We start from the raw sequence: 48,939 nt of genomic DNA, 5'->3' as shown, positions 1-48,939 counted from the left end.
CCCGGAAACCCGCCGCCCGGCCAGGGCCCGTCAGCGGGGAACCAGCCCAGCCGCCCGCCCACCCGCACCGCGAGGAACCCACCACCCGCCAAGCAAGACCGGGCAACCACCCCGCTTCCGCCGTCGCCGCCAAACACCGCGACCACGCACACACCAGACAGCCGACAACCCACCAGGTAGGGGCGCCGACCTGCCTCGTCGCCGCCCACCCGCACCGCGAGCAACCCGGCGCCCGGCGAGCAGGGCCGGGCAACCACCCAGCTCACTCCGTCGCCGCCATCCACCCTGCACCGCCACGGCCCGCCGGACGGCCAAGGGCCGTCAGCAGGGAACCAGCCGAGCCGTCACCCCGGCCCCCACTCACATGGACCGATTACTCCGCGAGGTCGTCGGCGGAGAAGGTCAGGTACTTGACCTGGCCCCGCCCCCCGGGGACGCCCTCCTCCACGCCGTTGACCTCCAGGTGGATGCCGCCCGCGTTGCCCACGTGGAACCGCAGCTCATCACGGTCGCTCCAGATATGGGTGGTCCCCTTCTTCACGGCGCCCGCGAAGACCCTCCCACCGTCTCCATCGGTGACGCTCAGCCAAGTACGGTGCAGCGCGTACACGCGGACCCGCACCTCGTCGGGACGCTTCCCGTTCCGCACCGTGGTCGACATCGCCGGTTGCGCCTGGGTCACCGCCTCGCGCCGCGTCCTCTTCTCCTCCATCGCGTCGTTGCGCTCAGCAGCTCCGGCCTCGCCGGTAACGCCGCTGCTCCCCGCCGCCCGGTCACCGCCCTCGTCCGGCCAGGCCTGGATTCCGGCGATCACCGCAGCCGCGAGGAGGCACAGGGCCACCGCCACGGGCCAGTGCCGCCGTGCCCGGTCCGCCAAAAGCGCGATCCCCGACGGAGCGGTTGCGGGCTCCGCGTCCTCGTCATCGTCCGGATCGTCCGCCTCGGCGCCTCGGGCGCCGCTCGTGTGTCCGCCCCCGGCACCGACACCGACACCATCGGCGCCGACACCACCGGCACTCGTACCGCCGACACCGGCACCGACACCGGCGGCGGCCGCACCATCGGCGGACGCACCGTCCTCGGCCGCGCTCACGTCCGCGCCGCCGTCCCCCGCCTGGCCTGCGGCCACGCCAGCGCCACCGCCCGCTGCGGCCGCCATCCCCCAGCGGCGCCGCCACGGTGCGTCGTCCAGTTCCTCGTCGAACTCGTCCTCCGGCGGGCCCGCCGGAGGACGCCGGAACGGTCGCCCTTCGCCCTTCCCACGCCCGTCAGAGCGCGCACGGGACCCACGTCCCTCACGGCGGCTCGCCGCCGCCGCGGGTTTGGCGCCGCCCCTCTCGGCCTCGTTCCTGGGACCGGCATCGTTCGCCTGGCCACGCGCCGCGTCGCCTGCGGCCGCCGCGCGCTCGCCTTCCCACTGGGCGCCGTCCCCCCGGACCGCGTCCCCCCGGGCCTCGTCTCGCGGGACTGCGCCTCCCCAGGCGGCTTCCCCCCGCACGGCTCTCCTCCGCGCAGCATCCGCCCCGGCCGACGGCTCCCGCTCCTGGGGCGGAACCTCACCCGTCGGTGGGGCCTCGTTCTCCGGATCGTCCCCGGACGACGACGGGCGCCCGGGGACGCCTCCCGCTCCGGTGACGGTCACTCCCTCATCGACGGCGGGCGGCCGTTGGCCCGGACCTCCCTCCGGTTCACGCGGTCCGCCTCCTACGGGGCCACGGAAGGGGCGCAGCACTCCCCCGGGACGCCGACGGTCCCTGCCCTTGCCGTCCCGGCCGTCGCCGCCGTCCCGGCCGTCCCGACGGCCATCCTTCCCGCCGTCGCCACGGCCCGACCGCCGACCGGCGCCCCGGCCGTCGCCGCCGCCCTCGGCCTCCGAGCGGTCCGGCGGGACGGGCTGGACCCCGTCGCCGCCCATCAGGGGCGACGTCGGCCCGATCGCGTACTCGGCGTCGAAGCGCTCGATGAGCTCGGCGGGCTCGATCCCCAATTCCCGGCAGACCGCCTTGATGTGCCCGCGCGCGTAGAAGTCCCCGCCGCACGGCCCGAAGTCGTCACGCTCGATTCCTTCGAGCACCGACTCTCTGATGTAGGTGCGGGCGCTCAGTTCCTGGATCGAGTACCCGGCCCGGTCCCGGGCCGCGGCGAGGATCCGGCCGATCGTGCTCATGTCGCCGCCTCCGCCTGCTCCGCGTGATCATCCCATTCCACTGTGCAGTCATTCCTGGCCGCAAGGCCACTGACACACTCGAAGAACGGGTTAAAAGTGAGTCAACGGCCCCGCGAGGGGCGGATCGGCACGGGCCGGACGAGGTGGGGCGCGCCGGGACGCGGTACGCACCGCGGGCACGGGGAGGGCGCCCGCCCCGGCGCTCCGGCCGTCCCGCGGGGGCGGGACCCGGCCGCCCGGCGGGGCGCCGGCGCCGCCGTCGGCCGCGGCGCTCACCCCTCGCCGCGCAGCTCCGCGAGCGCCCCCGGCAGGTCGTCCGGCTTCAGCAGCACGTCCCGGGCCTTGGAGCCCTCGCTGGGCCCCACCACCCCGCGGCTCTCCATCAGGTCCATCAGCCGCCCGGCCTTGGCGAAGCCCACCCGGAGCTTGCGCTGCAGCATCGAGGTCGACCCGAACTGGGTGGTCACCACCAGCTCGATCGCCTGCACCAGCACCTCCAGGTCCTCGCCGACCTCCTCGTCGATCTCCTTCTTCTTGGCCTCGGCCGTCCCCACGTCCTCGCGGTAGCTGGGCTCGGCCTGCTTCTTGCAATGGTCGACGATCTGCCGGATCTCCTTCTCGGTGACCCAGGCGTTCTGCAGCCGGATGGGCTTGCCCGCCCCCATCGGCAGGAACAGCGCGTCGCCCTTACCGACCAGCTTCTCCGCGCCGGGCTGGTCCAGGATGACCCGCGAGTCGGAGAGGCTGGAGGTCGCGAACGCCAGCCGGGACGGCACGTTGGCCTTGATCAGCCCCGTCACGACGTCGACGCTGGGCCGCTGGGTGGCCAGCACCAGGTGGATCCCGGCGGCGCGGGCGAGCTGGGTGATGCGCACGACCGCGTCCTCCACGTCGCGCGGCGCCACCATCATCAGGTCCGCCAGCTCGTCGACGATCACCAGCAGGTACGGGTAGGGCTCGTACTCGCGCTCGCTGCCGGGCGGCGCGGTGAGCTGCCCCTTGCGCACGGCGGCGTTGAAGTCGTCGACGTGCCGGAACCCGGAGGCGGCCAGGTCGTCGTAGCGCCGGTCCATCTCGCCCACGACCCACTGCAGCGCGTCGGCGGCCTTCTTCGGGCTGGTGATGATCGGCGTGATCAGGTGCGGGATGCCCTCGTACATCGTCAGCTCGACCCGCTTGGGGTCGACGAGGATGAGCCGCACCTCGTCCGGGGTGGCCCGGGTCATGATCGAGGTGATGACGCCGTTGATGCAGGTCGACTTGCCCGCCCCGGTGGCGCCGGCGACCAGCACGTGCGGCATCTTGGCCAGGTTGGCCACCACGTTGGTGCCCTCGATGTCCTTGCCCAGCCCCACGAGCATGGGGTGGTCGTCGGAGGTGGCGGCCGCCGAGCGCATGACGTCGCCGAGGCTGACGATGTCCTTGTCGGTGTTGGGGATCTCCACACCGATGGCGGACTTGCCGGGGATCGGCGACTGGATGCGCACCTCGGCGCTCTTGACCGCCAGCGAGATGTTCTTGGTGAGCGCGGTGACCTTCTCCACCTTCACCGCCGGGCCCAGCTCGATCTCGTAGCGGGTGACGGTGGGGCCCCGGGTGAAGCCGGTGACCTCGGCGGAGATGTTGAACTGGTCCAGCACCCCGGACAGCGCCGCGACGACCTCGTCGTTGGCCTTGGTGCGGGGCTTGGGAGGGGTCCCGGGCTTGAGGTACTGGGGCGGCGGCAGCTCGTAGTCGCCGTCGATGACGCGGGACGGGATGGACAGCTGCTCGGTGGTGGCGGGCGCGGGCGTCGGCTCGGGCGGCGCGGCGGGCTTGGCGCCGGGGGCGGCGGCAGCGGCCTCCGCCGTCTCCACCACGGGCGTGTCGTAGGGGCGTTCGTTCTCGCCGCCCAGCGGGTCCTCGTCGGCGTCCTTGCCGCCGCCCTCCCCGGCGGCCTTGGCACGCGGCTTGCGCTTGCGCTTGGGGCGCTGCTCGGTGCCGTCGCCCTTGTCGCCGCCCTCCCCTTCGCCGAGGATGCCCAGGCCCGCGCTCGGGCCGTCGTCGGGCGCCATCAGCCCGCCGAACAGCCGCTGGAGGCGCTCGGGGATGCGGTGCACGGGCGTGGCGGTGACGACCAGCAGCCCGAAGACCATCAGCATGCACAGCAGGACCCCGGTCACCCACGGGGTGATCAGGGCGCTGAGCGGGCCGGACGCGGCGAAGCCGATGAGGCCGCCCGCGCGCTGCACCTCCTCCATGCCCTCGGAGGGCCAGGGGATGCCCTGGCCGATGTGGATCAGGCCGAGCAGGCCCGCCAGGAGGGCGGCGCTGCCGATGACCAGTCGGCCGACGTCGGTGTCGCCGTCGCCGGGGGTGCGCATGAGCCGCCAGGCGAACGGCAGGAACAGCAGCGGCAGGACCGGTGAGAAGGTGCCGAACGCGCCGACGACGACGGTGCGGGTGACCTCGGGCAGGGGCCCCTGGGTGTCCCACCACACGGCGGCGGCGATGAGCAGCCCGGCGGCGAGCAGGACCATGCCCAGGCCGTCGCGGCGCAGGTCGGGGTCGAGGTCGCGGGCGCTGCGCCCGACGGCGCGGGCCACCCCGCCCACGGTGTGCGCGAGGCCCTTCCACAGCAGCAGGAGCAGCCGCGCGAGGCCGAGGAACGCCATCGCGACCGGCCCCTGCTGGGAGGCCGCGCTCTTCTTGGCGGGGGCGCGCTTCCTGGAGCCGGAGGACGGCGACCCGCCGCGGGCGGGCGCCTTCCGCTTCGCGCTCCCGCCGGAGCCGCCGCTCCGGGACGCGCCACCGCCGTCTCGCCGGGAGGATTTGGGCGCACGGGTGGCCATGATGCGCAGCTTACTAAGGAACACCGCGGCACATCGCGCCCGAAGCCGGGCGTGTCGCGGTGTTCCTTGTCGCCGTCCTCCGCCGCCGCGCCTCCTGGGACCCGCTCAGGGCCCTTCAAGGCCCCTCAGGGCGCCGGTGGGCAGGCCGCGCGGGGGCACGGCACGAGTGGGCGCGGGGGGGCGCTCGCGGCGGTGTCCGCCCGGCGCCCTCTGCTCACACCTCCACGATCACCGGGACGATCATCGGTCGGCGGCGGTAGGTGTCGCTGACCCAGCGCCCGATGCACCGGCGCACGAGCTGGCGGAGCTGGTGCGGGTCGGTGATGCCGTCCCCCGCGGCCCGGTCCAGGGCGTCCTGGATCTTGGGCAGCACCGCGTCGTAGGCCTCGACGTCGATGCCGGACCCGCGGGTGTGGATCTCCGGCTCGCCGAGGATCTTGCCGCTGGTGGAGTCGACCGCGACCACCACCGAGATGAAGCCCTCCTCGCCGAGGATCCGGCGGTCCTTGAGGGCGGTCTCGGTGACGTCGCCGACCGAGGTGCCGTCGACGTAGACGTACCCGGCCTGCACCTTGCCCGCGACGCGCACGCGGCCCTTGTGCAGGTCCACCGCCACGCCGTCCTCGGCGATGACGATGCTCTTGTCGTCCATCCCGGTGCGCTTGGCGATGTCGGCGTGCGCCCGCATGTGCCGCCACTCCCCGTGCACGGGCAGCAGGTTGCGCGGCTTGACCATGTTGAGGACGTACATCAGCTCACCCGCCGGGGCGTGCCCGGAGACGTGCACCAGCGCGTTGCCCTTGTGCACGACCTTGGCACCCCACCGGGTCAGGCCGTTGATCACCCGGTTGACCGAGTTCTCGTTGCCGGGGATGAGGGAGGAGGCGAGCAGCACCGTGTCGCCCTCCTCGATGCGGATCTGGTGGTCCCGGTTGGCCATCCGGGTCAGCGCCGACATGGGCTCGCCCTGCGAGCCGGTGGAGATCAGCACCGCCTCCTCCGGGCGCAGGTCGTCGAGCTGCTTGACGTCGACCAGCAGGTCCCCGGGGACGTGCAGGTAGCCCAGGTCCCGGGCGATGTTCATGTTGCGGACCATGGACCGCCCGACGAAGGCGACCTTGCGCCCGTGCGCCTTGGCGGCGTCCAGCACCTGCTGCACCCGGTGGATGTGGGAGGCGAAGCAGGCGACGATGATGCGCTGGTCGGCCTGGTCGAAGACCTTGTCGATGACCGGGGCGATGTCGCTCTCGCTGGTGACGAAGCCGGGCACCTCGGCGTTGGTGGAGTCGGACAGCAGCAGGTCCACGCCCTCGGCGCCGAACCGGGCGAACCCGGCCAGGTCGGTGAGGCGGCCGTCCAGCGGGAGCTGGTCCATCTTGAAGTCGCCGGTGTGCAGCAGGCTGCCCGCCGGGGTGCGCACGCCCACCGCCAGCGCGTCCGGGATGGAGTGGTTGACCGAGAAGAACTCCAGGTCGAAGGGGCCGAACGGGCGGCGCTCCCCCTCGGCCACCTGCACCGTCTCCGGCTTGATCCGGTGCTCGCCGAGCTTCGCGGTGATCAGCGACAGCGTGAGGCGGGACCCGACCAGCGGGATGTCGGGGCGCTCGCGCAGCAGGAACGGGACCGCGCCGATGTGGTCCTCGTGGCCGTGCGTGAGCACGAGGGCCTCGACGTCGTCCAGCCGGTCCCGGATGTACTCGAAGTCGGGCAGGATCAGGTCGACTCCGGGCTGCTCCTCCTCGGGGAAGAGCACGCCGCAGTCGACGATCAGCAGCCGTCCTCGGTACTCGAAGACCGTCATGTTGCGGCCGATCTCGCCGAGGCCGCCGAGGGCCACGACCCTCAGCGCGTCCTCGGCGAGGGGCGGCGGCGGCCCCAGTTCAGGGTGCGGGTGGCTCATGCGGATCCTTCCGTCAACCGTTCGACGCCCACGGCGCTGGCGGGGACCGCCTGGTGCGGGGCCAGCCCGATCGGCCCCTTGACCCCGGCCGCGGCCAGGTCCTCGCGCAGCAGCGCCTGCAGCTCGGGCGAGGCGTCGGCGAGGGGGGTGCGAACGGGGCCGCCCGGCAGGCCGAACATGTTCAGCACCGCCTTGGTCGTGATGACCCCCTGGGTGCGGAAGATGCCGGTGTAGACGGGCGTGAGGCGCCGGTGGATGGCCAGCGCACGGGCCACGTCGCCGCTCTCGTAGGCGTCGATCATGTCGTGCAGGTCGGCACCCACGATGTGGCCGACGACGCTGACGAACCCGGAGGCGCCCACCGACAGCAGCGGCAGGTTGAGCATGTCGGAGCCGCAGTAGTAGGCCAGCCCGGTGCGCTCCATCACCCACGAGGAGGCGCCGATGTCGTCCTTGGCGTCCTTGTTGGCGACGATGCGCGGGTGCTCGGCCAGCCGGACCAGGGTCTCGGAGGCGATGGGCGTGCCGGTGCGTCCCGGGATGTCGTAGAGCATCATCGGGAGCTCGGTCGCGTCGGCGATCGTGGTGAAGTGCCGGAGCAGCCCCTCCTGCGGGGGCTTGTTGTAGTACGGCGTGACCGTCAGCACACCGTGCGCGCCTGCGCGCTCGGCGGCGCGGGCGAGTTCGGTGCTGTGCCGGGTGTCGTTGGTGCCGACCCCGGCGACGATGGTGGCGCGGTCCCCGACGGCGTCGAGGACGACGCGCAGCAGCCGGTCTTTCTCCTCATCGTTGGTGGTGGGAGACTCACCGGTGGTACCGCTGACGATCAGGCCGTCGTTGCGCTGCTCGTCCACCAGGTAGGTGGCGAGGCGGGCGGCGCCGTCGTAGTCGACGTCCCCGTTCTCCTGCATCGGGGTGACCATCGCGGTCAACATCTGGCCGAAGGGCGCGTTCGGCGGAGTGCTGGCTGCCATGTGCAAAACGTACCGCGATCGCGCCGGTCGTGAGGCCACGCCAGGCCCACGAAGTGGATTTTCCGGACCCGGAACCCCATTGCGGACCCCGAACGCATCCGACGCGGGAGGGTCGGTGAGTGACACACCCGATACCCGGAAGCGGTCCCGGCCCGTCCACCTCGCGCCGCTTTCGGCGTAAGGCGATTCGGCCCCTCCGGGGGACGGGACACCAGCTTCCTCACCGAGGACCCATCCGACACGGGACGAGTGTGTGGGCCCACCACCTTGACCCGGACGTGACGCACACAACACACTTTCCGGCTGTCACCGGGCGATCCGCCCTCCTCTCGGACAGACGGGACATCCCCCTATGCGCAGGTTCGGCAACGCCCTCGCGGCGTTCAGCACGCGCTGGATCCCCGACGCCTTCGTGTTCGCCGTCGGGCTGTCGGTGCTGGTCTACCTCCTGGCCCTCGGGCTGACCGACCACGGGCCTCTGCAACTGGTCGACGACTGGTACGCGGGGTTCTGGGGCCTGCTGGAGTTCGCCATGCAGATGGCGCTCGTCCTCGTCACCGGCTACGCGCTGGCGTCCTCTCCCCCGGCGCGGCGGGCCATCCGCCGGGTCGCCGCGCTGCCCCGCGGCCCGCTGTCGGCGTGCGCCCTGACCGCCGTGGGCGCGGCGCTGCTCGGCATGCTGCACTGGGGGCTCGGCCTGATCGCCGGGGCGATGCTCGCCGTGGAGGTCGCCCGCTCCTGCCGCGAGCGCGGCATCAAGGCGCACTTCCCGCTGCTGGCCGCCTCCGGCTACACCGGCCTGATGGTGTGGCACAGCGGGCTGTCGGGCTCCTCCCCGCTGCTGGTGAACACCGAGGGCCACTTCCTCGAAGAGCAGATCGGCGTGCTCCCCCTCAGTGAGACCCTGTTCCAGCCCTTCAACCTGGTATTCCTGGCGGTCATGCTGATCGGCGCCCCGCTGCTGCTGATGAGCATGCACCCCCGGCCGGAGGACGCCGAGGAGATCGAGGACGCCCCCGAAGGGGAGAGCGGGCCGGGCGGGGACGGCGGCGCCGTGGCCACCAAGGAGCAGCGCCGCACCCTCACACCGGCCCAGCGGCTCATGCACAGCCGCGTCCCGGTGCTCATCATCGTCGCGGCCGGGCTGGTCTCCATCGTCCCCGGGCTCGTCCGCGGCGGCATCGTCGGCCTGGACCTGAACCTGCTCAACTTCACGTTCCTCATCGCGGGGCTCGGCCTGCACGGCACCCTCGCCGGGTACGCCGCGGCCGCCGCCGAGGGCGCCAAGAACGCCTCGTCGGTGATCGTCCAGTTCCCCTTCTACGCGGGGATCATGGGCATCATGGAGCACTCGGGGCTGCTGGAGCAGATCGCGACCTGGTTCGTGTCGTTCTCCACCCCGTTCACCTACCCCTTCTGGGCGCTGATCAGCGCGTGCCTGGTGAACCTGGCGGTGCCCTCGGGCGGCGGCCAGTGGGCGGTGCAGGGGCCGATCGTGGTCAGCACGACCGAGTCCCTCGGCCTCGACCCGGGCGTGGGGGTGATGGCGGTGGCCATGGGCGACCAGCTCACCAACGGCATCCAGCCGTTCTGGGCGCTGCCGCTGCTGGCCCTGACCCGGCTGCGGGCGGGCAAGGTGCTCGGGTACAGCGGCGTGGTGATGCTCTTCGCCATCGTGGCGGCCTCCCTGTGCATCACTCTCCTGCGCTGACCGCCCCCGGACCCGGAAGGGCCGGGCCCGGTGCGGCGCCCGCAGGGCGGTAGTCCCCTCCCGCTACTGTTGCCCCATGTCGATCGCCGCAATGACCGCCGTGCTGCTCATCGCGGCGCTCCACGTCCTCATCCTGGTCATGGAGATGTTCCTGTGGACCGCCCCGAGGGTGCGCGCCGTCTTCGGCACGACACCGGAGCTCGCGGACGCGACCCGGGTGATGGCGGGCAACCAGGGGCTGTACAACGGCTTCCTCGCCGCCGGACTCGTGTGGGGCGCGGTCGCGCCGGACCCCGTCGGCTTCCAGGCCTCGGTCTTCTTCCTGGTGTGCGTGGCGGTGGCCGGGCTGTACGGCGCCGCCACGGCGAACCGCCGGATCGTGTTCGTCCAGACGGTCCCGGCGCTAGTCGCCCTGGCGCTGGTGTGGGCCGCGCACTGAGCTCGCGCACCCGGGGAGGCGGAGGCCGGGGCGCAGGCGCCCGACCCGCCGGAAACGCCCTGGGGGAGGCCGAACGGCCTCCCCCAGGTGCGATCCGGTACGTGCCCGAAACCGGGCCTCAGTCGTCGTCGCCGTCGGGGAGCACGAGGCTCAGCAGCCAGCTGACCACCGCGATGACGATGCCGCCCAGCACCGCCGACCACAGGCCGTCGATGTGGAAGTCGAACCCGAACAGGCCCGCCGCCCATGCGGTGAGCATGAGCAGCAGCGCGTTCACGATCAGCGCCACCAGGCCCAGGGTCAGCACGTAGAAGGCGCACCCGACGGTCTTCACGATCGGCTTGATCACGGCGTTGACCACGCCGAAGATGATCGCGATGACCGTGTAGGTGACGATCTGCTCCGCGGTGGGCGCCCCCGGGGCGATCTCGATTCCAGTGATCAGATACGCCGCTGCGGCCAGGGCCAGGGCGTTCACGAGGATGCGGATGATGATGCTCACGACCCGATCGTCCCACGCACGCGAGCCGCGTCGTACCCGCCCGGGGCGGGTCCCGGGAAAACTCCGGGTCCCCTGACCCGCTCTCCGGGGGCGGGCGCCGCCGTCTTGGCGCCCCACGGCGCCCACGGCGGCACCGGGCGCGCACGCCCGGACATTGCGCCGGAGCCGCACCGGACCCGCGCCGCACCCGCTCGGGCGGCGTTCGTCTCCTCAGGCCCACAACTGCGAGGATGAGCACATGACCCCCCAGCACGACCCGTCCTCCTCCGCGCAGGGGGACTCCTCCCAGCGCTTCGTCCGCTCCGCGCGTGCCGAGGACGTCGACGACATCGTCCGCATCCAGGTGGCGGCCTGGCGCGCCGCCTACGGGCCGCGCCTGCCCGCTGAGGTCCTGGCCGAGATGACCGGTGAGGAGGCCGGGCACCGGTTCCGCGAGCAGTGGTCCGCCGCGATCGGCAGCCCGCCCACGTCGCGGCACCGGCTGCTGGTCGCCACCGACACCGAGGAGCCCCGGGGCGGTGCGCCGGAGCCCGGCCGGGTGCGCAGGATCACCGTCGGCTTCGCCGCCCTCGGGCCGGGGCAGGACCCCGACCTGTGGCCGGCCACCGACGCCGAGCTGTACGCGCTGCACGTGGACCCGGCCCACGCGGGCGCCGGGCACGGCAGCCGCCTGCTCAACGCCGCGGTGGACCACCTGGTCGACGACGGGTTCCGCACCGTCCACCTGTGGGTGGCCGAGCAGGGCGACCCGCTGCGCACCTTCGTGGAGCGGTCCGGGTGGCGCCCCGACGGGGCCCACCGCGAAGTCGACGCCGGGGGCCTACTGCCCATGGTGCGGCTGCACGCGGCGATCGCGGCCGACACGCCCCCGTCGGCCCCTCCCGCCTGAGCCCGTCCGCCTGAGCAGGAGGAGGGTGCTCCCCCTCCCCTCGGCTCGCGGAGGCGTCCACGCGGTCACGGAGGCCGCGCCCGTATCGATGGCGTCCACCGCCGTCCAGCGCCGACGGGCGGGGCGCCCGCCAGGGCTCCGGATGCGGACCGCGCCCGCTCCGGAACCGCCTGCCGACCTCCGGGCGGCGACCGCGTCCGGGGCCGACCGGCGTTACGGTTGACCGGGAAGTACGCGCCTCACCCGGTCCCGCCCGCGCGGCGGCCTGCCGGGGACCGCGACGGCGCGCTCGCACGGAGAGGAACACGGACGCGTGGCCACGCTCAGCCAGTGGGTCGCGGGGGCCCGCCCCCGCACGTTGCCGAACTCGATCGTCCCGGTGGCCGTCGGCACCGGCGTGGCCGTCGGCGTCGGCGCCCCCGTCTGGTGGAAGGCCGCCCTGGCCCTGCTGGTCTCCCTGGCCCTGCAGGTCGGGGTGAACTACGCCAACGACTACAGCGACGGGGTGCGCGGCACCGACACCGAGGAGCGCGTCGGCCCGATGCGGCTGACCGGGTCGGGCGCCGCACCGCCCCGGCAGGTGCTGCTGGCCGCCTGGGGGTGCTTCGCGCTCGCGGGCGTGCTGGGGCTGGTGCTGGTGGCGTCCTCCTCGTGGTGGCTGCTGCTGGTCGGCGCGGCCGCGATCGCCGCCGCCTGGTACTACACCGGCGGGCGCACCCCGTACGGCTACCGGGGGCTGGGCGAGGTGTCGGTGTTCGTCTTCTTCGGCCTGGTCGCCGTGGTCGGCACGGTGTTCGTGCAGGTGGGCTCGGTGCCCTGGCAGGCCTGGGCGGCGGCGGTGCCCATCGGGCTGCTGTCCTGCTCGGTGCTGGTGATCAACAACCTGCGCGACCTGGCCACCGACGCCGAGAGCGACAAGATCACCCTGGCGGTGCGCCTCGGCGAGGGGCGCACGCGGCTGCTGTACCAGGCGTGCCTGGTGGGGGCGTTCGTGGTCGCGCTGTTCGCGGTCGCGGTCACCCCGTGGGCGGCGCTGGTGGTGCTGGCCGCCCCCTTGGCGGTGCGGCCGCTGCGGCGCGTGCGCGGCGGGCAGACCGGACGCGACCTCATCCTGGGCCTGGGCGAGACGGGGAAGCTGCAGATGGCCTTCGGAGCCCTGCTCACCGCCGGTCTGGCGCTGGGCGCGCTGGGCTGATCGCGGCCCGGCCACCCGCCCCTCGCACGCCCCTTCGATGGTGCGTGCGCCCGCGCGGGTCCGGTCCGCCCACCGTCCGGAAGCGGCCGCGGACCGAGCGGGGTCACGCCTGGTTCGGGCGTTAGCCTGGTCCCCATGTCCTCCCCCATCAACGACACCGTTCCCCTTTCGCACACCGGACCTGCGACCGGAACGCCGGCCCGCCGACGCGTGGCCACGGCCCTCGCCGCGGGCGGCCTCACCGTGGTGCTCACGGGCTGCTCGATGCTCGGCGGCGACGGCGGGGAGGAGGCCGCCCCCGAGGGGGAGGCCTCCCCGGTCAACGCGGGCAAGGTGGACCCCGGCGAGGCCGAGGCGCGCGAGACCATCGCGAGCCAGGACGTCGCCACCCTCGGGACCGACCTGCACATCGCGGTGCACTCGCTGGCCCGCGGTGAGAAGACCGTCGAGCTGACGTTCTCGGTCACCAACACCGGCGAGGAGGAGAGCGAGATCTTCCACACCTGGCTCGGGGCCGCCTCCGACGAGTACAACGTGTCGGGGGTCAAGCTGGTCGACTCCGCCAACGGGAAGGTCCACCTTCCCGCCCGCGACGAGGACGGCGACTGCGTGTGCTCCACCTACGGCGGCGCGGACGAGCTGGGACCCGGCGACTCCATCCTCTACAGCGCCACCTACGGGGCGCCCCCGCAGGACGTGGAGACCATGGACGTGAAGATCCCCACCGCCGGGTCGTTCGACAATGTTCCGCTCTCCTGACCGCCGGGCGCGCCTGCTCGCCCTCCCCGCGGCGTTCCTCGTACTCGGCGCCCCCGCGGCCGCGCAGGCCGAGGAGGAGGGGCCCGAGGAGATCGTCGCCGAGGTGGAGGCCGGGCCGGTCGCCGACGCCCCGATCCACGACCTCGCCGCGCCCGTTCAGGACCTCGACGCCCCGGTCCACGACCTGACCTACGGCACGGAGAACGCGGACGGATCGGTCAAGGACGAGGCGAACACCGAGGAGCGGGTGGTGACGCTCTCGGCCGACGTGCTGTTCGCGTTCGACGAGGCGGAGCTGACCCCGGACGCGCGCGAGGCGCTGGAGGAGGCGGCGGGCATCCTGCGCGAGGAGGCCGACGGCAAGACCGTCGACATCGACGGCTACACCGACTCCAAGGGCTCCGACGAGCGCAACGTCCCGCTGTCGGAGGAGCGCGCGGAGGCGGTCGAGAAGGAGCTGTCCGGGCTGCTCGACGGAGTGGACGTCACCTTCGAGACCAACGGGCACGGCTCGGCCGACCCCGTCGCCCCCAACGAGATCGACGGCGAGGACAACCCGGAGGGCCGCGAGAAGAACCGCCGCGTGGAGATCCGCTATCCGCGCTGACCGGCTCCCGGCCGATGGCGCCCGGCGGGCGTCTGAGACCCTGGTGGCCTGCGGCCGCACCGCGTTTCCGCAGGAGACCCGGGCCACAGGCGCCCGCCGCGCGGTCACGCGCCGTGCCGCTCCGCCGTGGAGCGGCCCGACCTCCGGTCGCGGCGGTCCGCCGCTGCGGCCCGCCGCCGCGGCCTGGTAGTAGCGTGCCTCACACACTCCAGTAGGATTGCGTGTGACATTGTCGTACTAGGAAGTGGTCACGCGCATGCCTGGCAGGATCCAGTCGATCGAGCGCGCGGCCGGGATCCTCCGGCTCCTGGCCGGCGGGGCCCGGGGGCTCAGCCTCGCGGAGATCTCGCGGAGCATGGAGCTGCCGAAGGGCACCGTCCTCGGCATCCTGCGCACCCTGCAGCACGTGGGCTTCGTCGAGCAGGACGAGGCCACCGGCCACTACCGCCTCGGCGGCGGGCTGCTCCGCCTGGGCACCCGCTACCTGGACGGCAACGAGCTGCGCACCCGCGCGCTGAACTGGGCCGACTCGCTGGCCTCGCGCAGCGGTGAGAGCGTGCGCATCGGGACCCTGCACGAGGGCCAGGCGCTCGTCGTCCACCACGTGTTCCGCCCCGACGACAGCACCCAGACCCTCGAGGTCGGCTCGCTGCTCCCGCTGCACGCCACCGCCCTGGGCAAGGCGCTGATGGCGTTCGACCCGCTGGCCATGCCGGTGCCCTCCGAGGAGGGCGGCCCGGACCACCCCCTGGAGGACGGCAACGGCCGCGCCCTCGAGCTGGCCCGCTTCACCCCCGCCACCCTGACCGCCCCCGGCGACCTGCTGGGCGAGCTGGACCGGGTGCGCGCCCGGGGCTGGGCCGGCGAGGACGAGGAGCTCATCGAGGGCGAGGTGGCCATCGCCGCGCCGATCCGCGACCACCGGGGCACCACCGTGGGGGCGGTGGGCATCTCCGGCGCCGTGGAGCGGCTGCACGGGCCGGACGGCGAGGGTCCGCGCATGGAGCTGGTGTCCTATGTCCGCGACGCCGCCCGGTCCATCTCCCGCGAGCTGGGCGCGCACTCCTGGTGACCCGGGGGCCGCGGCGGGCGCCCCCGCCGGGCCGCCCCGGCACCCCCTCCCGCGCCCCGTGCGCCCCGGTCCGCTCACCGACCGCGACACCGCACCCACCCACGGCGACACGCCTTCCGCCCCTGGTCACGACCCTGGTGTGTGACGATCCTGAACGGTAACCTCGAGCGCCACCGCACCTTCCCACCACCGCTTGACAACTCCGGAGACACGGCTCACACTTGGCTCCATTCGTACTACATTGTCGTACGTCATGCGGATCGAGTGCTCGCGTGAACCGGTGTGACCCCGGTGCGCGTTCTGGGCCCCGGTCCGGCCAGCGATGTCCCCTTCCCAGAGGCGAGTGACCGGATGACCACCCAGTACATTGCCGCCATCGACCAGGGCACCACGTCCAGCCGGTGCATCGTCTTCGACCACGACGGCCGGATCGTCTCCGTCGGCCAGCGCGAGCACCGGCAGATCTTCCCCCAGCCCGGGTGGGTCGAGCACGACGCCACCGAGATCTGGGACAACGTCCAGATCGTGGTCCGCGAGGCCCTGGAGGCCGGCGGCCTGGCCCCCTCCCAGCTGGCCGCGGTCGGCATCACCAACCAGCGCGAGACCACGGTGGTGTGGGACCGCGAGACCGGCGAGCCGGTGCACAACGCCATCGTCTGGCAGGACACCCGCACCGACGCGCTCACCCGCGAGCTGGCCGGCGGGATCGGCCAGGAGCGGTTCCGCGAGCGCTGCGGCCTGCCGCTGGCCACCTACTTCGCCGGACCCAAGCTCCGCTGGCTGCTCGACGAGGTGGACGGCCTGCGCGAGCGCGCCGAGCGCGGCGAGGTGCTCTTCGGCACCATGGACACCTGGATCATCTGGAAGCTGACCGGCCGGCACGTCACCGACGTCACCAACGCCAGCCGCACCATGCTGATGAACCTGCACACGCTGGACTGGGACACCGAGATCCTGGACGCCATGCGCATCCCGGCGCAGGTGCTCCCGGAGATCACCTCCTCGGCCGAGGTGTACGGGCCGGCCCGCGGCTTCCTGGAGGGCGTCCCGGTCGCCTCCGCCCTCGGCGACCAGCACGCCGCCCTGTTCGGGCAGACCTGCTTCTCCCCCGGCGAGGTCAAGGGCACCTACGGCACCGGCACCTTCATGGTGCTCAACACCGGCACCGAGCCGGTCATGAGCTCCAACGGCCTGCTCACCACCCTCGGCTACAAGATCGGCGACGCCCCCGCGGTGTACGCGCTGGAGGGCTCCATCGCGGTCACCGGTTCGCTGGTGCAGTGGGTGCGCGACAACCTGGGCCTGATCTCCAGCGCCGCCGAGATCGAGACGCTCGCCCGCACCGTCGACGACAACGGCGGCTGCTACGTCGTCCCGGCCTTCTCCGGGCTGTTCGCCCCGCACTGGCGCAGCGACGCCCGCGGCGTCATCACCGGCCTGACCGGCTACGTCAACAAGGGCCACATCGCCCGGGCGGTGCTGGAGGCCAGCGCCTGGCAGACCCGCGAGGTGGTCGACGCGATGCGCTCGGACTCGGGCGTGGAGCTGACCTCGCTGCGCGTGGACGGCGGCATGACCGCCGACAACCTGCTCATGCAGATCCTCGCCGACGTGCTCGACGTCGAGGTCGTGCGCCCGATGGTCGCCGAGACCACCTGCCTGGGCGCCGCCTACGCGGCCGGCCTGGCGGTGGGCTACTGGCCCGACATGGAGAGCCTGCGCGCCAACTGGCACAAGGCCGCCGAGTGGACGCCGAAGATGGACGACCAGGTGCGCGAGCGCGAGTACCGCAACTGGGGCAAGGCCGTCGAGCGCACCCTCGGCTGGGTGGAGCACGACGGCGCCTGACGCCACGGCGCTCCCCCGCACGCCACGCATCCTCCGCGGCCCGGACCGGGCCGACCCGGCACGGCCGGGCCGCGGACGGTGACGGCGAGGCCGCCGGCCCCTCCCTCTCCCCGCCCCTGACGCGCCGCACCGGCGCACGGGGACCGGCACGCACGAGCGCACCGCGCCCCGTGCGCGCAGAACACCGCAGGCGGCGGGGGGCCGACCGGCCCACGCCGCCCCGCCCGGCGGACCGATCCGCCACCAGGGCCGGAGGCCGCCCCCGGTCCCGGGGGGCCGACCCCTCCGGCACTGTCCCCTCCCCCTCCCCCACCCCACAGCGGCCGCCCCGCGCGCCCGCTGGCACCCCTGCCCGCACGGAGGCTCCCATGGTGTATCTCGCCGAATTCGTCGGCACCGCGATTCTCATCCTGCTCGGCGGCGGCGTCGTCGCCGGCGTCACCCTCGCCAAGTCCAAGGCGAACAACGGCGGCTGGATCGTCGTCACCTTCGGCTGGGGCCTGGCGGTCATGATGGCCGTCTACGTCGTCGGGCAGTACAGCGGCGCGCACATCAACCCCGCGGTCACCTTCGCGCTGGCCTCCATCGGCGACCTGCCGTGGTCGCAGGTTCCGGGCTACATCGCCGCGCAGATGGCCGGCGCCTTCGTCGGCGCGGTCCTGGTGTGGCTGGCCTACCTGCCGCACTGGAAGGAGACCGACGACCCGGACACCAAGCTCGGCGTGTTCTCCACCGCGCCCGCGGTGCGCAACATCCCGGCGAACTTCGCCACCGAGGTCATCGGCACGTTCATGCTGGTCTTCGGCATCCTGGGGATCAACGCCAACGTGAACCCGATGGGCAACGGCGAACTGACGGTGCTGTTCGGCACCGGCATCGCGCCGATGCTGGTCGGCTTCCTGGTGCTGGCGATCGGCCTGTCCCTGGGCGGGCCGACCGGGTACGCCATCAACCCCGCCCGCGACCTGGGCCCACGCATCGCCCACGCGCTGCTGCCGATCCCGGGCAAGGGCGGCTCGGACTGGTCCTACGCCTGGGTCCCGGTGGTCGCCCCGATCGTGGGCGGCGTGCTGGCCGCCCAGGTCTTCACCGCCATCGGCTTCGGCGGCTGATGACGCCCGGAGGGCGGACCCTCTACGGCCGGCGGCACGGGGCGGCGCGCCCCCGTGCCGCCTTCGTCGTCTTTCGTCACTGTTCGTCGCCGTTCGCCGCCGTTCGTTCTCTCCGGAGCACCCCGGCCGCCCCCTTCCGCGAGCCCTGGCCTGACCAGGACAGAGCCCGACCGGCACCGCAGGTACCCCACTCATGGGCCCCGGCCGGGCGGCGGGCCGTTTCCCCGGCCTTGCTAGCCGGGCGGCGGGCCGTCGGAGTGTGAGGTGGTTGGCGGCGACGACGAGGGGCGGCGGTCCTACCTGGTGGATTGTCGGCCGCCGGGTGCGTGCGTGGTCACCGCGATGGGCAGCGACGGCAAGAGCCCACCGGTTCCCCGGCCCTCCTTGCCGGGCGCCGGGCTCCTCGCGGTCCGGGTGGACGGCCCGGTGGGGCCGGGAGGGCGCGTGGTCGCCCGTGTCCCCGGCGGCCGTCGGCCCGGAGCCCCTCTTCCCCGCGATGATCTCGGGAAAAACGACGCTACCGGCGCGGTTTTAGCGTCGTTTTTTCCCGAGATCATCGCGGAAGGGGGCAACAAGGCGCGCATAGCGGGCGCAGCGAGCAGGGTTCGGCGATCCCGCGTGGCGAAATGGACGCTTTTCGCGCGACGGGGTGGTGAATCCGCCACACAGGATGGCCCCCGGCCGCCCGCGACGCCCGGAAGGCGGGTTCCGGCCCGGCCCCTACCTGCCCGGCATCCGGTTCGTCCGGTTCTCGGGGCGCCGGAGCCCCTCCCGCACCCTGATCGACGCCCGGGGCGGACCGGTGGACGGCGGGGGTGCACGGTCATCGCGATTCCAGAACACGTTCTGCCTCCAGAAGGGCCCCAAACGGCACGCCAGGGTCATTTGCAGTCCTCTTTGTCACTGCGGGTAGCCGATATCGGCCCGGAGTGACCCTCGGACGCCCGGCGGGAGTGCCCAAGTACCTCGGGCCCCGCTCCAACATCCGAGGGGAACACCCCACATAAGCACGAACCGAGCATTTCGTCCCCAGAACCTGTTCTGAAATCGTCGACTTCGTACGCCCGGGGCGCGCACGGGCGTCGCTGAGCGCGCTTCGCGACCCCCTTACCTCTTAACGCGGAGTGTTCGCCCAGGTCATGGCGCTGCCGGGTTCACGGCGGGCCTGGCGGGGGCGGGTCCGGGCGTCGATGAGCCCGAACCACGACCCCTCTGTCTCACCATGCGGGAGGTTCTCGTCGAGAGGCTGCACGCTGGTTGGGACCGGGCCCCGAGGCCCAGCCGCCGGGCACATCCCGGCGCTCCCCAGGGGGGTCGGCCCGGCAGGCGCCAGGAACGCGAACAGGACTCACCTTCCCGGCCGCGCCGCCCCCTGCACCACGAGGGACCGGACGGACGCACCCCTCACCGGTGCCGCCGGGCGGTCCAAGGGCAACGAGGGTGGTGCTTCCACCACGCGATCACCCTCCAGATGGTTCGTTCACCACGCTCGATCGGCCAACGAACGCGAGGAGGTCCGATATGCCCGGGTTCTGGGCCCGGGTGTCTGACCTTGATGGGACAAGTGGTCCGGATGACGCGCCCGGGGCACCTCCGATCAGGGCGCCCGGCCCCGGCCCCACTCGCGCCGCCCCCACCTCGCGCCCCGGCAGCCCGGCGCCCGGCCGAGGCCCGGAGTGGGGTACCTGCCGAGCCGCCCGCTGACCCGGACCGCGAGAAACCCGGCGCCCGGCAGGCAGGCCCGGGGAACCGCCCGGCTCTGCCGTCGCCGCCATTTCCCCTGCACCCCGCTGACCTGCCGGACGGCCGGGGCCCGGAGTGGGGGACCAGCTTCGCCGTCGTCGCCCATCGCGGTGACCACGCACGCACCCGGCGGCCGACAATCCACCAGGTAGGACCGCCGCCCCTCGTCGTCGCCGCCAACCACCTCACACTCCGACGGCCCGCCGCCCGGCCGGGGCCCACGAGCGGGGTACCGGCCGGTGCCGTCGTCGCTGCCGTTGTCCTTGCATTCCAGTGGCCTGGCGGACGGCCGGAGCCCGTCAGCGGGGGACCAGCCGAGCCGCCCGACCACCCGGACCGGAAGGGGCCCGCCGCCCGGCTAGCAAGGCCGGGGAAACGGCCCGCTCGGTCATGTCCGCTGGAGTGGTGTAAGTTTCCGATGCTGTTCGAACATGAGCGCCCGTGCTGACCAGCCGTTTGGTGCTCATGGCGATGCAGATTCGAAATTAGTTACACCACTCTGCGGGACACGATCACCCGCTCTCACCGTCGCCGCCATCCACGGGGGCCACGAACACACCAGACGGCCGACAGCGCTGCAGGTAACGGCGCCTCCCCCTGTTCGCGCCTTCTCCACCCCCTCAGGTGTGGCCGCCCCAGGCCTGCCACACCGGGGTCAGGGCCGCGTCCGCCTTGAACGGGCGTTCTCCCGTCCACCGCCACACCGCGCCGGGCCCCGCCAGGTCGAGGAGGTCGGGGCCGTCCGGCCCCTGCCCCGCCTCCGGGTCGCGGCCGAACACCCCCACCTGGCCCACCACCCGGTCCCCGCCCAGGATGCCGGGCAGGCCCCGCACCTCCGGATCGCGCAGGTCCAGGTCCTCGGTGAACAGCGGGCGGCCCGCCAGGCGCACCCGCGTGGACGCCAGCATCCTCCCGCCGCGCTCACCCGTCCTGCCCAGGACCAGGGACTCACGCCACAGCAGCTCGGCGCCCTCCGCCAGGTCGGCTTCGACCTCGCGCCGGACGTCGGCGCCGTCGGAGACCACGAACGCCGGTTCGGTCCAGGTCATGCGCGCCCCCTCGGCGAGGCGGACCGAGGCCCGCCAAGCCGCCCGGCCCCCGCGCGCGTTGTAGGCCACCGTGCCGTTGGGGTCCACGAGCTCCAGCTCGGCGCCGGGCCCCACATCCACGTGGAGCCGGACGTCGTCCCCCGCGCACAGTGCCGCCCGCACCGCCGCGAGGGCGACGCGCAGCGCGCCGCCGGGACGGCGCATGATGCCCGGCTTGAGGAACGTGCCGGTCTCCAGCGCCACCGGCACCGTCCGGTCCCCGTACCTGCGCACCGCGACCACGGCGGGCTCGGACGGGTCCAAGCCGGGTTCGGAGGGGGCCGCCCCGGCCTCAGGGGCGGAGACGGCCCGTTCGCGCAGTGCTTCCATCAGTGCCCGTGTCCGTGCCCGTGGCCGTGGCCATGCCCGCCCTCGTCCTCGGGCCCATGGCTGTGCGGCGCCATCGGCCCCGGGTCCTGCGGGGTGTGCTCGCCGCTGCGGTGGGCCCCGATCACCCCGCGCACCCAGTCGCACAGCGCCTTCACCGACGGCTCGTCGGTGCGCGACAGCGCCAGCACCGGTCGGCCGTCGCGCGCCCGCTCGGCGTCGGCGACCATCCGGTCCACATCGACGCCGACGTAGGGCGCGAGGTCGGACTTGTTCACGATGAGCAGGTCGGCGCGGCCGATCCCCGGGCCGCCCTTGCGCGCGACGTCCCCGCCGCCCGCCACGTCCAGGCAGAAGATCTGGGCGTCGATCAGGGCCGGACTGAAGGTGGCGGTGAGGTTGTCGCCGCCGCTCTCCACCAGCACCAGGTCGAGCGGGGCGAAGTCCTCCTCCATGTCCTCCACCGCGTCCAGGTTGGCGGTGATGTCGTCCCGGATGGCGGTGTGCGGGCACGCACCGGTCTCCACGGCGCGGATGCGCTCCTCGGGCAGCACCCCGGCGCTGCGCAGGAAGCGGGCGTCCTCGTCGGTGTAGATGTCGTTGGTGACCACGGCCATCGCCAGCTCACCGGAGAGCTCCCGGCACAGGGTGGCGATGAGCGAGCTCTTGCCGGTGCCGACCGGCCCGGCCACGCCCAGCCGCAGGGTGCGGCGGGCGGCGGGCACCGCCGTGCTCTCAGGCGACGCCGTGTTCTCAGGCAAGGCTGTGTTCTCAGGCAAGGCTGTGTTCTCAGGCAACGAAGAGCCTCCTCGTCTCGCGTGCGTGCGCCTCGGCCCATCGGTCGATGAGCGGGGCCGAATGCGCGGGAATGTCGTGGGGGACGTCCGTCGCGGCGGCGGCGCGGACCGACGCCTCGATCTCGGGTGCCAGGTCGAGGAGCCGGCGGACCGCGGTGAGCGGGTCGCCGGGGCGGAGTTTGAGGGCGGCCGCGGTGACCGTCTGGGCGTCCTCGTACAGCGCGGCGCGGGCGGTCTGCTCGGCGGTCATGCCGAACACCGCCCCGAGCGCGCCGAGGACGACCGGGCGCATCGCCCGCAGCCCGGGGGTGGCCGCTTGCGCGGAGGGCAGGGCGCGCACGGCGGCGTGGCCGGCATCGACCCGGCGGGCGAGGCGGGCCAGGCCGCGCCCGAGGGAGGCGGACGCCTCGCGCAACGCACGGCTGGGGGTCCGGGCGGCGAGGGCCTCCTGCACGGGGCCGTAGTCGGGGCCGGACCCGGGGTCCGGGTCCGCGGCGACCCGGAGGGCGACGACCGCGGCGGCGGCCTCGGTGCGGCCGACCGTGGCCAGGCGGGCGCGGATGTAGTCGGGGATGCGCTCCTCCGGAAGCCCGGCCTCCAGCGCGGCCTCCAGGGTCGCCGAGTGGGCATGCCCGCCGGTGGGGAGCCGGGCGTCGGCGAGCAGGAGCGCTCCCAGCGCACCCGTGTCGGTGCTCATCGTCTCCGTCTCCTCCCAGTTCTTCGGTCGAGGGCGGGCCGCCTCGTCCGCCACCGCCCCGTCGCCCCGCCGCCACGCCCCGCGCCGCCCGTGGTGCGATGCCGCGACGTTTCCGCCGCGCCGCTGCCGGAACGGCCGGGGCTCCCGGGGGCGGGACCGGTGGCCCCGGCCCACCCCTCGGGCACTCGACACTCACCCACTATCCTGCTCCCGACCTGCGACGACGGCTACTCTGACCCCTCCTTCGCGGGACCGGCGGCCGTCCCGACGGACCTTCCTCGGGCGCGCCCCCGTCCGCCTGCCTCCGCGAACCGGTACGGGCACGGCCGTCTGAGGCGTCGCCCCTACGCCACGGGTACCTGGACGGCGTCCGCCGGATCGCTGTGACCTCCGGCGGCCGCTATTCGGCTTCCGGGGCCGCTATCCGGCTTCCGGCGGACGCCCTCCGGTCGGCGGCCGAACAGCAGCCGTCGGTCAGGGCCCCGAGCGGGTCGGACCCGCCGGAGAACCGCGATGACCGCTCGGACGGAGACCGCGCCCCTCCAGCCGACGCGGTCGGCGCCCGGGTCAGAACATGCTGTACCGCTGGGCCAACGGGACCTCCGACACGGGGGCGTCGGCGTCCTTCGGGTCGACCTCGTAGCCGTCGATGGTGACCCGGAACGTCTCCGGGTCCACACTGATCTCCGGCAGGGCGCTGTTGTTGGGCATGTGCTCCTTGCCCACCCCGCGGGTGTGCCGGATCGGGGTCAGGCGGCGCCTCAGCCCCAGGCGCTCGGTCACCCCCTCTTCGAGGGCGGCCGGGGCGACGAAGCTCGTCGCCAGGTGCGCCGCGTCGCCCGCGGCCAGACCGGTGCGCAGCAGCATCGGCTCGGCCGTCGGGATGGAGGCGTTGACGTCGCCCTGCGGGGCGTACACCACCCCTCCGCCCTTGACCACCGCCGCCGGCCGGATGCCGAAGAACGCCGGGTTCCACAGCACCAGGTCGGCGAGCTTGCCCGGCTCCACCGAGCCCACCTCGTGGTCGATCCCGGCGGCCACGGCCGGGCAGATGGTGTACTTGGCGACATAGCGCCGCGCCCGCTCGTTGTCGGCGGGCATCAGCGACCCGCTCCCCCACCGGCCCTTCATCGCGTGCGCCACCTGCCAGGTTCGGGTGACCACCTCCCCGGCGCGCCCCATGGCCAGGGCGTCGGAGGAGGTCATCGAGATGGCGCCCATGTCCTGCAGCAGGTCCTCGGCGGCCATGGTGGTGTCGCGGATGCGCGAGTCGGCGAACTGCACGTCCGCCTCGACGTCGGGGTTGAGGTGGTGGCAGACCATGAGCATGTCGTGGTGCTCGGCCACCGTGTTGACGGTGAAGGGCAGCGTCGGGTTGGTGGAGGAGGGCAGCACGTTGGGCTCGCCCGCCACCACGATGATGTCGGGGGCGTGCCCGCCGCCCGCGCCCTCGGAGTGGAAGATGTGGATGCCCCGCCCGCGGATCGCCCCGAGGGTCTCCTGCACGTACCCGGCCTCGTTGAGGCTGTCGGCGTGCAGGGACACCTGGATGCCGAACGCGTCGGCGGCGCGCAGGGCCGCGTCGATGGCCCCCGGGGTGGCGCCCCAGTCCTCGTGGATCTTGAGCCCGGCGGCCCCGGCCCGGACCTGCTCGGCCATGGCGGCCTGCCCCACGGTGTTGCCCTTGCCGAGCAGCAGCAGGTTCATCGGGACCGTGTCGAGGGCGCGGTGGGTGGTGGCCAGGTTCCACGGCCCCGCGGTGACGGTGGTGGCCTTGCTGCCCTCCGAGGGGCCGCTGCCGCCGCCGATGGAGGTGGTGATGCCCAGTGACAGCGCCTCCCACAGCTGGTCGGCGTTGAGGAAGTGCACGTGGGAGTCGATGCCCCCGGCGGTGAGGATGCGCCCCTCGCCCGCGAGCACCTCGGTGCCGGGGCCGATGACCAGGTCGGGGTGGACCCCGTCCTGCACGTCGGGGTTGCCCGCCTTGCCGACGGCGGTGATGCGCCCGTCGCGCACGCCCACGTCGGCGCGGACCACGCCCCAGTGGTCGAGCACCACCGCGTTGGTGACCACCAGGTCGAGTGCACCCTCGGCGTGGGTGGAGGTGGACTGCAGCATGGACTCGCGGATCGACTTCCCGCCGCCGAAGACCGCCTCGTCCCCGCCGACGCAGCGGTCCTCCTCGACCTCGATCCACAGGTCGGTGTCGCCGAGGCGCACCCGGTCTCCGGCGGTGGGCCCGTACAGGTGGGCGTACTCGTCCCGGGAGATGCGGCTCATCGCACGCCACCCCCGACCACGGCCTCGGCCGGGCGGATGCCGGGCACCTCGCGGCGGCCGCCGAGCTCGACCGCGGTCACCGCCTTCTCATCGCCGGGCTGGAAGCGCAGCGACGTCCCCGCGGGGATGTCCAGGCGGAACCCTTCGACCAGGGCGCGGTCGGCGGGGGCGCCGTCGGCGTCGGAGAAGGCGAGCGCCGGGTTCACGTCGGCCAGGTGGATGTGCGACCCGATCTGCACGGGCCGGTCGCCGTCGTTGCGGATCACCACGGAGCGCTTCTCCCGTCCGGCGTTGAGCTCGATGTCGCCCGGGGCGGGGGCGAGGGCGCCGGGCGCGGGCCCGGCGGCGGCCCCCTCCTCGGCGCGTTCGGCCGAGCGGCGGATGGGGTGGGTCATGGTGACGAGCTTGCGCCCGTCCGGGAAGGTGGCCTCGACCTGCACGTAGTCCACCAGTTCGGGGACGCCGTCCATGACCTGCTCGGCACTGAGCACGTCCGCGCACTCGGCCATCAGCCCCTCGACGCTCGCGCCCTCGCGTGCGCGCTCGATCGCCCAGCAGGACAGCAGGGCGACGGCCTCGGGGTGGTTGAGGCGCACCCCGCGCTCCAAGCGGTCGCGGGCGACCATCCCCGCCACGCTGAGCAGTAGTTTTTCCCGGTCCGACGGGGTTAGGAACATCTTTCCTCCGCAGCAGCGCACGACGAATACGCCTTCAGGCAATGGTGTCCGAAGACGAGGAAGCGACGTTTCGCCCCCATTTCGAGGGCGTTAAATGTGGCCAGTGAAGTCGAGCGGCTCAGCAGGGGGCATGCGAGACGGGCATGTCCAGATCACCATGCGAGTCATCGGATCATTGGCTTCATGAAGATAACATGAAGGCGCGGCGCCCGACCCCCGGACCCGCCGGACGGCGGCCGGTCCCACCGGGAATTGGCCGCCCGGCCGGGAAAGCCTGCGGAAAATCCGGACCGTGACAGCACGAATACCCCGCACCGGGCGCACGGGGTATTCGCGGAATTACGCTATGGAACGGCGGGGCCGCCGGGTCAGTCGAGGCCGAGCAGCGGCTCCAGCCCCACCGTGAGCTGTTCGGGCAGGCCCGCCACGCGCCGCACGCCCAGCAGCACCCCCGGCATGAACGAGGCGCGGGTCATCGAGTCGTGGCGGATCTTCAGCGTCTCGCCGTGGGTGCCGAAGACCACTTCCTGGTGGGCGATGAGCCCGGTGATCCGCAGCGCGTGCACCCGAACGCCGTCCACGTCGGCGCCGCGTGCCCCCTCCAGCTCGGAGGTGGTGGCGTCGGGCATCGGCGCGCACCCGGCGTCGGCGCGCGCCCGGGCCACCATCCGAGCGGTGCGGTCGGCGGTGCCGCTGGGCGCGTCGGCCTTGTTCGGGTGGTGCAGCTCGACGATCTCGGCCGACTCGAAGTAAGGCGCGGCCTTGGCGGCGAAGTTCATCATCAGCACCGCGGCGATGCCGAAGTTCGGGGCGATGAGGGCGTTGGCGCCGGGGTGGCGGGCGAGCAGGTCGCGCACCTCGGCCAGCCGCTCGGTGTCGAAGCCGCTGGTGCCCACGACGGCATGGATCCCGTTCCCGGCCAGCCACCGCAGGTTGTCCATCACCGCGTCGGGGTGGGTGAAGTCGACGACGACGTCGGCCCCCCGCGCCTTCTCCCGGTCCCCGGGGTCGTCGACCGCCGCGACGAGCTCGGTGTCCTCGGCCGCCTCGACGGCCTTGACGACTTCCGTTCCCATGCGCCCCTGGGCGCCGAACACTCCTACCTTGATCACGGGTTTCACCGTACCGGAGCCGGTGGGCCCGCCCGCGCGCCTCTCGCGGGCGCGAGCCCCGCCTTGAGACGATCGCCCTGGGATTCCGGGGCCGGGTCCCCGGGGAGGGAGGCGCCCGATGGCGGAGCGGAAGACGGGGCGCGGGGCCGACCGGGGGACGTCGAGGACACCGGGCCGGGACGACCGGAGCTGGGCAGGGGCGCCCGAGGCCGGCCGCGGGGCCGACGGCCTGCGCGAACCGCGCGAACCGCACCACGAGAGCCTGGGGTCGCGGCTGAACTGGCTGCGCGCGGGCGTTCTCGGCGCCAACGACGGGATCGTGTCCACGGCCGGGCTGGTGGTGGGCGTGGCCGGGGCGACCGCCTCGGGCACCGCGATCCTGGTGGCCGGGGTGGCGGGCATGTTCTCCGGCGCGCTGTCGATGGCGGCGGGCGAGTACGTGTCGGTGAGCACCCAGCGCGACACCGAGCGGGCCGCCCTCGCGCGCGAGCGCCGAGAACTGGAGGAGGACCCGGAGGCCGAGCTGGAGGAGCTGGCCGGGATGTACCGGGACCGGGGGCTCGACGCGGACCTGGCGCGCCGGGTGGCCGAGCAGCTCACCGCCCGGGACGCGCTGCGGGCGCACGCCGAGGTGGAGCTGAGGCTCGACTCCGACGAGCTGACCGACCCGTGGCAGGCGGCGCTGGCGAGCTTCCTGTCGTTCGTCGTGGGGGCGCTGGTGCCGCTGCTGCTGATCACCCTGTCCCCGGGCGGGTGGCGGGTGCCGGTGACGATCGCCGCGGTGGCCGGGGCGGTGGCGGTGACCGGCGCGGTCAGCGCCCGCCTGGGCGGCGCCGGTCCGCGCCGCGCGGCCCTGCGCAGCGTGGTCGGCGGGCTGCTGGCGATGGCGGTGACCTTCGGCATCGGCACGGCGGTGGGCGGAGCGACGGGGATGTGACCCCGCGCCCGCGATCCGGCGCCCCGGTCGAACCACCGCCCCGGGGGAGCCGAACGCCGAGGCACTCGGGCGACTGGCGCTTCGCGCGCGTCCCGGGGCCGCGCACATGCGGTGGAACTCCGCCCTTCTACGACGAGGGCGGCTCAGCCGCACCCGTCGGCCGCCCCTCGTCCATGCCCGGTGTGCGGGGCCGGACGGTGGACGCGACCAGGGACCGCCCGCCCCCCGGACGCCGCCCGGTGGTTCGGAGCGGCCGACCGCTCCGGCCCCTCGCCGTAGGGCCCGCGGTCCCGGTCCGGCTCCGGCGGGGCCGGACCGGGGCCTCGAGCCCTGGCGCCGTCGCCGGTCAGGCCCGGGCCAGCAGGAGGGAGAAGTCCCCCTCGGGGTCGGTCCACCAGTGCTCCAGGGTGAAGCCGGCCTGCGCCAGCTCCGACGCGATGCCCTCCTTGCGGAACTTGGAGGAGATCTCGGTGCGCATCTCCTCCCCCTCCGCGAAGTCGGCCTCCATGTCCAGCGCCTCCACGCGGACCCGGTGGGCGGTGCGGGCGCGCAGGCGCATCTCGATCCATTCGCGGTCCGGGTCCCACACCGCGACGTGCTCGAACAGCGCGGGGTCGAAGTCGGCCCCCAGTTCGCGGTCGATCACCCGCAGCACATTGCGGTTGAACTCGGCCGTCACGCCCTGCGCGTCGTCGTAGGCCGCGACGAGCCGGGCCGGGTCCTTGACCAGGTCCGCGCCGAGCAGCAGGGTCTCGCCCTCCTCCATCGTTCCGCGCAGGTCGCCCAGGAACGCCGCGCGCTGCTCCGGGGTCTGGTTGCCGATGGTCGACCCGAGCATGGCCACCATGCGCCTGCCCCCGGTGGGCAGCAGCGGCAGGTGCCGTTCGAAGTCGGCCACGACCGCGTGCACCCGCAGGCCGGGGTGGTCGGCGGCGATGCGCGCGGCCGCCTCCTCCAGGAAGTCGCCGCTGACGTCGACGGGGACGTACCCGGCCGGGCCGCCCCGTTCGTACAGGGCCTCCAGCAGCAGCCGGGTCTTCTCCCCCGACCCCGCCCCCAGCTCGACCAGGGTGTCGGCGCCGGACGCGCGGGCGATCCCGGCGGAGCACGCGCGCAGGATGGCCCGCTCGGCCCGGGTGGGGTAGTACTCGGGCAGCCGGGTGATCTCCTCGAACAGCCCGCTGCCGCGCTCGTCGTAGAACCACTTGGGCGGCAGGGTCTTGGGCGCGGCCGCCAGCCCTTCGGCGACGTCGCGCCGGAGCGACTTGGACAGGTCGTCCTCGGTCAGGTGGCGGTCGGTGCGGACCATTGCGCGTCCCCCTCCTCGCGTCGTCCGCGGGCCGCCGGTGCGGCGACGGCGGTCGTCCGTATCCCTTCGGAATCGGCGATGACCAGGGAACACTCCGGAACCCTGCGCCATTCCGCCGCGTCGTCCAGCGGCTCGGAGGCGATGATCGCGCCGCCGCCCCGACTCCCGTCGCCGCGCCTCCCGCCGCCGCCGTCCAGCGCGCGCACGTACAGCGTGTCGCCGAACGCGGTCGCCGCGATGGCGTGCCCGTCGGAGGCCAGAAGGTTGTACCGCCCGGTCGAGTGCTCCAGCGCCGCCGCCACCGTGGCGGCGAGCGCCTCGCCCAGCCCGGCGCCGCGCCGCCGCAGCCGGACCGCGTGGGCGAACAGCGGCGCCGAATCGACGGGGGTGCGGGCGTCCAGGACCCCGGCCGGGGCCGGTGCGCCCAGGGCGGCGGCGAGCGCCTCGTCGTCGTCGGCCGCACCGTTGTGGCTGAACAGCATGCCGTCGGCGCGGAACGGCTGGGCGCACGACTCGTCGGTGCCGAATCCCGGGGTCGCGTCGCGCACGGCCGCCACCAGGCAGCCGGTGGTGATCGCACGGGCGGCGTCCTCGAAGGAGGTGTCCGCCCAAATGGGCATCGCGCGGCGGTACCGCAGCGGCCCGCCGCCTCCGGGCGGGTACCACCCGGCGCCGAACCCGTCGGCGTTGACGGTGCCGTGCCGCTGCTCGCGCGGGGCGTAGGACTGGCGGTACAGCGGGTTCCCGCCGCCGTCCGCGTCCCCGAACAGCAGTCGGTGCAGGCTCGCGGGCGGCCCCAGGTAGGCGAGGTGGCGGCACATCAGGCGCCCACCCCGCCCTCGTCCGGGGCGGCGTCGCGGGCCAGCCGGAAGCCGCTGAAGATCTGCCGCCGGATGGGGTGGTCCCAATTGCGGAACGTGCCCCGGGTGGCGGTGGGGTCGGTCGCCCAGGAGCCGCCGCGCAGCACCCGGTAGCCGTCGTCGAAGAACACCTCGGAGTACTCCCGGTAGGGGAAGGCGGTGAAGCCGGGATAGCCGTGGAAGACGGTGGAGGTCCACTCCCACACGTCGCCGATGAGCTGGCGCACCCCGAGCGGGGACGCCCCGTCGGGGAAGGCCCCGGCGGCCGAGGGCCCCAGCCGCCGCTGCCCCAGGTTGGCGTGGCGCCCGGTGGGCTCCTCGTCCCCCCACGGGTAGCGGCGGGAGCGGCCGGTGGACGGGTCCCAGCGCGCGGCCTTCTCCCATTCGGCCTCGGTGGGCAGCCGCATGCCCGCCCAGCGCGCGTGCGCCTGCGCCTCGTGGAAGCTGACGTGCTGGACCGCCTCCCCCGGCGGGACGGGTTCGACACGGCCGAAGCGGCGGCGCATCCAGGTGTCCCCGTCGCGGAACCAGAACGCGGGGGCGGTCTTGCCGCCCTCGCTGCGCCAGCGCCAGCCCTCCTCGGTCCACCAGCGGGGGTCGTCGTAGCCGCCCGCGTCGATGAACGCCATGTGGGCGGCGTTGGACACCGGCCGCGCGGCGATCCGGTAGGCGGGGAGGTGCACGGTGTGCGAGGGGCGCTCGTTGTCGTAGGCCCACGGGTCGGCGGTGGTGCCCATGGTGAACGGCCCGGCGGGCACCAGCACCTCCGCGGGGCCCGGCGGCACCGGGTCCGGCCCGTCGGGCGCCCCGTCGGGGAGCACCGGGTCGCCCGTGCGCAACTGGTGGGTGGCGAGCATGGTCTCGTCGTGCTGGTGCTCGTGCTGGATCACCATGTTGTAGACGAAGCCGCCCGCGCCCAGGCCCGACCCCTCGCCCATGGGCACCCGCTCCAGGGAGTCGAGCACCCGCCGCCGGACGCGGGCGTTGTAGTCGCGTGCCTCCTCGGGGCGGAGCAGCGGCAGTTCGACCCGGTCGGCGCGGGCGTTCTCGAAGGCGTCGTAGAGCACGTCGATGTCGCGGCGCAGGGCCCGCCCGCCCGCCGCGGCGCGCACCAGCCACTGCTCCTCGTAGTTGCCGACGTGGGCGTAGTCCCACACCAGCGGCGACATCAGCGGGGAGTGCTGGGCCACCAGCTCGCCCTCGTCCAGGGCGTGCACGGTCAGTCCCTCGCTGCGCCTGCGCACCGCCTCCAGCTCGGCGGCGATGCGCTCGCGCACGCGGTCGTGGTCGCGGTCGTGGTCCGCCTCGGTCCTCATCGGTCCCCTCCGGGGGTGGCGTCCGGCGCGTCGGCCGCATCGGATCCGTCGGTCGCGTCGTCGGCGGGGCAGCGGCCCCGTTCGGTGTAGAGGTCGCGGTAGGCGTCCACGGTCTCGGCGAGCCGGGCCGCCCCCATCCGGGGCAGGGCCTCGGACGCGGCCTCCAGGCAGCGCCGCGCGGCCCGGCCCAGGGCGGGGTCGGCCACGGCGTCCCGGGCGGCCGCCAGCCAGGTCAGGCGGTCGGGTTCGGTGCCGTGGCCGTGCAGCTCGTCCAGGGCCTCCTCGGCGGCGTCGGCGGCGCGGCCGTCGTCCGCCAGGGCGGCGGCGACCGCCGCCGGGACCGGCCACCAGGGCGCGGGCAGGGCGTCGATCATCCGCAGCTCCAGCCACCCGCGCGGGCGCACCGGAGGGAACAGGGTGCTCAGGTGGTAGGCGAGGTCGTCGTGGTCGGGCGGTCGGGGGCGGCACCGGCGCATCCACTCGGAGAAGTGCATGCCGGAGCCGCCGTGCCAGCGCCCGTCGTCGGTGCGGATCGTCATCAGGCGGGCCTGCAGGGCGTACTCGGTCCAGGCGGTGGCCGGGTCGTCCCCGCCGACGGGGCGGGTGCGGCCCTGGTCGATCCCGGCCCAGACCGCCCACCGGGCCGAGCGCCAGCCGGTGGGGCGCCCGCGCCACAGGGGCGAGTTGGCGAAGGCGGCCGTGAGCACCGGGCCCAGACGGTGGACCAGGCGCCAGCGCCGGGCGGCGTCGGCGGCGTCCGCGCCGATGTCCAGGCACACCTGCAGGGAGGCGGTGCTGCACATCATGGTGCGGCCGCTGGGCCCGGCGCGGTCGAAGAACCGCTCCATGGCGGTGTAGCGGGGGAGGGTGAGCTGGCGGAGGGGCGGCCGCCGGGGGTCGAGGCCGACGCCGCGCAGGTCCAGCCCCGCGTCGTTCAGGGGCTTGGCCACGTGGGCGAGGTCGGCGGCGGCGGCGCGGTGCGCGGCGGCGGGGCCGGGGAGGGGCGGCGAGCTGAGCTCCAGCTGCCCTCCGGGTTCGAAGGTGACGGCGCTTCCGGCCGGGGGCGGCCCGGCCTCGTCCAGCAGCGCGGCCACACGGTCGACGGGTACGGGGCGGTCGGGGGCGGCGGGGTCGGTGACCAGCCATTCGACTTCGACACCGACCAGGCCCGGAGGGCCGTTCTTGAAGCAGATGCCGCGGATGTAGTCGTGGACGTCGTTCTCGGTGAGTCGGGTCATCGCTCACTCCAATCGAGCACGCACCGACCTCACATCCCCGGGGATACACCCGTTCGAACCTTTTCGATCTTCGAAAAAGGAGAACAGGGGGTGAATTGGGGCCCCCTTGACCGCCTCGGGAGGGAGCGCGGGAGGGGGCGCGGGTGTTCGGGGGCGCGCACGGGGCCGCGGGTCCCGGGCCGTCTGGGCCCCCGCCACTCTCCGGGGCCGGGCGGCCCGGCCGCCCGGCCATGGTCAGGGCCACGACACTGTTCCCGCGGGCCGGGCGCGCTCGCGGTGATCCCGACGGAAGCGCTGCCGCTCCAGCGGTCGTGGCGGCACTCCCGTCGGACCGTCGCCGGAGGGTCAACGGGTCACGGCAGGGACTCCTCGTAGGACTCGGTGATCAGCGTGAACCCGGACCGCCACAGGAAGGCCTGCTTGACCGGGTCGCCTCCGCCCGTCGTGACGATCATCCGCACGGCCCCGGCCTCCTTCAGGCGGGAGCGGGCGTGCGCGAGGAGGGCGCCGCCCACGCGCCACCAGTCGTACCCCTCCCCCACGGCGAGGTCGTCCACGTACCCGACCGGGCCCACGCCGCCGTGCGGCGGCGCGGGGTCGCCGACCGCCGCCGCCAGGTACCCCTGGACGACCTCCTCGTCCGTGGCCACCAGCACCACCGCGCCGAGGTCGGAGACCAGCGCCGCCAACCGGGCGCGGCGCGACTCCGCGGGTTCACCGCCGGGGCCGCGCCCGGCGGGGCCCACACGCTCCCCGAGGGCGACCATGGCGGCGAGGTCGGTGGGCAGGGCGTCCCGGACACCGGGACGGGTTTCGGCCGTCATCATCCGCCGCTCCGCGCGTTCCGCTCTCCATGTGTCCTTTACGGTCTTCCCACCATCGCCCGATCTCACCGCGATACAGGCGTGTCGGGCGCCGGCGCCCCGGACCGCCCGTGGTAGGACGGCCCGAAAGCGCGGAGGGGCACAGAGGGCGGGAGACGATGACCGACACCGAGGCACCGCGGGAGCGGACCGGCGACCGGACCGCGGAGGCGCTGCGCGCCCTCCTCGACGGCCGGTGGGCCGGGGTCAGGGACACCGTGCGCGAGCGGGTGCGGGGGGAGCTCTTCGCCCCCGCCGCCGGGCTGTCCATGGAGGAGCACCGGGCGCGCGTCGCCGACCAGCTCGCCGCGATCGCCCGCACCGAGGTGCCCGGCTACGGGTTCCCCGCCGAGGTCGGCGGCGCGGGCGACTTCGGGGCCTCCTGCGTGGCGTTCGAGATGCTCGTCGCCGACATGTCCCTGATGGTGAAGGTCGGGGTGCAGTGGGGCCTGTTCGGCGGCGCGATCGAGGCGCTGGGCACCGACGCCCAGCGCGCCGAGCACCTGCCCGGGGTGATCGCACTGGACCTGCCCGGCTGCTTCGCCATGACCGAGACCGGGCACGGCTCCGACGTGCAGCGGCTCCGCACCACCGCCGACTACGACCCCGGGTCGGGCACCTTCACCGTGCACACGCCGGACGAGGCGGCCCGCAAGGACTACATCGGCAACGCCGCCCGGGACGGGCGCGCGGCGGTGGTCTTCGCCCGGCTGCGCACACGCGGCGAGGACCACGGGGTGCACGCCCTGCTGGTGCCGATCCGGGACGAGGAGGGGCGCCCGCTGCCCGGTGTGGCGATCGGCGACTGCGGCCCCAAGGCCGGGCTCAACGGCGTCGACAACGGCCGCCTGACCTTCGACCGGGTGCGGGTGCCGCGCTCGGCGCTGCTGGGCCGGTACGGGTCGGTCGCCGAGGACGGCACCTACTCCAGCCCGATCGACGACCCCTCCCGCCGGTTCTTCACCATGCTCGGGACGCTGGTGCGCGGACGGGTGAGCGTCGCGGGAGGCGCGGGCACCGCGGCGAAGGCCGCACTGGCGGTCGCCGTCCGCTACGGGGACGCGCGGCGCCAGTTCACCCGCCCCGGCGGGGGCGGGGAGGAGGTGCGGCTGCTGGACTACCGTTCCCACCAGCGCCGTCTGCTGCCCGCCCTGGCCCGCACCTACGCGCTGCACTTCGCCCAGGGGGAGCTGGTCGCGGCGCTGCACGACGACCGCACCGGGGAGCGCCCGCTGGACGAGCACGCCCGGCGCGAGCTGGAGTCGCGCGCGGCCGGGTTGAAGGCGGTGGCGACCTGGCACGCCCTGCACACCGCCCAGACCTGCCGGGAGGCGTGCGGCGGGGCGGGGTACCTGGCCGCCAACCGCCTGCCGCAGCTGCGCGCGGACGTGGACGTGTTCACCACGTTCGAGGGCGACAACACGGTGCTGCTGCAGCTGCTCGCCAAGGCGCTGCTCACCGACTACCGGGACGCCTTCGGCGACCTGGACACCGCGGGGACGGTGCGGTTCGCCGCAGGGCAGGTGCTGGAGGGGGTGATCGAGCGCACCGCCGCCCGGTCGCTGATCGAGCGCCTGGTCGCCGCGGCGCCGGGGCGCGGCGACGCCGAGGAGCTGCGCGACCGCGGCTGGCAGCTGCGGCTGCTGGAGGACCGCGAGGAGCACACGGTGGCCGGGCTGGCGCGGCGGCTGCGCCGGGCGGGCAAGGCGGGCGGGGCCTTCGCGGCGTTCAACGACGCCCAGGACCACGTGCTGCGGGCCGCACGCGTGCACGTGGACCGGGTGGTGCTGGAGGCGTTCGTGGCGGGCATCGACCGCTGCGGGGACGCGGAGGCGCGGCGCCTGCTGGAGAAGGTGTGCGACCTGTACGTGCTGTCGCTGGTGGAGGAGGACCGCGCCTGGTTCCTGGAGCACGAGCGCCTGTCGGGCACGCGGGCCAAGGCCGTGCTGCAGGCGGTGGACGCGCTGTGCGAGGAGCTGCGCCCGCACGCGCGCACGCTGGTCGACGCGTTCGGCCTCCCCGACGAGTGGCTGGCCGCCCCCATCGCCCTCGGAGCGGAAGAGGAGCGCCAGGAGACGCAGATGGGCGCACTGTCGGAGAGCTGAACTTTCCGACAGTCACGTACAGAATGGTGCCGAGGAAAGTGGACACCATGAGTACCAAGCACGACAGGTCGGATTGCCGAACCCACACGCGGGTCAGAGCGGTGATGCGCCGCAAGGACCACGTGGCCCTGCCACGCGATGCGGCCGAAGCGCTGCACATCCGTGAAGGAGACGACCTGGAGTTCGCCATCAACGCGGACGGTGAGGTCGTCCTGCGCGGGATGACCGTGGTCCCTGCGGATCAGGCCTGGTTCTGGGAGAGCTCCTGGCAGGAAGGCGAACGAGAGGCCACCGCACAGATCGCTGAGGGCGGCCTCGAAGAGTTCGACAGCGCGGAGTCGATGTTCGACTCCCTGGACGAGGAGCGCTGAATCCTGGCCGCGTTCGCCATCACCACCAGGTTCCGCGCTGACGTGAAACGGCTCGGTGAAGAGCAGCGCGCCCGGTTCCGCCGGGTGGGCCTCACCGAGTTCGCACCGGACATCGACAAGGGAGAGTTCCGTCCTGGACTGCGCGTCAAGCGCGTCCAGGGCGTGCCCGGCGTCTTCGAGATGACATGGGCGCCTGATGCCAGGGCGACGTGGGAGTAGGGCGAGGAACGCTTTCCCGGCAAGCCGCACGTGATCTGGAGGAGGGTCGGGACCCACAAGATCTTCGGCCCCGGCCCTCCCTGAGAAGCAGGCGCCTCACCCCTCCAGTGTTCTGCGGACCTCGCCGTCGATCTCCAGGTCCTCGCGGGCGGTGAGGACCAGGGTGCGCACCTTCGCCCCCGGCGCGGTGATGTCGGTGTCGGTGTGCGCCGCCTCGTTCGCGGCGGTGTCGACGGCCACGCCCAGGAAGGCCAGGCCCTCGGCCGCACCGGCGCGGACCGGGGGCTGGTGTTCGCCCACTCCCCCGGTGAACACCAGCGTGTCCAGGCCGTTGAGGGACGCGGCCATCGCCGCGATCTTCGCCCGCAGGCGGTGCAGGTAGACCCCCAGCCCCAGGCGGGCCGCCGGGTCGTCGCCGCGGACGCGCTCCATCACCTCGCGCATGTCGGAGTCGCCGGTCAGCCCGTACAGGCCGCCGCCGCGGTCCAGTCCCCCGGCCACCTCGTCGGGGGCCATGCCGCCGTACTGCAGCAGCCACAGCACCAGCCCCGGGTCGACGTCCCCGCTGCGGGTGGCCATGACCAGCCCCTCGGTGGGGGTGAAGCCCATGGTGGTGTCCAGGCAGCGCCCGTCGCGCACCGCCGACAGCGACGCCCCGGCCCCCAGGTGGGCCACGACGAGGCGGCCGACCGGCCCCCCGGCCATCTCGGCCGCGCGCCGCGAGGCGTAGGAGTGCGACAGCCCGTGGAAGCCGTACCGCCGCAGCCCGTGCCGCTCCCGCCACCCCTTGGGGATGGCGTAGGTGGAGGCCTCCGGCGGCAGCGTCGCGTGGAAGGCGGTGTCGAAGCAGGCCACCTGCGGGGTGTCGGGCAGCACCTTGCGGGCCGCCTCGATCCCCGCCAGCGCCTTGGGCACGTGCAGCGGCGCCAGCACCGCCACCTCGCGGATCCGCTCCAGCACGTGCTCGTCCAGCACCACGGGCGCGCGGAAGTCCTCGCCGCCGTGCACGACCCGGTGGCCGACCGCGTCCACGCGGGGCAGCTCCTCCAGCGCCCCCTGCATCTGCTCGGCCGTCACCGTGCCGTCGCGCAGCTCCAGGGTGCTGTTGCCGAGCTGCTCTCCGCCCCCGCCCAGGACCGACAGCTTCACGCTGCTCGACCCGGTGTTGACGATCAGGACCTGCATACGGACCGCCCTTCCGCTCCTCCGGCCGCCGCCCGCGCCGCCGCGCCCGTCACGCCTGCCACGTCCAGTCGCGGATCTCCGGCGCGTCGTCGCCGTGCTCGCGAGTGTAGGCGCGGCACCGCAGCCGCGCATCGTCCATCTGCTGCTTGAGGTGGGCCGCCCGCACCGCCAGGCCCGGCACGTGGTCGATGACGTCCATCACCAGGTGGAAGCGGTCCAGGTGGTTGAGCATGACCATGTCGAAGGGCGTGGTGGTCGTGCCCTCCTCGATGTAGCCGCGCACGTGCAGGTTGTCGTGGCCCCGGCGGCGGTAGGTCAGGCGGTGGATGAGCCAGGGGTAGCCGTGGAAGGCGAAGATGATCGGCTTGTCCGGGGTGAACAGCGCGTCGAACTCGCGGTCGGTGATGCCGTGCGGGTGCTCCTCGGCGGGCTGCAGCCGCATCAGGTCGACCACGTTGACCAGCCGCACGCGCAGCTCCGGCAGGTGGGTGCGGAGCAGGTCGGCGGCGGCCAGCGTCTCCATGGTGGGCACGTCCCCGGCGCAGGCCAGCACCACGTCCGGTTCGGCGCCGTCGTCGCTGCTGGCCCACCCCCAGATGCCCAGTCCGCGGATGCAGTGCGCCAGCGCCTGGTCCATGTCCAGGTAGCTCAGCGCGGGCTGTTTGCCCGCGATCACCACGTTGACCGTGTCGCGCATGCGCAGGCAGTGGTCGGCGGTGGCGAGCAGGGTGTTGGCGTCCGGCGGCAGGTACACCCGGATGATCTCGGGCTTCTTGTTGACGACGTGGTCGATGAATCCGGGGTCCTGGTGGCTGAACCCGTTGTGGTCCTGGCGCCACACGTGCGAGCTGAGCAGGTAGTTGAGCGAGGCGATCGGGCGCCGCCAGGGGATGGTGCGGGTGGTCTTGAGCCACTTGGCGTGCTGGTTGAACATCGAGTCGACGATGTGGATGAAGGCCTCGTAGCTGTTGAACAGCCCGTGCCGGCCGGTGAGCAGGTAGCCCTCCAGCCACCCCTGGCACAGGTGCTCGCTGAGGACCTCCATGACCCGCCCGTCGGGGGCCATGTGCTCGTCGGTGGGCAGCAGCCGCTCGTCCCAGGCCCGGTCGGTGGCGTCGAAGACCGCGTTCAGGCGGTTGGAGGCGGTCTCGTCGGGGCCGAAGATGCGGAAGTCGTCGGGGTTGAGCCGCACCACGTCGCGCAGCAGCGCGCCCAGCGCCCGGGTCGCCTCGTGCTTGACGGTGCCCGGTGCGGGCACCTCGACCGCGTAGTCGCGGAAGTCGGGCAGGGTGAGGTCCTTGAGCAGCAGGCCGCCGTTGGCGTGCGGGTTGGCGCTGATGCGCAGCGGCCCCGGCGGGACGATGCGCACGGCCTCGTCGACCGGCGCGCCGTCGGAGTCGAACAGCTCCTCGGGCCGGTAGGAGCGCATCCACTCCTCCAGCATCCTGAGGTGCTCGGGGTTCTCCCGCATCTGCGCCAGCGGCACCTGGTGGGCGCGCCAGGTGCCCTCGACCGGCAGGCCGTCGACCTCGTCCGGGCCGGTCCACCCCTTGGGCGTGCGCAGCACGATCACCGGCCACTTCACGTCGGTGCGGTCGCCGCCCGAGCGCACCCGGTCCTGCAGGGCGGCGATCTCGTCCAGCGCGGTGTCGAGGATCCCGGCCATCTCGCGGTGCATGGACCCCGGGTCGTCCCCGGCGATGAAGAAGGGGCGGTGGCCGTACCCCTCCAGCAGCGCGGCCAGCTCGCTCTCGGGCATGCGGGCCAGCACGGTCGGCCCGGCGATCTTGTAGCCGTTCAGGTGCAGGATCGGCAGCACCGCGCCGTCGGTGTCGGGGTTGACGAACTTGTTCGACAGCCAGCTGTTGGCCAGTGGGCCCGTCTCGGCCTCGCCGTCGCCGACAACGGCGGCGGCCACCAGGCCGGGGTTGTCGAAGACCGCCCCGTAGGCGTGCGAGAGGACGTAGCCCAGCTCGCCGCCCTCGTGGATGGAGCCGGGCGTCTCGGGCGCGTAGTGCGAGGGCACGCCGCCGGGGAAGGAGAACTGGCGGAACAGCTTCCGCATGCCCTCCGCGTCCTGGGTGACCTCGGGGTAGACCTCGGTGTAGGTGCCGTCGAGCCAGGCGGTGGCCACGCCGCTGGGGCCGCCGTGGCCGGGGCCCATCAGCCAGATCGCGTCCGTGCCGCGCTTCTTCACCTGCCGCTGCAGGTGGGCGTAGACGAAGTTGAGGCCGGGGGTGGTCCCCCAGTGGCCCAGCAGCCGGGGCTTGATGTGCTCGGGGCGCAGGGGCTCCCGCAGCAGGGGGTTGTCGAGGAGGTAGATCTGTCCCACGGACAGGTAGTTGGCGGCCCGCCAGTACATGTCGACCTGACGGACCTCGTCCTGGGTGAGGGAGTCCCGTACCCGCGGTTCGGTGCTGGTCATCGCTTCCCCTCGTCGATCGCGCGCAAGCGTCGGACGGCTGGCCCCTACCCGGCCGTCACTCCGACTATGGAGGGCCGAGGGTCACCGGAACCCCATCCGAGGACCTCGTTTCGCCCATGACCCGGCCGCCCCGGGGGCCGCGGCCGGGGCCCACGGCGCGGCGGCGGCGTGGGCGGGGTGCGCGCACGGGTAGGTTGGCGCGCAATGAGTACTCCCGAAGACGGAGGGGCCGGCGCCCCCCGCGACGACGACCGGACGGACGGCGGGCGCACGGGGCCGGACTTCGCGCCCGCGGCCGTCGCAGATGACAGCGGGCGGCACGCGCAGGAGCCCGGCAGCGGCGAGGGCCTAGAGGACGCCGCCGCGGCCGGGGAGGACCCTCAGGCGGAGGCCGGGGAGGGCGGCGACGAGCAGGGGCGGGCCGGGCCCAAGCGCTTCGCGAGCGTGCTCACCTCCGAGGCGTTCGCCATCGGCTCCGTGCTCGCCCTGGCGGCGTCGTTCGCCGGGACGCGGGCGGTGGAGATCGTGGCGAGCGTGACGGCCACCTCGCAGGAGGGCATGCTCAAGGCGCTCGCGCTGGGCGACGGGGTGCCCGCGCTGCTGGCGGTCATCCTCGCGGCCGGTTCCCTCTCCGTGGCCGGGCCGGACACCCGCTCCTGGGCGCGCTGGCTGGGCGGGGGCGTGCTGATCGTCGCGGTGCTGGCGCTGGTGGCCGCGGTGGGCGCGTTCCTGCTGGTCCCGCCGCCCGCACCGATGCCGCCGATGATCCCCGGGAACTGACCGGTCGCGTCGCCCTCTGGTGTCGATCTCGGGAGAAACGACGCTGAAACCGCGCTTGTCGGGTCGTTTTCCCCGAGGTCAGCGGCGAGGGGGGTCCAGTTCGCGGTCGAGGATGCGCGCCCACTGGCGCACGATGCGGCGGCGGCGCTCGGTGTCGTCGGTGAGCAGGGCCGCCAGGCCGAGGCCGCGCCCCATGTCCAGGGTCGCCTGCACGGTCTCGCGCACCCCCGGCGCGGATTCGTCGGCGCCCAGGACCTCGACCGCCGCCCGGTGCGCCTCGCGGCCCACGTGCTCCTCCAGCGGGATGACCGACGCGCGCAGCGCCGGGTCGCTGGCGGCCGACGCCCACAGCTGCACCGCAGCGGAGAACACCGGCCCGCAGTAGGCGTCGACCAGCATCTCCACCACGGCCTCGGTGCGCCCCGGGCCGCTGGGCAGCCGTTCGGCGCGGGCGCGGAGCTCGTCCATGCGGGTGTCGCTCATGTGCCGCAGCGCCGCGGTGAACAGGTCCTCGCGGGTGCGGAAGTGGTGCTGGGCGGCTCCGCGGGACACCCCGGCGCGCTCGGCGACGGCGCCCACGGTGCTCCCGGCGACCCCCTTGTCGGCCAGGCAGGCCACGGCGGCCTCCAGCAGGCGCCGCCGGGTCGCCCGGCTCCTCTCCTGGCGCGGCTCGCGCTCACCGGCCCGCTCCTGGTGCTGTGCCGTCCCCATCCGGTCCGTCTCCCCGTCCTCCCGGCGTCCCCGGCACGGCCGCCCCGCACCCGCGCCGCCGCCAACCTACCCCGGCCGGGCCCGGCGGCGCGGCCGTCCGGCGCGGTGGTCCTCCGGTCGCCTCAGTAGGACTTGGGCAGGCCGAGCGAGTGCTGGGCGACGTAGTTGAGCACCATCTCCCGGCTGACGGGGGCGATCCGGCCCAGGCGGGAGGCGGCCACGGCGGCGCCGATGCCGTACTCGCTGGCCAGGCCGTTGCCGCCGAGGGTCTGCACGGCCTGGTCGACCGCCCGCGCCGAGGCCTCCCCCGCCGCGTACTTGGCCATGTTGGCGGCCTCGCCCGCTCCGGTGTCGTCCCCGGCGTCGTAGAGCGCGGCGGCCTTCTGCGTCATCAGCCGGGCCATCTCCACCTCCACCTTCACCTGCGCCAGGGGGTGGGCCAGGCCCTGGTGGGCGCCGATGGGGCGGCCCCACACCTCGCGCTGGCGCGCGTAGCCGACGGCGGTGTCCAGGGCGTGCCGGGCCGAGCCGGTGGCCAGCGACGCGGCCATGATGCGCTCGGGGTTGAGCCCGGCGAACAGCTGCAGGAGCCCGCTGCCGGGGTCGCCGACCAGGGCGTCGCCGGGGAGCCGGACCCCGTCCATGAACAGGGTGAACTGGTGGTCGGGGCTGACCAGGTCCATCTCGATGCGCCGCGCCTCGAAGCCGGGGGCGTCGACGGGGACCGTGAACAGCGCGGGGGCGAGCCTGCCCGCGGAGTCCTCCATGCGGCCGACGACGAAGACCGCGTCGGCGACGTCCACCCCGGAGATGAAGGTCTTGCGGCCGGAGAGCACCCACCCGTCGCCGTCGGGCCGGGCGGTGGTGGTGATGTTGTGCGCGTTCGACCCGGCGTCGGGCTCGGTGATGGCGAAGGCCATGATGGTCGCGCCCGAGGCGATGCCGGGCAGCCAGCGGCTCCGCTGGCCGGGGGTGCCGAAGCGGGAGAGCACGGTGCCGCAGATGGCGGGCGAGACGACCATCATGAGGGTGGGGCACCCGGCGGCGGACAGCTCTTCGAGGACGGCCGCCAGGTCCCCGATGCCGCCGCCTCCCCCGCCGAACTCCTCGGGGATGTTGACGCCGAGGTAGCCGAGCTTGCCCGCTTGGGCCCACAGCTCGGTGAGGTAGGCGCCTTCGCGGGCCTTGGCGCGGTAGTAGTCGCCGCCGTAGGAGGAGGCGAAGGAGCGGACGGCCTCCCGGAGGGCGAGGCGCTCGTCGGGTTCGGTGAATCGCATGCTGGGCCCTTCCGTGGTTCGCGGGGTCGGGAGGTGCGCGGGAGGAGGAGAGAACGGTCCGCGTGCCGCGCGGACCGCGCACGGGGAGGCGGGTCCGGGCGGAGCGGGGGGTTCGTGGCGGCCGTTCGCGGGGCCGTGTCGTCGGCGGCGCGGACGGGGCTCGGTGTTCCCGGGATCGTCTCCCGCGCGGGCGCCCCCGCGCACGGGAAACGGCCCGCTCACCGGCGGGGCCAGGGGATCCGTCGCTTTTGGCCCGAATACGGCCCCGCCCGCGTTGCATCCGGAACGGGGCATGCCGACCGGCCCGGAATTCGGGCGGAGGCTCCGGCCCCGGACGGCCGCGCCGGGGCCGGGCAGGGGTCCTGGGCCGGTACGGTCCACCGTCAGCCGCCGGGGGCGGGATCGGAGGCGGGGTCGGGATCCGGGTCGGGGGCGACGACCGCCAGGACCGTGTCGGTGTCGGTCCGGGTGCCCGCCCGGGCCACTTCCGCCACCGTTCCGGTCACCGGCGCCCGGATCTCGTGCTCCATCTTCATGGCCTCCAGCCACAGCAGCGGGTCGCCCTCCTCCACGCGGTCCCCCGCCGCGGCGGCGACGCGCGCCACCGTTCCCGGCATCGGCGCCAGCAGGGTTCCCGACGGCACCGCCGCCTCCTTCTCCGGGAACCGGTCCTCCGGCACCAGGGCCACCGGCCCCAGCGCCGAGTCGACGTCCACCCCGCCCTCCGACCGGGCGACCTCGAAGGCGCGGAGCACCCCGTCGACCAACAGCTCCACCCGGTCGGGCGCGGCCCGGCGGACGCGGAGGCCCACAGCGTCCCCCACCGGCACCGGACCGGTCCGGCCGGACGTGTACGCCGCCTCGACCTCCTCCCCCGACGGCCCCCGAAAGCGGCGCACGTGCGGCGCCGAGGGCAGGTTGCGCCACCCGGCGGGGAGACCGCCCAGCACCGGCGCCCCGGCCCGGTTCCGTTCGGCCTCGGCCAGGGCGGCGGCCAGCGCCGACAGCCGCACCGCCCGATCGTCGGCCAGCGGCCGGGCCAGCTCCGGGACGGTGCCGTCGGCCCGGGGCGCCCCCTCCGCGCGCCCGCCGCCGTCCAGGCCCTGGTCCGCCAAGAAGCGGATGTGCATGCCGCCGGCCGCGAACACCGGGTGCCGCAGCACCCGCACCAACAGGTCCCGGTTGCCGCGCACCCCGTGCAGCCGCGCCCCGGCCAGCGCCGCCGACAGCCGCCGCAGCGCGTCGCCGCGGTCCCGCCCCCAGGCGATGACCTTGGCGAGCATCGGGTCGAACTCCACCCCGACGCGCGTCCCGGCCTCGACGCCCGCGTCCACGCGCACCCCGAACCCGCCGGGAACCGCGAAGTGCGCACGCGCCGCGGGAACGTCGAACCGGGCCACCGTTCCGCTGTGGGGCCGCCAGCCGGCCGCCGGGTCCTCGGCGTACAGGCGCGCCTGTACGGCGTGCCCGCGCGGGGCGGGTGGGCCGCCCTCCGGCAGCGGCTCGCCTCCGGCGATGCGCACCTGCCACTCGACCAGGTCCAGCCCGGTCACGCACTCGGTGACCGGGTGCTCGACCTGCAACCGGGTGTTCATCTCCAGGAACGCCGCGCCGCCGTCCCCGCCGACCAGGAATTCCGCCGTCCCCGCGCCGGTGTAGCCGATCGCCCCGGCCATCGCCCGCGCCGCCTCGTGCAGGCGCTCCCGCAGGTCCTCGCCGATCCCGGGGGCGGGCGCCTCCTCGATCACCTTCTGGTGGCGCCGCTGCACCGAGCAGTCGCGGTCGCCCACGGCCCACACCCCGCCGTGCGCGTCGGCGAGGATCTGCACCTCCACGTGCCGACCGCGCTCGACGTAGGGCTCGCAGAACACGGCGGGGTCGCCGAAGGCGGAGGCGGCCTCCGCGCGGGCCGCCTCCACCGCGGCCTCCAGCTCGTCCAGGGCGCGGACGACGCGCATGCCGCGGCCGCCGCCGCCCGCCGACGCCTTCACCAGCACCGGCAGGTCGGCCCCGGTGACCTGCCCGGGCTCCAGGGCGGCCGAGACGGGCACGCCCGTGCGCGCCGCCAGCGCCTTGGCGGCGGTCTTGGAGCCCATCGCCTCGATGGCCTCCGCGGGCGGTCCGATCCAGGTCAGCCCCGCCTTGACGACGGCGCCGGCGAAGGCCGCGCTCTCGGACAGGAACCCGTAGCCGGGGTGCACCGCGTCGGCCCCGGCGCGTTCGGCGGCCTCCACGAGGGCCTCGGGGCGCAGGTAGGCGCGGGCACCGTCGCCGTCCAGCGGTACCGCGGCGTCGGCTTCGCGCACGTGGGACGCCCCGGCGTCGGCGGGCGCGTACACCGCGACCGTCCCCAGGCCCATGTCCCGGCAGGTGCGCATGACCCTGCGGGCGATCTCGCCGCGGTTGGCGACCAGCACGGTGCCGATCATCTGCGGGCTCCTCCCCAACGTCGCCTCCGATCCTCCGGACACCCGGGCCTCACATCCGGAAGACGCCGAACCCGTCGGCGCCGCGCACCGGGGCGTTGTGCACCGCCGACAGGCACAGGCCCAGGACGGTGCGGGTGTCCCGGGGGTCGATCACCCCGTCGTCGTAGACCCGCCCGGACAGGAACAGCGGCAGCGACTCGGCCTCGATCTGCCGCTCGACCGCTTCCCGCATGGCCGCGTCGTCCTCGTCGGCGTAGGGGCGCCCCTTGGCGTGGGCGGACGCGCGGGCGACGATCGAGAGCACGCCGGCCAGCTGTTCGGGGCCCATCACCGCCGACTTGGCGCTGGGCCAGGAGAACAGGAAGCGGGGGTCGTAGGCGCGGCCGCACATGCCGTAGTGCCCGGCGCCGTAGGAGGCGCCCATCAGCACCGACAGGTGCGGGACGGTGCTGTTGGAGACCGCGTTGATCATCATCGCGCCGTGCTTGATGATCCCGCCCTGCTCGTACTCCTTGCCGACCATGTAGCCGGTGGTGTTGTGCAGGAACAGCAGGGGGGTGTCGGCGCGATCGGCGAGCTGGATGAACTGGGCGGCCTTCTGCGACTCCTCGCTGAAGAGCACCCCCTGGGCGTTGGCGAGCACGCCGACGGGGTGGCCGTGCAGGCGGCCCCAGCCGGTGACGAGGCTGGCGCCGTAGGCGGGCTTGAACTCGTCGAACTCCGAGCCGTCGAGGATGCGCGCCAGCACCTCGCGCGGGTCGAAGGGGGTGCGCAGGTCGTCGGGGACGATCCCGGCGAGCTCCTCGGGGTCGTACAGGGGGTCGGCGGGCCGGGCCGGGGATGGGCCCCGTTTGCGGTGGTTGAGGCGGGCGACGATGCGGCGGCCGATGCGCAGCGCGTCGTGCTCGTCGTCGGCCAGGTGGTCGGCGAGGCCGGACACGCGGGCGTGCATCTCGGCGCCGCCCAGGGACTCGTCGTCGCTCTCCTCCCCGGTGGCCATCTTCACCAGGGGCGGGCCGCCGAGGAAGACCTTGGAGCGCTCGCGCACCATCACCACGTGGTCGCTCATCCCGGGCACGTAGGCGCCGCCGGCGGTGGAATTGCCGAAGACCAGGGCGATGGTGGGGACCCCGGCCGCCGACAGCCGCGTCAGGTCGCGGAAGAGGCGGCCGCCGGGGATGAAGATCTCGCTCTGGCCCGACAGGTCCGCTCCGCCCGACTCCACCAGGTTGACCAGCGGCATCCGGTTCTGTTCGGCGATCTCCACGGCCCGCATCGTCTTGCGGCCCGTCCAGGGGTTGCTGGCGCCGCCGCGCACGGTGGGGTCGTTGGCGACGACCACGCACTCCACGCCCTCGACGACGCCGACGCCGGTGACCACGCTCGCCCCCACCGGGTGGTCGCTGCCCCAGGCGGCCAGCGGGGACAGCTCCAGGAACGGGGCGTCGGGGTCGAGCAGCAGCTCGATGCGCTCGCGGGCCAGGAGCTTGCCGCGGGAGCGGTGCCGCTCGGTGTACTTGGGGCCGCCGCCGGCCAGGGCCTTGGCGTGCTCGGCGTCGATCTCGGCCAGCTTGGCGAGCATGGCCTCGCGGGCGGCGGTGCAGGCGGGCGACGCGGGGTCGAGGCGGGAGCGCAGGACGGTCACGGCAGCAGGGCCTCCGGGATGTCGAGGTGGCGCCCGCGCAGCCATTCGCCGAGCGCCTTGGCCTGCGGGTCGGAGCGGGCACCGCTGCCCGCGCCCCCGCCGAGCAGGCCCTCGACGGTGAAGTTCAGCGCCCGCAGGCGGGGGAAGGCGTGGCGGGTGACGGTGAGCGCGGCGGTCTCGGGCAGCAGCCGGGTGAACTCCTCGGTGGTGAGGGCGTGGGCGAGCCAGCGCCAGGCGTCGTCGGTGCGGGCCCACACGCCCACGTTGGCGTCGGCGCCCTTGTCGCCGCTGCGGGCCCCGGCGACGAGGCCGAGCGGGGCGCGCCGGACCGGGCCCGGGGTGAGCGGGGGCGGCGGGTCGGGCTCGGAGACGAGGAGGGGCTCGGCGGCCGCCTCGGGCGGCGGTATCCGCGTCCGGGTCCCGTCGGGGAGGACGGCGGTGTGGGCGGCCTGTGCGGCGGGGACGGTCGCGGCGGTGAAGGCCACCTGGTCGGGGCGGGCGTCGCCGGGCGGGGCGGTGGCGTGGAACCCGGGGACGCCGGACAGCGCCAGCTCCACGGCCGCCTTCGCGAAGGGGCGGCCGACCTTGGAACGGTCGGGGTCGGCGGCGGTGATGCGCAGCGGCACCGAGGCGCCGTCCTGGTCGGGGGCGTCGGGGTCGGCGGGTGGGCCCAGACGGAACTCCAGCCGCTCGGGTTCGCGCCCGCGCAGCGCCGCGCGGAGCTGCCGCTCGGTGAGGGCGGCCTTGGCGGGGACGTCGAGGCCGGTGAGCACCAGGGTGACGTCGTTGCGGAACCCGCCGACGGTGTTCATGCCGACCTTGAGGCCGGGCGGCGGCGCCTCGCCCCGGACCCCGTCCACGCGCACCCGGTCGGGGCCGTCCCCGGTGAGGCGGACGGTGTCCAGGCGGGCGGTGGCGTCGGGGTTGGGGTAGTGGGCCCCGGCGACCTCGTACAGGAGCTGGGCGGTGACGGTCCCGACGGTGACGGCCCCGCCGCTGCCGGGGTGCTTGGTGATCACCGAGGACCCGTCGGGGTGCACCTCGGCGATGGGGAAGCCGGGGCGGGTCAGGTCGCGGCCCTGGGCCTCCAGTTCGGCGAAGAAGGGGTAGTTGCCGCCGGTGGCCTGGGCCCCGCACTCGATGATGTGCCCGGCGACGACGGCCCCGGCCAGGGCGTCGTGGTCGTCCGGCCCCCACCCGAAGCGGGCGGCGGCGGGGCCGACGGCCAGGGAGGCGTCGGTGACCCGGCCGGTGACGACGACGTCGGCGCCGGCGCGGAGGCACTCGGCGATGCCGAAGGCGCCGAGGTAGGCGTTGGCGGTGAGCGGTGCGCCGAGCCCGAGCCCGGCGGCGCGGGGCAGCAGGTCGTCGCCCTCCACGTGGGCGATCCGCACCCGCAGGCCGAGCCGGTCGGCCAGCTCCCGCAGCCGGTCGGCGAGCCCGGCGGGGTTGAGGCCCCCGGCGTTGGCGACGACGGCCACCCCGCGCTCGACGGCGGTGCCCAGGCACTCCTCCATCTGCCGCAGGAAGGTCCGGGCGTACCCGAGCGAGGGGTCCTTGAGCCGGTCGCGCCCGAGGATGAGCATGGTGAGTTCGGCGAGGTAGTCCCCGGTCAGGACATCGAGCGGCCCGCCGTCGAGCATCTCCCGGACCGCGGAGAAGCGGTCCCCGTAGAACCCGGAGGCGTTCCCGATCCGGATCGGTGTGGCACCGGTCTCACCCATGCCGACGAGCGTGCCACGGCGGGAACCGAAAAACAAGCACGTGTGATTGTTTTTGGAGTGGGCCCTCTTCCGCGCCTCCCTCCCCTTCCACTCCTTGCCCTTCACCCTTCTCCCGCCCCTTCCACTCCTTGCCCTTCACCCGCTCCGCCCTTCAAGCCAACCGCCGGGACCGCCCCCTCCGGGCCATGACCAGGCGGAAGGACTCCGGGGCGCGGGGCGGAAAGCGGCGACGACGAAGGTCGGCGGCCCTTGCGGTAGTGCTGTCGGCCGCACGGTGGGTGCGTGGTCACCGTCATGGGCGGCGACGGCGAGAGCGGGGTGGTTCCCCGGGGCTGCCTGCCGGGCGGCGGGTGGCCGGTGTGCCGGGTGGTTGGCGGCGACGGCACAAGCAGGGCGGTTCCCCGGCCCTGCTCGCCGGGCGCCCGGCTGCTCGCGGTGCAGGCGGGCGGGCGGCTCGGCCGGTACCCCACTCACCGGCCCCGGCCGGGCGGCGGGTGGCCGGTGTGCCGGGTAGTTGGCGGCGACGACGTGAGCGGGCCGGTTCCCCGGGCCTGCCTGCCGGGCGCCCGGCTGCTCGCGGTCCGGGTGGGCGGCGGCTCGGCCGGTACCCCACTCACGGGCCCCGGCCGGGCGGCGGGTTCCTCACGCCCCAGGGAGGCGGCGCCGTGGGGTGGGCGGGTGCTCGCCCGCGCGCGTGGCGGGGTGAGCGGGCACCGCATTCCGGGCGTCCCGGACACGGGGCGAGCTGCCGGGCATCGAATGCGCAGAAGAGTGCACACTGGGCGCGTGGGAGTGGTCGAAAGCGCACACTCGTTGCC

The 48,939-nt window shown here is 74.3% G+C and carries 37 protein-coding genes; 14 read left to right on the top strand and 23 right to left on the bottom strand.

The window, feature by feature from the left end:
• Positions 1 to 373: 373 nt before the first annotated feature.
• The 4 genes from O4U47_RS23015 to dapA form a co-directional block, all read right to left on the bottom strand.
• A complete protein-coding gene (locus O4U47_RS23015) occupies positions 374 to 2,167 on the bottom strand; it encodes a helix-turn-helix domain-containing protein (RefSeq protein WP_270680026.1) in 1,794 nt (597 codons plus the stop codon).
• Between the two features lie 272 nt (positions 2,168 to 2,439).
• Positions 2,440 to 4,998, bottom strand: a complete 2,559-nt coding sequence (locus O4U47_RS23010; RefSeq protein WP_408639014.1) for a DNA translocase FtsK — start codon at positions 4,996 to 4,998, stop codon at positions 2,440 to 2,442.
• A gap of 214 nt (positions 4,999 to 5,212) precedes the next feature.
• Positions 5,213 to 6,898: a ribonuclease J gene (locus tag O4U47_RS23005; RefSeq protein ID WP_270680025.1), complete on the bottom strand. Its 1,686-nt coding sequence runs from the start codon at positions 6,896 to 6,898 to the stop codon at positions 5,213 to 5,215.
• Entirely contained in the window at positions 6,895 to 7,872 is a 978-nt protein-coding gene (dapA, locus tag O4U47_RS23000) for a 4-hydroxy-tetrahydrodipicolinate synthase (RefSeq protein WP_270680024.1), read from the bottom strand. The genes O4U47_RS23005 and dapA overlap by 4 nt, the downstream gene beginning before the upstream one ends.
• Before the next feature lie 352 nt (positions 7,873 to 8,224).
• On the opposite strand from dapA, the gene O4U47_RS22995 reads away from it, so the two are divergent.
• The gene (locus O4U47_RS22995) at positions 8,225 to 9,583 is read left to right on the top strand and encodes a short-chain fatty acid transporter (RefSeq protein WP_270680023.1); all 1,359 of its coding nucleotides are present in this window, start codon (positions 8,225 to 8,227) and stop codon (positions 9,581 to 9,583) included.
• Positions 9,584 to 9,659: 76 nt separating this feature from the next.
• Entirely contained in the window at positions 9,660 to 10,022 is a 363-nt protein-coding gene (locus tag O4U47_RS22990) for a DUF1304 domain-containing protein (RefSeq protein WP_270680022.1), read from the top strand.
• A gap of 118 nt (positions 10,023 to 10,140) precedes the next feature.
• On the opposite strand, the gene O4U47_RS22985 is transcribed toward O4U47_RS22990, so the two are convergent.
• Complete coding sequence (locus O4U47_RS22985; protein WP_270680021.1) at positions 10,141 to 10,524, bottom strand: phage holin family protein; 384 nt, start codon at positions 10,522 to 10,524, stop codon at positions 10,141 to 10,143.
• Positions 10,525 to 10,762: 238 nt separating this feature from the next.
• On the opposite strand from O4U47_RS22985, the gene O4U47_RS22980 reads away from it, so the two are divergent.
• From O4U47_RS22980 to O4U47_RS22950, 7 genes are all read left to right on the top strand, one after another.
• Positions 10,763 to 11,413, top strand: a complete 651-nt coding sequence (locus tag O4U47_RS22980) for a GNAT family N-acetyltransferase (RefSeq protein ID WP_270680020.1) — start codon at positions 10,763 to 10,765, stop codon at positions 11,411 to 11,413.
• A 313-nt stretch (positions 11,414 to 11,726) separates the two neighbouring features.
• A complete protein-coding gene (locus tag O4U47_RS22975; RefSeq protein ID WP_270680019.1) occupies positions 11,727 to 12,608 on the top strand; it encodes a 1,4-dihydroxy-2-naphthoate polyprenyltransferase in 882 nt (293 codons plus the stop codon).
• 135 nt (positions 12,609 to 12,743) lie between these two features.
• The gene (locus tag O4U47_RS22970; RefSeq protein WP_270680018.1) at positions 12,744 to 13,367 is read left to right on the top strand and encodes a hypothetical protein; all 624 of its coding nucleotides are present in this window, start codon (positions 12,744 to 12,746) and stop codon (positions 13,365 to 13,367) included.
• Positions 13,351 to 13,974 (top strand): OmpA family protein, encoded by a 624-nt coding sequence (locus tag O4U47_RS22965; protein WP_270680017.1) that lies wholly within the window; start codon positions 13,351 to 13,353, stop codon positions 13,972 to 13,974. Before O4U47_RS22970 ends, O4U47_RS22965 begins: the two co-directional genes overlap by 17 nt.
• 256 nt (positions 13,975 to 14,230) lie before the next feature.
• Positions 14,231 to 15,046, top strand: coding sequence for an IclR family transcriptional regulator (locus O4U47_RS22960; protein WP_270680016.1), 816 nt, complete (start codon positions 14,231 to 14,233; stop codon positions 15,044 to 15,046).
• A gap of 351 nt (positions 15,047 to 15,397) precedes the next feature.
• Positions 15,398 to 16,894, top strand: coding sequence for a glycerol kinase GlpK (gene glpK / locus O4U47_RS22955; RefSeq protein WP_270680015.1), 1,497 nt, complete (start codon positions 15,398 to 15,400; stop codon positions 16,892 to 16,894).
• A 368-nt stretch (positions 16,895 to 17,262) separates the two neighbouring features.
• Positions 17,263 to 18,006 carry an MIP/aquaporin family protein gene (locus O4U47_RS22950; RefSeq protein ID WP_270680014.1) on the top strand — a complete coding sequence of 248 codons (744 nt, stop codon included), beginning with the start codon at positions 17,263 to 17,265 and terminating at the stop codon, positions 18,004 to 18,006.
• Between the two features lie 2,363 nt (positions 18,007 to 20,369).
• Here O4U47_RS22950 and O4U47_RS22945 read toward each other — a convergent pair.
• The 6 genes from O4U47_RS22945 to dapB all read right to left on the bottom strand — a co-directional run bounded on the left by O4U47_RS22945 (position 20,370) and on the right by dapB (position 26,736).
• Positions 20,370 to 21,167 (bottom strand): urease accessory protein UreD, encoded by a 798-nt coding sequence (locus O4U47_RS22945; protein ID WP_270680013.1) that lies wholly within the window; start codon positions 21,165 to 21,167, stop codon positions 20,370 to 20,372.
• Positions 21,167 to 21,925 (bottom strand): urease accessory protein UreG, encoded by a 759-nt coding sequence (gene ureG, locus O4U47_RS22940; RefSeq protein ID WP_270680012.1) that lies wholly within the window; start codon positions 21,923 to 21,925, stop codon positions 21,167 to 21,169. The genes O4U47_RS22945 and ureG overlap by 1 nt, the downstream gene beginning before the upstream one ends.
• 28 nt (positions 21,926 to 21,953) lie before the next feature.
• Entirely contained in the window at positions 21,954 to 22,658 is a 705-nt protein-coding gene (locus tag O4U47_RS22935) for an urease accessory protein UreF (protein ID WP_270680011.1), read from the bottom strand.
• A 567-nt stretch (positions 22,659 to 23,225) separates the two neighbouring features.
• Positions 23,226 to 24,938 (bottom strand): urease subunit alpha, encoded by a 1,713-nt coding sequence (locus tag O4U47_RS22930; RefSeq protein WP_270680010.1) that lies wholly within the window; start codon positions 24,936 to 24,938, stop codon positions 23,226 to 23,228.
• Positions 24,935 to 25,615 (bottom strand): urease subunit gamma, encoded by a 681-nt coding sequence (locus O4U47_RS22925; protein ID WP_270680009.1) that lies wholly within the window; start codon positions 25,613 to 25,615, stop codon positions 24,935 to 24,937. The genes O4U47_RS22930 and O4U47_RS22925 overlap by 4 nt, the downstream gene beginning before the upstream one ends.
• A gap of 368 nt (positions 25,616 to 25,983) precedes the next feature.
• Positions 25,984 to 26,736, bottom strand: a complete 753-nt coding sequence (gene dapB / locus O4U47_RS22920; RefSeq protein WP_270680008.1) for a 4-hydroxy-tetrahydrodipicolinate reductase — start codon at positions 26,734 to 26,736, stop codon at positions 25,984 to 25,986.
• A 109-nt stretch (positions 26,737 to 26,845) separates the two neighbouring features.
• Between dapB and O4U47_RS22915 the strand changes: the two genes are divergently transcribed.
• Positions 26,846 to 27,664 (top strand): VIT1/CCC1 transporter family protein, encoded by an 819-nt coding sequence (locus O4U47_RS22915; protein ID WP_270680007.1) that lies wholly within the window; start codon positions 26,846 to 26,848, stop codon positions 27,662 to 27,664.
• 346 nt (positions 27,665 to 28,010) lie between these two features.
• On the opposite strand, the gene egtD is transcribed toward O4U47_RS22915, so the two are convergent.
• The 5 genes from egtD to O4U47_RS22890 form a co-directional block, all read right to left on the bottom strand.
• Positions 28,011 to 28,973 (bottom strand): L-histidine N(alpha)-methyltransferase, encoded by a 963-nt coding sequence (gene egtD / locus O4U47_RS22910; protein ID WP_270680006.1) that lies wholly within the window; start codon positions 28,971 to 28,973, stop codon positions 28,011 to 28,013.
• Positions 28,949 to 29,794: an ergothioneine biosynthesis protein EgtC gene (gene egtC, locus O4U47_RS22905; protein WP_270680005.1), complete on the bottom strand. Its 846-nt coding sequence runs from the start codon at positions 29,792 to 29,794 to the stop codon at positions 28,949 to 28,951. The genes egtD and egtC overlap by 25 nt, the downstream gene beginning before the upstream one ends.
• Positions 29,794 to 31,149 carry an ergothioneine biosynthesis protein EgtB gene (gene egtB / locus O4U47_RS22900; RefSeq protein WP_270680004.1) on the bottom strand — a complete coding sequence of 452 codons (1,356 nt, stop codon included), beginning with the start codon at positions 31,147 to 31,149 and terminating at the stop codon, positions 29,794 to 29,796. Before egtB ends, egtC begins: the two co-directional genes overlap by 1 nt.
• A complete protein-coding gene (egtA, locus tag O4U47_RS22895; RefSeq protein WP_270680003.1) occupies positions 31,146 to 32,387 on the bottom strand; it encodes an ergothioneine biosynthesis glutamate--cysteine ligase EgtA in 1,242 nt (413 codons plus the stop codon). Before egtA ends, egtB begins: the two co-directional genes overlap by 4 nt.
• A 353-nt stretch (positions 32,388 to 32,740) precedes the next feature.
• Entirely contained in the window at positions 32,741 to 33,214 is a 474-nt protein-coding gene (locus O4U47_RS22890) for a GNAT family N-acetyltransferase (protein WP_270680002.1), read from the bottom strand.
• Positions 33,215 to 33,369: 155 nt separating this feature from the next.
• On the opposite strand from O4U47_RS22890, the gene O4U47_RS22885 reads away from it, so the two are divergent.
• Genes O4U47_RS22885 through O4U47_RS22875 form a run of 3 tightly spaced genes read left to right on the top strand, consistent with a single transcriptional unit; the run spans position 33,370 to position 35,945 of the window.
• Complete coding sequence (locus O4U47_RS22885) at positions 33,370 to 35,355, top strand: acyl-CoA dehydrogenase family protein (protein ID WP_270680001.1); 1,986 nt, start codon at positions 33,370 to 33,372, stop codon at positions 35,353 to 35,355.
• A 47-nt stretch (positions 35,356 to 35,402) separates the two neighbouring features.
• Complete coding sequence (locus O4U47_RS22880) at positions 35,403 to 35,726, top strand: AbrB/MazE/SpoVT family DNA-binding domain-containing protein (protein WP_270680000.1); 324 nt, start codon at positions 35,403 to 35,405, stop codon at positions 35,724 to 35,726.
• A gap of 42 nt (positions 35,727 to 35,768) precedes the next feature.
• The gene (locus O4U47_RS22875; RefSeq protein WP_270679999.1) at positions 35,769 to 35,945 is read left to right on the top strand and encodes a hypothetical protein; all 177 of its coding nucleotides are present in this window, start codon (positions 35,769 to 35,771) and stop codon (positions 35,943 to 35,945) included.
• A 96-nt stretch (positions 35,946 to 36,041) separates the two neighbouring features.
• On the opposite strand, the gene O4U47_RS22870 is transcribed toward O4U47_RS22875, so the two are convergent.
• Both O4U47_RS22870 and O4U47_RS22865 read right to left on the bottom strand, forming a co-directional pair.
• Complete coding sequence (locus O4U47_RS22870) at positions 36,042 to 37,130, bottom strand: acetate/propionate family kinase (RefSeq protein ID WP_270679998.1); 1,089 nt, start codon at positions 37,128 to 37,130, stop codon at positions 36,042 to 36,044.
• Positions 37,131 to 37,179: 49 nt separating this feature from the next.
• The gene (locus tag O4U47_RS22865) at positions 37,180 to 39,555 is read right to left on the bottom strand and encodes a phosphoketolase family protein (protein WP_270679997.1); all 2,376 of its coding nucleotides are present in this window, start codon (positions 39,553 to 39,555) and stop codon (positions 37,180 to 37,182) included.
• Between the two features lie 204 nt (positions 39,556 to 39,759).
• Between O4U47_RS22865 and O4U47_RS22860 the strand changes: the two genes are divergently transcribed.
• On the top strand, positions 39,760 to 40,335 hold the full coding sequence (locus O4U47_RS22860) for a hypothetical protein (protein WP_270679996.1): 576 nt from the start codon (positions 39,760 to 39,762) through the stop codon (positions 40,333 to 40,335).
• A 78-nt stretch (positions 40,336 to 40,413) separates the two neighbouring features.
• Here O4U47_RS22860 and O4U47_RS22855 read toward each other — a convergent pair whose 3' ends face one another.
• The 5 genes from O4U47_RS22855 to O4U47_RS22835 form a co-directional block, all read right to left on the bottom strand.
• Entirely contained in the window at positions 40,414 to 41,046 is a 633-nt protein-coding gene (locus O4U47_RS22855) for a TetR/AcrR family transcriptional regulator (protein ID WP_270679995.1), read from the bottom strand.
• Between the two features lie 122 nt (positions 41,047 to 41,168).
• The gene (locus O4U47_RS22850; protein ID WP_270679994.1) at positions 41,169 to 42,323 is read right to left on the bottom strand and encodes an acyl-CoA dehydrogenase family protein; all 1,155 of its coding nucleotides are present in this window, start codon (positions 42,321 to 42,323) and stop codon (positions 41,169 to 41,171) included.
• Positions 42,324 to 42,706: 383 nt separating this feature from the next.
• Positions 42,707 to 44,752: an ATP-binding protein gene (locus O4U47_RS22845; protein ID WP_270679993.1), complete on the bottom strand. Its 2,046-nt coding sequence runs from the start codon at positions 44,750 to 44,752 to the stop codon at positions 42,707 to 42,709.
• Between the two features lie 49 nt (positions 44,753 to 44,801).
• Positions 44,802 to 46,397, bottom strand: coding sequence for an acyl-CoA carboxylase subunit beta (locus tag O4U47_RS22840; protein ID WP_270679992.1), 1,596 nt, complete (start codon positions 46,395 to 46,397; stop codon positions 44,802 to 44,804).
• Positions 46,394 to 48,121: an acyclic terpene utilization AtuA family protein gene (locus tag O4U47_RS22835; protein ID WP_270679991.1), complete on the bottom strand. Its 1,728-nt coding sequence runs from the start codon at positions 48,119 to 48,121 to the stop codon at positions 46,394 to 46,396. Before O4U47_RS22835 ends, O4U47_RS22840 begins: the two co-directional genes overlap by 4 nt.
• Positions 48,122 to 48,939: the final 818 nt, after the last annotated feature.

Origin of the sequence: Nocardiopsis suaedae, from assembly GCF_027706745.1 — a bacterium.
GTDB classification, from domain to species: Bacteria; Actinomycetota; Actinomycetes; order Streptosporangiales; family Streptosporangiaceae; genus Nocardiopsis_A; species Nocardiopsis_A suaedae.
This window is presented reverse-complemented; position numbering and strand designations above follow the sequence as displayed.

Bases quoted from the DNA above. Each gene is read 5' to 3' on its own strand.
- O4U47_RS22915 (WP_270680007.1), top strand. From the start codon at position 26,846: ATGGCGGAGCGGAAGACGGGGCGCGGGGCCGACCGGGGGACGTCGAGG.
- O4U47_RS22845 (WP_270679993.1), bottom strand. From the start codon at position 44,752: ATGATCGGCACCGTGCTGGTCGCCAACCGCGGCGAGATCGCCCGCAGG.
- O4U47_RS22890 (WP_270680002.1), bottom strand. From the start codon at position 33,214: ATGATGACGGCCGAAACCCGTCCCGGTGTCCGGGACGCCCTGCCCACC.
- O4U47_RS22945 (WP_270680013.1), bottom strand. From the start codon at position 21,167: ATGGAAGCACTGCGCGAACGGGCCGTCTCCGCCCCTGAGGCCGGGGCG.
- O4U47_RS22950 (WP_270680014.1), top strand. From the start codon at position 17,263: ATGGTGTATCTCGCCGAATTCGTCGGCACCGCGATTCTCATCCTGCTC.
- O4U47_RS22960 (WP_270680016.1), top strand. From the start codon at position 14,231: ATGCCTGGCAGGATCCAGTCGATCGAGCGCGCGGCCGGGATCCTCCGG.
- O4U47_RS22990 (WP_270680022.1), top strand. From the start codon at position 9,660: ATGTCGATCGCCGCAATGACCGCCGTGCTGCTCATCGCGGCGCTCCAC.
- O4U47_RS22935 (WP_270680011.1), bottom strand. From the start codon at position 22,658: ATGAGCACCGACACGGGTGCGCTGGGAGCGCTCCTGCTCGCCGACGCC.
- O4U47_RS23015 (WP_270680026.1), bottom strand. From the start codon at position 2,167: ATGAGCACGATCGGCCGGATCCTCGCCGCGGCCCGGGACCGGGCCGGG.
- O4U47_RS22860 (WP_270679996.1), top strand. From the start codon at position 39,760: ATGAGTACTCCCGAAGACGGAGGGGCCGGCGCCCCCCGCGACGACGAC.
- O4U47_RS22835 (WP_270679991.1), bottom strand. From the start codon at position 48,121: ATGGGTGAGACCGGTGCCACACCGATCCGGATCGGGAACGCCTCCGGG.
- O4U47_RS22850 (WP_270679994.1), bottom strand. From the start codon at position 42,323: ATGCGATTCACCGAACCCGACGAGCGCCTCGCCCTCCGGGAGGCCGTC.
- egtD (WP_270680006.1), bottom strand. From the start codon at position 28,973: ATGGTCCGCACCGACCGCCACCTGACCGAGGACGACCTGTCCAAGTCG.
- O4U47_RS22980 (WP_270680020.1), top strand. From the start codon at position 10,763: ATGACCCCCCAGCACGACCCGTCCTCCTCCGCGCAGGGGGACTCCTCC.
- O4U47_RS22880 (WP_270680000.1), top strand. From the start codon at position 35,403: ATGAGTACCAAGCACGACAGGTCGGATTGCCGAACCCACACGCGGGTC.
- egtA (WP_270680003.1), bottom strand. From the start codon at position 32,387: ATGACCCGACTCACCGAGAACGACGTCCACGACTACATCCGCGGCATC.
- O4U47_RS22995 (WP_270680023.1), top strand. From the start codon at position 8,225: ATGCGCAGGTTCGGCAACGCCCTCGCGGCGTTCAGCACGCGCTGGATC.
- O4U47_RS22855 (WP_270679995.1), bottom strand. From the start codon at position 41,046: ATGGGGACGGCACAGCACCAGGAGCGGGCCGGTGAGCGCGAGCCGCGC.
- egtC (WP_270680005.1), bottom strand. From the start codon at position 29,794: ATGTGCCGCCACCTCGCCTACCTGGGGCCGCCCGCGAGCCTGCACCGA.
- O4U47_RS22885 (WP_270680001.1), top strand. From the start codon at position 33,370: ATGACCGACACCGAGGCACCGCGGGAGCGGACCGGCGACCGGACCGCG.
- O4U47_RS22970 (WP_270680018.1), top strand. From the start codon at position 12,744: ATGTCCTCCCCCATCAACGACACCGTTCCCCTTTCGCACACCGGACCT.
- O4U47_RS22865 (WP_270679997.1), bottom strand. From the start codon at position 39,555: ATGACCAGCACCGAACCGCGGGTACGGGACTCCCTCACCCAGGACGAG.
- dapA (WP_270680024.1), bottom strand. From the start codon at position 7,872: ATGGCAGCCAGCACTCCGCCGAACGCGCCCTTCGGCCAGATGTTGACC.
- O4U47_RS22925 (WP_270680009.1), bottom strand. From the start codon at position 25,615: ATGTTCCTAACCCCGTCGGACCGGGAAAAACTACTGCTCAGCGTGGCG.
- O4U47_RS23005 (WP_270680025.1), bottom strand. From the start codon at position 6,898: ATGAGCCACCCGCACCCTGAACTGGGGCCGCCGCCGCCCCTCGCCGAG.
- O4U47_RS22930 (WP_270680010.1), bottom strand. From the start codon at position 24,938: ATGAGCCGCATCTCCCGGGACGAGTACGCCCACCTGTACGGGCCCACC.
- O4U47_RS22870 (WP_270679998.1), bottom strand. From the start codon at position 37,130: ATGCAGGTCCTGATCGTCAACACCGGGTCGAGCAGCGTGAAGCTGTCG.
- O4U47_RS22965 (WP_270680017.1), top strand. From the start codon at position 13,351: ATGTTCCGCTCTCCTGACCGCCGGGCGCGCCTGCTCGCCCTCCCCGCG.
- egtB (WP_270680004.1), bottom strand. From the start codon at position 31,149: ATGAGGACCGAGGCGGACCACGACCGCGACCACGACCGCGTGCGCGAG.
- glpK (WP_270680015.1), top strand. From the start codon at position 15,398: ATGACCACCCAGTACATTGCCGCCATCGACCAGGGCACCACGTCCAGC.
- O4U47_RS23010 (WP_408639014.1), bottom strand. From the start codon at position 4,998: ATGGCCACCCGTGCGCCCAAATCCTCCCGGCGAGACGGCGGTGGCGCG.